Origin of the sequence: Actinomadura sp. NPDC000600 (assembly GCF_040492135.1) — a bacterium.
Lineage (GTDB): Bacteria > Actinomycetota > Actinomycetes > Streptosporangiales > Streptosporangiaceae > Spirillospora.
Genome location: NZ_JBEUPD010000046.1, coordinates 1 through 56,576, shown reverse-complemented (window position 1 = coordinate 56,576; position 56,576 = coordinate 1). Strand labels below are relative to the sequence as shown.

Below are 56,576 nucleotides of genomic sequence, written 5' to 3'. Positions count from 1 at the left end.
GTCGTAGCGGAACTCGCCGTCGTAGTCGTCCTCGACGACGGTCCCGCCCGTGTCGCGGGCCCAGGCGGCGAAGGCCCGGCGGCGGTCCGGGCGGAGGGTCGCCCCGGTCGGGTACTGGTGGGCGGGGGTGAGCACGGCCGCGCCCGCCCGGTCGAGCGAGTCCGGGCGCGCGCCCCGGTCGTCCACCGGCAGGGGGACGACGCCGAGCCCGGCGCGCCGGACGATCTCGCGGTGGAAGAAGTGCCCCGGCTCCTCCATCGCGACCGCCGCCGTCCCGAGGTCCCGCAGGACGGCGGCCAGGAGGCCGAGGGACTGGGCGTAGCCGGACGTGACCACGATCCGGGCCGGGTCGGCGTGCACCCCCCGGGCCCGGCCGAGGTATCCGGCCAGCGCCTCGCGCAGTTCGGGTCGTCCGCGCGGGTCGCCGAGCGCGTGCGCGCCGGGCGGGGCGGACGCCAGCACGCGGCGCGTCGAGCGCAGCCACGCGGCGGACGGGAACGTGCTCAGGTCGGGCCGTCCGGGCAGCAGGTCATGTACCGGTGTCCTGGCGGGCGCCGGTTCCGCGGGCGCCGGTCCGGATCCGGCGGGCCCGGCCGCGGGACCCGCCGCGACCCGCGTGCGCGAGCCGGGGACGGCCGTGAGGTAGCCCTCGGCCGTGAGCTGGTCGTAGGCGGCGGTGACCGTCCCGCGCGCCACGCCCAGCTCCGCGGCCAGCGCGCGGGTCGACGGGACGACGTCGCCGGGAGCCAGCCGCCGGGACCTGATGGCCTCGCGGAGGGCGCGTTCGAGGCCCGCCCGGCGGCCCCCGGAGGAGTCGACGTCCAGATGCAGATCGACCGAACCGGTCCAGTCTTCGCGCATGGAACTGGATCTTAATCCTGGTCCGGTCGACCTCTAGGTTCACGGCATGATTGTTTTCGCGCAGCTCAGCGACACCCATCTGGACGGCGGCGGCCACCGCGCCGAACGCGCGGCCCGCGTCATGGACCACCTGAACGGCGTGCCGCTCGACGCCGTCCTCGTCACCGGGGACGTCGCCGACCACGGCGAGCCCGCCGAGTACGAGCAGGCCCGCAAGGTGCTGGCGTCGCCGCATCCGGTGCTCACCTGCCCCGGCAACCACGACGTGCGCGGCCCCTACCGGGAGGTCCTGCTGGACGAGCCGCCGGGCGGCGGCCCGGTCGACCGCGCCCATGAAATCGGCGGGGCCACGTTCCTGATGTGCGACTCGACCGTCCCCGGCGAGGACCACGGGCACCTCGACGACGAGACGATCGGATGGCTCGACCGGCGGCTCGCCGCGGCCCCGGACGCGCCGGCGTTCGTCTGCTTCCACCACCCGCCGGTGGATCTCCAGATCCCCTACGTCGACGGGATCCGGCAGTTCGGCGAGCAGCGCCTCGCCGAGGTGGTCCGGCGCCATCCGCAGGTGGTGGCGCTGCTGTGCGGCCACGCCCACACGGCGGCGGCCACGACCTTCGCGGGACGGCCCCTGCTCGTCGCGCCCGGCGTCGTGTCCACCCTCCGGCTGCCGTGGCAGGAAGGCGACATCGCCGACATGGACGCTCCCCCGGGCGTCGCGTTCCACGTCCTGGACGACGAGGGCCGCCTCAGCACGCACTACCGCACCTTCTAGGGGCGCGCCCGGGTGCCGGCGCGGCGAACGCTTCGACGTGCGCCGAAACGACCCGCCCGTAGGTTCTAGGCATGGACTTCGGAGGCGCGGAGAAGGCGGACCGGTTCAGGCGGCTGCACCACGGCGACCGTCCGCTGGTACTGCCGAACGCGTGGGACTTCGCGAGCGGCGCGGCGCTGGCCGAGGCCGGGTTCCCGGCGATCGGGACGACGAGCCTCGGCGTCGCCGCGGCGGCCGGGAAGGCCGACGCGGACGGCGGCACGCGCGCCGAGACCCTCGCGCTGGCCCGGACGCTGGCGCGGCTGCCCGTGCCGGTGACCGTAGACGTCGAGGGCGGGTTCTCCGCCCGCCCCGGCGAGGTGGCCGCGCTGGCCGCCGAACTCGCCTCCTCCGGGATCGCCGGGATCAACCTGGAGGACGGGCGTCCCGACGGGACCCTCGCTCCCGCCGGTCACCAGGCGGCCGTCATCGCCGCCGTCAAGGAGGCCGCGCCGGGGCTGTTCGTGAACGCCCGCACCGACACGTTCTGGCTGGGCTCCCCCGACCTGGACGAGACGCTCCGGCGGGCGCGGGCGTTCGCCGCGGCCGGGGCGGACGGGATCTTCGTCCCGGGGATCGCGGACGACGCCGGCATCCGGGCCGTGCTGGACGCCACGGACCTGCCGCTGAACGTGCTGCACCTCCCGGGCAGGACCGACTACCGGCGCCTCGCGCGGCTCGGCGTGCACCGGGTGAGCACCGGGTCGCTGCTCTTCCGCACGGCGCTGCGGGCGGCGGTCGCCGCGGCGCTCGAGGTGACCGGGGCGGGCGAGGCCCCTGCCGTGCCGTCGTACGGCGAGGTCCAGCGGCTCGTCAGTGGCCGGTGATCCGGTCGGCGAGGCGGGCCAGGCCCGAGGTGGCCGCGGAGGGCGCGGACGCCTCGCGGGCGTCGGCGGCGCGGTAGAGGGCGTACATCGCGTGGACGCCGAGCCACCGCAGGGGTTCGGGCTCCCAGCGCCGGACGCGCCGGTCCACCCACGGCAGCGCGGTCAGCTCGGTGTCGCGGCGCAGGACCAGGTCGCGGAGGGTGCGCCCGGCGAGGTTCGCGGTGGCGACGCCGTGGCCGGTGTAGCCGCCGGCGTGGCCGAGCCCGGTCGCGTGGTCGAGGACCACTGTCGCGCACCAGTCGCGGGGGACGCCGAGGACGCCCGACCAGGCGTGCTCCACTTCCACCTCCCCTTCGTCGGCGACGGCGGGGAACATCCGTGTGAGCATCGTCCAGAGCGCGTCCACGGTGGACGGCTCGGTCCGGCCGCCGTCGTCGATGCGCGACCCGTACCGGTAGGGGCGGCCCCGGCCGCCGAAGGCGATGCGGTCGTCGGCGGTGCGCTGCGCGTACATGTAGTAGTGCGCCATGTCGCCGAGCAGTTCGCGGCGCTCCCACCCGATCGCCTTCCAGGCGCGGGCGGGCAGCGGCGTCGTGACGATCATGGAGCTGTTCATCGGGAGCCAGTCGCGCCGATGGCCGGGCAGCGCGGCGGTGAAGCCCTCGGTGCCCCGCAGGACGAACTCGGCGGTGACGGTCCCGAACGGGGTGACGGCGCGGGCCGGGGCGGCGCCCCGGCGCGGGTCGATCCGGACGACGGGCGTCCCCTCGTAGACCTCCACGCCGAGCCGCCGGACCGCCGCGGCGAGGCCCCGGACGAGCGCGGCGGGCTGCGCCCGCGCGGCGTGCGGGCTCCACGCAGCGCCGGTCGCGCCATCGACGCGCAGCCGGTCGTCGCGTTCGGCGGCGGGCAGCGGGACGAGGTCGTCGTCGCTCCAGCCCCACTCGCGGGCCTCGCCGACCAGGGCGGCGAGGCGGGCGCGCTGGGCGGCGTTGCGGGCCACGTGCAGGACGCCTCCCTTGACCAGCCCGGCGTCGATCTCCTCGGCTCCGGCGACGCGGACGACCTCGTCCACCGCCTGGAACATGGCCTGCTGCAGCGCGATCGCGGCGGGGCGCCCGTGCCGGGCGGCGTAGCGCTCCCGGGACCCCGCGATCTCCCCCAGCACCCAGCCGCCGTTGCGGCCGGACGCGCCGAACCCCGCGAACTCGCGCTCCAGCACGACGACGCGCAGGTCGGGGCGGGCGCGCTTGAGGTAGTAGGCCGTCCAGAGCCCGGTGTAGCCGGCGCCGACGACGCACACGTCGGCGGTGCGCGGGCCGGGCAGGCGGGGACCGGGGGCGGGGCGCCCGGCCGCCCGGTACCAGTAGGAGACGCCGCCATTGGCGAAGCCGGAGGCCAGGGGCGCCCGGCCCGGGGAGGAGCTCATGCGCTCATCCTGCTGCATTCCGCAGCAAAAGCAACAGTCGGCAACGGATTCTAGGGTACGGCGTCCACAATTCGACGGGATCCGATCCAGCGCGAGCGTTCGGCCGCATAGTAGGCGGCGCCGTCGGGGCCGCTCGGGCCGTCCCGCCACCGGCGCATCCCGAGCTGCAGCGCGATCTCCGACGACGCGGGGTTGGCCGTGTCGATCTCGGCGGTGATCCGGCGCACGCCGACCACCCCGAACGCGTAGTCCAGGACGGCGCGGGACGCCTCGGCGGCCAGCCCCCGGCCCCAGTGGTCGGGCTCCAGGCTGTAGAGGATCTCGACGTCCACGCCGTGGCCGAGCGGCCCCTCGTGGTGGCTGAGCCCGGCCACGCCGACCAGCGGGTCGCCCGGCGCCGCCGCGCCGGCGCCCGGGGACCAGGGCGCGGGGCGCAGCGCCCACAGCCCGTAGCCCTCGGTCGCGAAGTCCCGCTCGCTGGCCTCGATGATCTCGCTGACCTGCACGGGGGTGACCACCCGGTCGTCGAACAGGTGCCGGCGGACGAGGGGGCCCGTCCAGTGCGTCAGCAGAGCGCCGTGGTCGCGCATCGACACCGGGTGCAGGGCGAGTCGCACCGTGCGCAGGACCTCACTCATCCCCGTCCCCCGATGGGGGCCACTCGGGGGCGGCCTCGCCGTCCGGGACCCCGACCCGGAACACGCGCAGCTGCAGTGCGAGCGCCTGGTAGTAGCCGACGAGCGCGACCAGCTCGACCAGGGCGGTGCGGCCGAGCGTCGCCACCGCCTCGGTGTACACGGCGTCGGCGAGGTCGTCCTCGGCCACGAGCTGCCGCGCCGCCTCGTGCACGACGCGCTCGCGGACGTCGGCGAGCATCGGGGCCCGGCCCTCGCGCAGCGCGTCCATCTCCTCGTCGGCGAGCCCCTGCCGGCGCCCGATGCGCTCGTGGGCGTACCACTCGAAGTCGGAGCGCAGGTGCGCGGCCACGACGAGCGTCGCGATCTCCCGCTCGCGCTTGGTGAACCCGGTGCGGAAGCGCAGCGCCGCGCCGAGGTCCTGGAGCGGCAGGCCGACGGGAGGGCTGTAGAGCATCGCGTTGAACGGGCCCTGGAGCCGGCCGATGTCGTCGGCCAGGGCGAAGGGCGGGTTGCGGTCGCCGGCGCGGGGCCCGCCCGTCACCGCCTCGTAGACGGCCCGCTGCTCGTCGCTGAGCGAACCGGGGAGGAGCAGCGGGAGCCGCGTCGGGGACGGGCCGCGCCGCGGTCGGTCGTTGACGTGCTCACCGCTCACGGGGTCGATCACTCCCCGCACGCTAGGCGCTCGGGGCGGGCGGCTCAACCCCCGTCCGAAATGTGAAACCCCTGGCACACGATGACGTAGCGGCCGCGTAACACGCGTCGGCGAGCCTGGTCCGCGACCGCACCGGACACGAGCGGGGCGACCGGGCCCCGGAGGGAACGTCCCATGCCGCTGCTCCGCATCCGCACCGAGATCGAGGACCGGCCCGGCCGCCTCGCCTCCCTCACGGCCGCGCTGGCCCGGCGCGGCGCCAACATCCTCGGGCTGTCCGTCCAGCTCGACTCGGGCGGGGTGGTGGACGAGTTCGTCGTCGACGTCCCGCCCGGCGGTCCGGACGCGCGCGCCCTCGCCGAGGCGCTGGGCGCGGCGGGCGGGACCCGGACCGCCGTCCTGCCCGCCCGCCCCCACGAGCTGGTGGACGAGCCGACCCGCGTCCTCGTCCTGGCGTCGCGCCTCCGCGCCGAACCGCACGCGGTGCCCGAGATCCTCGGGGAGCTGCTGCGCGCCGACGACGCGCGCTGGCACTCACCCGGCGGGGAGGACGGGGAGCCCGACCGGTGCGACCTCCTCGTCCCGGTGCGCGGCCGCTCGGTCCGGCTCCGCCGCGTGGGCCTGCCGTTCACCGCGACCGAGGCGGCGCGGGCGGACGCGCTGGTTCGCGCCGCGCTTCCCACCGTGCCGCGTCCCTGCGCGTCCCGGCGGATCGCGCTGCGCGACGGCACGCAGGTGGTCGTCCGGCCGATCGAGCGGCGCGACGCGGACACCGTGCGGGCGCTGCACGAGCGCTGCTCGCTGGACAGCCGCCGGATGCGCTACTTCAGCCCCAAGCCGTATCCGCCGCGGCGGGCGTTCGAGCGGTTCTGCGACCCCTCGCGCGGCATGACGCTGGTCGCCGAGGGCCCGGACGGGTCGCTGCTGGCGCTCGCCCACCTGGTCCTCGTCCGCGATCCGGGCGCCGCGGAGGTGGCGTTCCTGGTCGAGGACGCCTGGCAGGGCCGCGGGCTCGGCCGCGGCCTCGCCGTGCTGCTGCTCGCGCTGGCCCGGGACCGCGGCCTGGTGGAGGTGCGCGCGACCGCGCTGAGCGAGAACGCCCGGATGCGGCGGCTGCTGACCTCGCTCGGCGGGCGGACCCGGCGCACCGAGGACACCGCGGTCGTGGAGATCAGGCTGCGCCTGGACGGCCGTCCCGCCGAGCCGGGGGCGCTGGCAGGATGGGCGGGTGAGCGGCGTATATGACGACCCCTGGGCGTACGAGCTGGCGTGCTCGTTCCGCGACGTGCCGGCCGAGGTGGAGGTGCTCCTCGGCTGGTGCGCCGAGCAGGGCCTCGCCCCCCGCACGGCGCTGGAGCTGGCCGCCGGCCCCGCCGAGCACGCCCGCGAGTTCGCCCGCCGCGGCCTGGCGGCGACGGCGCTCGACCTCAACCCGCGGATGTGCGCCTACGCCGCCCGCGAGGCCGAGAAGGCCGGCGTCGCGCTGGAGGTCGTCGAGGGCGACATGACGCGGTTCGCGCTGGGCCGCCGGTTCGACCTCATCGCGACCATGCTGGACTCCACGTCCCACCTCATGACGCTGGACGCGTTCGTGGCGCACCTGCGCCGCGCCGCCGCGCACCTGTCCCCCGGCGGCCTCTACGTCGTCGAGATGTCGCATCCCCGCGACCGGCTGGGCGACGACCCGAGCGTCAGCACCGGGTGGACGGTCGAGCGGGACGGCGTCCGGGCGAGCGTGCGCTGGGGCGAGCCGTCCGACCGGCTGGACCCGGTCACCCTGATCGCCGACGACCACGTCACGATGACCATCACCGGGGAGGGCGCGGAGTCGCGGGTCGTCCGCGACGTCGTGCCCTACCGGTTCTGGACGGCCACCGAGCTGGACGCCGCGATCCGCCTCGCGGGCGGTCTGGAGGTGGCGGCGCAGTACGGCGACTTCGGGGCCGGCGAGGACGCGGTGCCCCTGGCCGACCCCGAGGCCTGGCGCATGATCACGCTGCTGCGCCCGCGCTGAGCGTCAGGGCGCGGACCGCCAGCCCGGCATCGGGTAGGCGGCGAGCAGCTCGCGGACCTGCCCGGCGACCCGGTCCAGGACCGTCTCGTCCTCCTTGGCGGCGGCCTGGACGACCTCGTCGATCCACGCCGCGACCTGCGGCATGTGCTCCTCGCCGAGCCCCCGGGTGGTGATCGCCGCGGTGCCGAGCCGCAGCCCGGAGGGGTCGAACGGCTTGCGCGGGTCGAAGGGGACGGCGTTGTAGTTGAGCTCGATGCCGGCGCGGTCGAGCGCCTGCGCGGCGGGCTTGCCCGCCACGCCCTTGGTCGTGAGGTCGATGAGGATGAGGTGGTTGTCGGTGCCGCCGGAGATCAGGTCGTAGCCGCGGTCCAGCAGCGCGGCGGCCAGCACCTTGGCGTTGGCGACGACCTGCCGGGCGTACCCGGCGAAGTCCGGCCGCGCCGCCTCCTTCAGCGCGACGGCGATCGCGGCCGTCGTGTGGTTGTGCGGCCCGCCCTGCAGGCCGGGGAAGACGGCCTTGTCGACCGCCTTCGCGTGCTCCGCCGTCGACATGATCATGGCGCCGCGGGGGCCGCGCAGCGTCTTGTGCGTGGTCGTGGTGATGACGTCCGCGTGCCCGACCGGGGACGGGTGCGCGCCGCCGGCGACCAGGCCCGCGATGTGCGCGATGTCGGCGGCCAGCACCGCGCCGGCCTCCCGGGCGATCTCGGCGAACGCCGGGAAGTCGATCGTGCGCGGGATCGCGGTGCCGCCGCACCAGATCAGCTTCGGCCGCTCCTTGAGCGCGAGGTCGCGCACCTGGTCCATGTCGATCCGGCCGGTGTCGGCCCGCACGTCGTAGCGGACGGGCCGGAACCACTTGCCGGTGGCCGACACCGACCAGCCGTGCGTGAGGTGGCCGCCCATCGGCAGCGACAGGCCCATGACCGCGTCGCCCGGCTCCAGGAACGCCATGTAGACCGCGAGGTTGGCGGGCGAGCCCGAGTAGGGCTGGACGTTGGCGTGCTCGACGCCGAACACGCCCTTCGCCCGCTCGATGGCGAGCAGCTCGATGGGGTCGACGTTCTGCTGGCCCTCGTAGTAGCGCTTGCCCGCGTAGCCCTCGGAGTACTTGTTGGTCAGGACCGTGCCAGCGGCCTCCAGCACCGCCTCCGACACGTAGTTCTCCGAGGCGATCAGCCGGATCTTCTCGTACTGGCGCCGGGCCTCGGCCTCCACCAGCTCCGCGATCTCGGGGTCCTGGCCTTGCAGACGGGGTACGGCCGGTTCGTGCATCGTGAGCCTCCGCGCTGTTCGCGCCAGGGCTTCGGGCGCCCCGGCGAAGGGGACCCGTACACCCAGGCGCGCGGTGTGCGGACTACTTTCGCTCCCCGGTGGTCGTCTCCACCTTGACTGCGCCAGTCGCGTGGGCGCCATCATACCGGGCCGCCCCGCGTCCGCGCCGGGCGCGCTCGGGCACCGAGACCAGGAACAGACCGCCCATCAGCAGCAGCGACCCGGCCGCGACGGGCGGCGGCATCCGCTCGCCGAGGACGGCGACGGCGAGGCCGGTGGCGACGAGCGGCTCGGCGAGGCTGAGCGTCCCGGCGGTCGCGGCGGACACCCGCCCGAGGCCGGTGACGAAGAACATGTACGCGGCGGCGGTGGCGGCGATCCCGAGCCAGGCCACCAGCGCGGCCGAGCGCGGCGCGGCGAGCGCCGGCAGCTCCGGCAGCGTCCAGCGCAGCAGGGCCGCTCCCCCGGCGAGCAGCGTCACCGACACCGCGGCCGCCATCGCCATGCCGGACGTCCCCGCGCCGCGGCCCGTCAGGACCTTGGCCGACACCGTGTAGACGCCGAAGCACGTCCCGCCGACAAGGCTCAGCGCGATCCCGGCGGGGTCGGCGTGGACGGCCTGCCCCGGCACCATCAGCAGGGCCACGCCGCCGACCGCGCAGGCCGTCCCGGCCCACCAGCGGCGGCTGAGCCCGGCCCGCAGGACGAGCCGTTCGCAGAGACCTGTCGAGACGGGCGCGAGCCCGAAGACCACGGCGGTCGCGACGGCGGCGCCCGTCCGGTCGACCGCGCTGAAGAACGACGCCTGGAAGGTGCCGGTCGCGGCGGAGGCAGCCGCGATCGGCGCCCAGGCCGGCCGGGTCAGCGCGCGGAACGCCCGGCGGTCCGCCGCGAGGACGAGGACGGCGAGCACGAGCCCGCCCGAGAGGATCCGGGCGCCGCCGACCGCGACCGGGCTCGCGGACGGCCCGGCCAGCACCTGCGCCGGCCCGACCGTCCCCCAGAGCACGCCGGCGGCGAGCACCAGCAGCGCACCGGATGAATGGTTTCGTCGCTCCATGCCGCCGAAGCTAGGCGAACATGCGGGAGATGGCGTGCACAGCCGTCGTTTCATTCGACCCAGGCGCGTGGACCCGTCAATCCTTCGACCACACGGGGGAACGCTGCCTGTCAGGTGTAGGCCGTTCGCCCTTCCGGCCGGTGCGCCGACGGAAGTTCGGACTGCTCCACCGGCTGGACGTAGTCGTACACGACGATGGTGCGGACGTCCACGTACTCCTTGCGGCGCGCCAGCCGGTCGAGGACGAAGTCGCGGAGGTAGGCGGTGCTCGGCACGGCCACGTGGACGAGCAGGTCCTCGTTCCCGGTCACCACGAAGACCCCGATCGTCTCGGGCATCGAGGCCATGCTGTCGCGGGCGGACTCGATGGCCTCGCGCGACTGGGGCCGGATCCTGATGGAGATCAGCGCCTGCACCCCGCGCCCCAGCCGCTCCAGGTCGGCCGCCGCGTGGAACCCGGTGATGACGCCCCGCGCGCGCAGCGCCCGCGTCCGCTCCAGGGCCGTGGACGGCGCGATCCCCACCGCCTCGGCCAGTTCGCGGTTGGTCTGCCGCCCGTCGCGCTGCAGGCGCCGCAGGATCGCCTGGTCGACCGCGTCCATGAGGTTCCTCCGAACTGCCCGGCGGACGCCGAACTCCCGCGCGGGAACCGCGCCCTTATGTCCCGTTCCCCGAAGATTATTCGACCCGGGCCGTGCCCGCCACGGCCACGAGCGCGCAGGCGCCGACCCCGGCGAGGGCCCAGACCGCGCCCGCCGGCCCCAGATCGAAGAGACGGCCGATCACCAGGTCGCCCGCGAAGGAGAACATGCCGGCGCAGAACGCCAGGACGCCGTAGTACGAGCCGAAGCGCTCCACCGGGGCGTGCCGCGCGGTGCGCTGGAAGACCGCCGGCTGGACGAGGCCGTTCGCCACCCCGTTGAGGACGGCCGCGGCCATCAGCGGGCCGGCCTGCGTGCCGTCCAGCGCCGCGAGCACGAAGAACGCCGCCGCGGCGCACAGCAGGCCGAGGCGCAGCACCCACGGCCGCTCCCCCCGCCGCCGGACGGCGACGAAGGGCTGGACCGCCGCCGCCACCATGGCCAGGAGGGAGAAGGACAGCGTCGCCACCGCGGGCCTGAAGCCGAGGAGGGGCGCGGCCGTCATGATGTGGGTCGCGAGCAGCGTCGTCGGCGCGGTCAGCAGCGCGAAGTACAGGAACCTCCGGTCGCCGAGCACCGCCCGGACGCCCGCGAGGACGTCGCGGAGGCCCGCGGCGGCGCGCTTCGCGCCGGACCGGGGCACGACCAGGAACAGGGCGCCCGCGACCGTCCAGAGAGCGGCGGCGGTGCCCGTCAGGAGGGGGAACCCGGCCCCCGTCCCCAGGAGGAGCAGGCCCATCGGCGGGCCCGCGACGGTCGCCAGGTGCTGGGCGACGACGTAGGCGGCGAAGCCGCCGGACCTTCCGCCGGGACCGACGGCCGCCAGCAGGCTGTGGGCCGCGGGGTTGTAGAGGGCGCCGCCCACCGCGAGGACGACGGCCGCGCAGAGCAGCGCGCCCACGCCCTCGGCGTACCCGAGCATCGCGAACCCCAGCGCGCGCACGGCGCAGGACAGCATCCCGGTCCGGCGCGCGCCGAGCAGGTCGGTGACCGTGCCGACCGGGAGGAGCAGCGCGAACTGGAGCCCCACCCGCACGCCGAGGACCAGGCCGACCGTGCCGGCCAGCAGTCCCAGGTCGTGCCGGAGGTGCGCGACGAGGTGCGCCATCACCGAGAAGAAGCCGAGGCTCGCGGCCAGCTGGATCGCCACGACCGCCGCGATCACGCGGCGACCGGACGGGTCCGCCGCGGGAGCGGGCGGGGCGGGGGCGGGTGCGGTTCCCGACGCGGGGGCGGAGACCGTCACAACCCTGCCCGCGACAGGCCGGAGACGACCAGCTTCGCGGCCTCCGCGATCAGGGCGTTCTTGGGCGGGGTGCCGTACCCCGGACGGTCGGTCATGACGGCCACCATCAGCGGAGCTCCCCGGGGAGGCCACACGACCGCGATGTCGTTGGCCCTGCCGTAGTCGCCGGTCCCGGTCTTGCTCGCCGTCCGCCAGCCCCGGGGCAGCCCGGCCTTGACGCGTTCGGCCCCGACGGCGGTGGCGCTGCGTTCGAGCCAGCCGCGGACCAGGGCGCGCTTCCCGGGCTCCAGCGCGTCCCCGAGGACGATCGCGCGGTAGTCGGCGGCGATCGCCCGTGGGCTCGTCGTGTCCCGGGGATCGTCCGGGCGGACCCTGTTCAGTTCGGGCTCGTAGTCGTCCATGCGGCTGACGGCGTCGCCGAGCCCGCGCAGGTAGGCGGTGAGCCCTGCCGGGCCGCCGGCGTCGCGCATCAGCAGGTTCCCCGCCGTGCCGTCGCTGTAGCGGACGGCGGCGTCGCACAGCTCCCGGATCGTCATGCCGGTGTCGACGCGGTCCTTGGTGATCGGTGAGATGGAGTTCACGTCGGCCCGGGTGTAGGTGACGCGCTCGTCGAGGTGGGCGAGCGGATTGCCGTGCAGGACCGCCGCCGCGGCGAGCGCCTTGAAGGTGGAGCAGAACGCGAAGCGCTCGTCGGCGCGGTAGGCCACCTCGGCTCCGGTCCGGGTCGCCACCGCGTACACGCCGAGGCGGGCGCCGTGCCGGCGTTCGAGCGCCGCGAACCGCGACGCGTCCGGCTGCACGGCCGCCGAGACGTCCGGGGACCGTGCGGACGGCGATGCCGCCGCGGAGGGCGGTCGTTCCCTCTCCGCGCATCCGGCCAGCGGCAGGAGGGCCGCGGCGGCCAGCAGCGTCCGCCGGGAAGAGCCGGACTGCTCGAACGGCATGCGGGGCACCTGCTTTCCCGGGGCGGAGGGCGGACGCCGCTCAGCAGACCAGAGCCGCACTCGCGGCGTCCAATATGGATATCGCTCGTGCCGCCATACGCGCGCGCATATCGACGCTGGTCAGAGGGGCCCGCCGAGGCGCCACCGGGGAGACCGGCGATTCTGCCGATGCCGGTGGGACCGGTGGGTCCGACAATGGGCGGCTCACAGAGGCCGGCCGCGCGAGTCGCCGCCGGTGCGGGAGCCAGGGTCGGCGGGGAGTCGAGGTCGGACGTGGGCGGAGCGCATCGAGGGACCGGCCGGCGGGGGCGCCGGCGCGCGGTGACGGCGGGCGCGGCGGTGAGCGGGGCGGTCGTCGCGGCCGTGCTCGGCACCTCGGTGTACGCGCTGTCGGAGACCCCGGGCTGCTCCGGACCCGTGCGGGGGCTCGACGTCGCCGCCGCGCCCGAGATCGCCGGGGCGGTCTCGGCGGTGGGCGCCGAGTTCAACCGCCGGGGGCACCGGGTCCGGGGCCGCTGCGTGCGGGTCGCCGTGCGGGCGGCGGGCCCCGCCGGAGTGCGGGCGCTGCTGGCGGGCGAGATCCCGCCCGGCGCGGGCGTCCGCCGCCCGGACGTGTGGATCCCCGACTCGTCGCTGTGGCTGCGCCTGCTGGAGGCGCCGCCGCCCGCCGCCGGGTCCCTCGCCCGCTCCCCGCTGGTGGCGGCGCTGCCCCGCGCCGAGGCCGGCCGCGCGGCCGGGCCGTGGCGGAAGGTGCTGGACGCGGCCGTGCCCGGGACGCGGGAGTCCCGGTCGTTCCGGCTGACGGTGGCCGACCCGGCGCGCACCGGCACGGGCCTGGCGTCGCTGCTCATGGTCGACGCACGGTACGGGAAGGCGTCCGCGCCGTTCGCGGCGTTCGCGCGGGACGTGCGCCAGCACGTCGCGCCCGACGCCTCGGCGCAGTTCTCCGCCCTCGCCCGCCGCGAGTCCGGCCGCGTCCCCGTCCTGGTGACGTCGGAGCAGGCCGTGTGGGCGCACGACCGCGCGGACCCGTCCGAGCCGGCGGAGGCCGTCTACCCGCCCGACGGCACCCTCTTCCTGGACTATCCGGTCACGCTGCCGTCCGCCGATCCGGCCGCGCGGCTGTTCGCGCGGGCGCTGCGGTCCGGCGCCGCCCGCGAGGCGTTCCGGTCCCGCGGCTTCCGGGACCCGGACGGAGCCCCTCCCGCGGCGTTCGCCGAGGCCGCCGGCGTGGCGGCGGCGCGTCCGCCGGAGCTGCCCGCCCCGGCGGGAGCCGACGTCGAGCGGGTCGCGCAGGCGTGGGCGCGGCTGGCGCTCGCCTCGCGGATGCTGTCGCTGATCGACGTGTCCGGGTCGATGGCGCAGCGCGTGCCCGGCACCGGCCTCACCCGGATGCAGGCGATCGCGCAGGCGTCGCGGCAGGGCCTCGCGCTCCAGCCGGACGACACCGAGCTCGCCCAGTGGATCTTCTCGACGCGGCTGGACGGCGTCCGGGACTGGCACGAGAACGTGCCGATGGGCCCGCTCGGAGGCCGGATCGGGTCCGCGACCCGCCGGCAGCGGATCCTCGGCGCGCTGGCGGCGCTGCGCCCGCGGCCGGACGGCGGCACGGGCCTGTACGACACGCTGCTGGCCGCCGTCCGGTACATGCGCCGCACGTACCGGCCGGAGATGGTCAACACCGTGCTGGTGTTCACCGACGGCCGTGACGACGACCCGGACGGCCCGACGCTCCCCGCGACGCTGGCGGCCCTGCGCGCGGAGCGCGACCCGGCCCGGCCGGTGCAGATCATCGTGGTCGGGTTCGGCCCGGACGTGGACACCGCCGAACTGCGCGGGATCGCGGACGCGACCGGCGGCAGCGTCTACACCGCGCACGCCCCGCAGGACATCCTGCGGATCTTCGGGCAGGCCACCGCCCGCCGCCTCTGCGCGCCGCACTGCTGACTCCGCGGGAGCGGCCCCGGTCCGGAAAGACGTGTGGCCCGGCCCCTCTCCGGGGCCGGGCCGCACGGGTGCCGCTGCGGCCGGCGTCAGCGGGCCGCGGCCTCCATGGCCTGCTTGACGGCGGCGCGCTTCTGCCGGAGCTTGGCGAGCGCCTCCTCGAGGATGGCCTCGCCGTCCTCGTCGCTGCGCCGCTCCTTCACGTACGCGAGGTGGGTCTTGTAGGGCTCCGTCTTCGGCGGGGCCGGGGGGTTCTCGGAGTCCTGGCCGGCGGGGAACCCGCAGCGCGGGCAGTCCCACGTCTCGGGCACCGCGACGTCCGTCGCGAAGCTGGGGCGGGTCTCGTGCCGGTTGGCGCAGTAGAAGGTCACCCAGACGCGGGGGGCGGCGTCGCCGCGCTCCGCCTCTCCCATCGGACCGGCCCCGACACGGCTGCCCCGAATCGCGTTGCCACTACCCACGGATTACTCCTCGCTTGGTGTTCCGCCGCCGCCCGTGACCTTCGAGGACGGCGCGGCGCTCGCATGTGTTGAACGGGCGGCTCAGCCGACGCCCTTGTGCTTGAACAGCAGTCCGAGCACGATGACCGCGGCGAACCAGACCACGCCGACGCCGATGGTCAGCCGGTCGAGGTTGCGCTCGACCACCGAGGACCCTCCGAGGGACGACGAGACGCCGCCGCCGAACATGTCGGACAGGCCGCCGCCCTTGCCCTTGTGCATCAGGACGAGGACCACCATCAGCAGGCTCGTGACGATGAGCACGATGGACGTTGCGATGATCACGTTTCTTCAGCGCCTTGTCTGTAGTTCAGGACGGAGGGTCGGGCCGGACCGGGCGTTTACCCGTCAGCTACGAAGGGTACGACGAAGTCTTCGCTGGTTCGGCAAGAACCCCTGGTTCACACGGAATTGATCAGTTTTGATCAGACCGGCAGATCCCGGTACCGGCAGATTTTGACGAACTCGCCCGGGTCCAGGCTGGCACCACCGACCAAGGCGCCGTCCACATCGGCCTGCGCCATGATCCCGGCGACGTTGCCGCCCTTGACCGAGCCGCCGTACAGGATACGCGCCTCGTCGGCCACTCCGCCGTCGTACAGCTCGGCGAGCCGCGTACGGATGGCGGCGCAGACCTCCTGCGCGTCCTGCGGGGTGGCGACCTCGCCGGTGCCGATCGCCCAGACCGGCTCGTAGGCGATCACGGTGCGCCGCACCTGGTCGGCGGGGATCTTCTCCAGCCCGCCGTCGACCTGCGCGAGGACGTGCGGGACGTGCTCGCCGGCCTTGCGGACCTCCAGGCCCTCGCCGACGCACAGGATCGGGGTGAGGTCGGCGGCGAGGGCGGCCTTGGCCTTGGCGTTGACGACCGCGTCGTCCTCGGCGTGGTACTGGCGCCGCTCGGAGTGCCCGACGACGGCGTAGGTGCAGCCGAGCTTGGCGAGCATCGCCGCGGAGATCTCGCCGGTGTAGGCGCCGGACGCGTGCTGGGAGACGTCCTGCGCGCCGTACTGGATCGCGTACTTGTCGGCCTCGATCAGCGTCTGCACCGAGCGCAGCGCCGTGAACGGCGGGATCACGGCGACGTCGACGGCGTCGTGGTCGGCGTCCTTGAGCGCGAACGCCATCTTCTGGACGAGCGCGATCGCCTCGAGGTGGTTGTTGTTCATCTTCCAGTTGCCGGCCATGAGCGGCTTGCGGCCGGTCTGCGGGGTCGCGGGGGCCATCGGTCAGTCCTCCAGGGCTTGCAGGCCGGGCAGCGTCTTGCCTTCGAGGTACTCCAGGCTGGCGCCGCCGCCGGTCGAGATGTGGGAGAAGGCCGCCTCGTCGAAGCCGAGCCGCCGGACGGCCGCGGCGGAGTCGCCGCCGCCGACCACGGTGAACGCGCCGGAGTCGATGAGGCCCTGCGCGACGGCGCGGGTGCCGTGCGAGTAGGGCTCCATCTCGAACACGCCCATGGGGCCGTTCCAGAACACCGTCCTGGCGTCGGCGAGGCGGGAGGCGAACAGCTTGCCGGACTCGGGCCCGATGTCCAGGCCCAGCCGGTCGGCCGGGATCGCGTCGGCGGGGACCACGTCGTGGTCGGCGTCGGCGGCGAACGCGGCGGCCGCGACGATGTCGACCGGCAGCACGAACTCGACGCCGGACTCCTCGGCCCGCCGCAGGTACTCGCGGACGGTGCCGAGCTGGTCCTCCTCCAGGAGGCTCTTGCCGACCTCGTGGCCCTGCGCCTTGAGGAAGGTGAACACCATGCCGCCGCCGATCAGGATGCGGTCGGCCTTGCCGAGCAGGTTGTCGATGACCCCGAGCTTGTCGGACACCTTGGACCCGCCGAGCGCGACCGCGTAGGGGCGCGCGACGTCCTCGGTGAGCTTGCGCAGCACCTCGACCTCGGCGGCGATCAGCCCGCCCGCGGCGTGCGGGAGCCGCTTCGGCACGTCGTAGACCGACGCGTGCTTGCGGTGCACGGCGCCGAAGCCGTCCCCGACGTAGACCTCGGCGAGGGCGGCCAGCCGGTCGGCGAGGGCGCCGCGCTCGGCGTCGTCCTTGCTGGTCTCGCCCGGCTCGAAGCGCAGGTTCTCCAGCAGGGCGACGCCGCCGTCCGCGAGGCCGCCCGCGACGGCCTGGGCCGACTCGCCGACGACGTCGGAGGCGAACGCCACCTCCGCGCCCAGCAGCTCGCCCAGGCGGGCGGCGACCGGCGCGAGCGAGAACTCGGGCTTGACCTCCCCCTTGGGGCGGCCGAGGTGGGCGCAGACGATGACCTTGGCGCCCCGGGCCCGCAGCGCCTCGATCGTCGGCAGGCTGGCCCGGATCCGCCCGTCGTCGGTGATCTGCATCGTTGTGGGGGGACGACCCCCCACACCCCCCGGAGGGGGGTCAGAGCCCTCCAGCGGGACGTTGAGGTCCGCCCGCAGCAGGACGCGCCGGCCGGCGACGTCGAGATCGTCAATGGTGCGCATCGGGATGCGGTGTCCTTCCGTACACGGCCGCGCCGTGGCCGCGCGTCGCGCGGCCACGGCGGTGGCGGCTTCGGTTACAGCTGCGAGCCGACGAGCTTGACGAGGTCGACGAGGCGGTTGGAGTAGCCCCACTCGTTGTCGTACCAGCCGACGACCTTCACCTGGTCGCCGATGACCTTGGTCAGGCCGGAGTCGAAGATGCAGGACGCCGGGTCGGTGACGATGTCGCTGGAGACGATCGGGTCCTCGGTGTAGGTGAGGTAGCCCTTCAGCGGGCCCTCGGCGGCGGCCTTGAACGCCTCGTTGACCTCCTCGACCGTCACCTCGCGGGACAGCTCGGCGGTGAGGTCGGTGGCCGAGCCCGTCGGCACCGGGACGCGCAGGGCGTAGCCGTCGAGCTTGCCCTTCAGCTCCGGCAGCACCAGGCCGATCGCCTTGGCGGCGCCGGTGGAGGTGGGCACCACGTTCAGCGCGGCGGCGCGGGCGCGGCGCAGGTCCTTGTGCGGGGCGTCCTGCAGGTTCTGGTCCTGCGTGTAGGCGTGGATCGTCGTCATCAGGCCCTTCTCGATGACGAAGCTGTCGTGCAGCACCTTGGCCAGCGGGGCCAGGCAGTTGGTGGTGCAGGACGCGTTGGAGATCACCGTGTGGTTCGCCGGGTCGTACTTGTCCTCGTTGACGCCGAGGACGACGGTGAGGTCCTCGTTCTTGGCCGGCGCCGAGATGATCACCTTCTTGGCGCCGTTGTCGGCGTGCACCCGGGCCTTGTCGGCGTCGGTGAAGAAGCCGGTGGACTCCACGACGATGTCGGCGCCGACCTCGCTCCACTTGAGGTTCGCGGGGTCGCGCTCCTCGAAGGCCTTGATGGCCTTGCCGCCCACGACGATCTCGTTCTCGGTGGCGCGCACGTCCTCGGGGAAGCGGCCGAGGATGCTGTCGTACTTCAGCAACTGGGCGAGGGTGGCGTTGTCCGTCAGGTCGTTGACCGCCACGACCTCGATGTCGGCCCCGGACGCCTTCACCGCGCGGTAGAAGTTGCGGCCGATCCGGCCGAACCCGTTGATGCCTACTCGGATGGTCACGGAACGGCTCTCCTCGTACGTCGTATCGCCCGGTGCCAGCCGGGCTGTTACCTACGGTCGATCCGGGGTTGATCCCCACCTCAGACCCTATCCAATGACCCGCGGGTAGCCGGACACCGGTTTCGTGGGATTCACGGGTGAGCCCGGCTTCCCCCGGTCGGGGGATCGCCCGCCCCGGTGCGGCTTTCCTCGCACAGCACGATCATCACTACACTCCGGGGCCATGTGGCGAGGGTGGTCGGTTCTCATGGCGGGGCTGGTGGGGGCCGTCCTGCTCGCCCGCCCGGCCGGTGCGGCACCCCCGCCGGCACGCGCCGAACCGGTGGGCCGCGCCGACGCCATCGCCGCCGCGCTCCGGCGCGATCCCGTGTACGTCACCGACCACGCGCCCCGCGTGCTGCCCCCCGACGCCGCCGCCCGGATCAGGGCGTCCGTCGCCCGGCTCGGCGCACCCGCGTACGTGGCGGTGACGCCGACCGTGGGAGTCGGCCAGGAGAACCCCGCCGACTCACTCGCGGCGCTGCTCCGCGACCGCCTGCGCAAGGACGGGATCTACATCGTGGTCGCCCCGTCCGGCGGCGACGGAGAGGTCCGGCAGTTCGGCGGCGCCCGCCGCCTGCCGCTGGAGGACGCCTGGCAGGCGGCGGACTTCGAGACCGCCTACGACGCGAGCGCGCCGGACGTGATCGCCCGGTTCGTGGACATCGCCTTGTCCGGACACGCGAGGGAGCGCCGCGACCATCCGCGTCCGGCGCCGAAGTCGAAGGTCCGCGAAGCGCTGGACGCCGACGACGCGGCGGACCGGCGCGCGGCCCGCGTCGAGTGGAGCGCGTTCGCCGGCGGCGCCGCGCTGAGCGGGGGATCGATCCTCGGACTGCTGGTCCGCCGCCGCGTCCTGCGCGCCGGGCGGCCCCAGAGGCCGCCGAGGAAGAACGCCGCGAAGGCGCGCCGATGAGGCGGGTCCCGGCGGTGCTCACCGCCCTCGCCCTCGTTCTCGCGGCGCGGCCAGGTACGGCAGCTGCGGACGGACCGCCCCCGCACGCCTACCACCGGCTCGACCGGGTGGGCGCCGCGCTCGCCAAGGATCCGCTCTTCGTCGACCCCGACGTCGCGCAGGCGCTCGGCGAGGCCGACCGCGCCCGGCTCCGCACGGCCGTCGGCACGGCGGCGAGGCGGCTCGGCACACCGGCGTACGTGGTGGTGATCCCGAACCCCGGCGAGTCGGAGGCGCAGGGCCGCGACGACGCGTTCCTGTTCATGCTGCACGAGCGGTCGCGGCGCGACGGCCTCTACGTGATGGCCGATGCGCACGGCCGACTGGAGTCCGAGGCGTTCAACGTGCCGCGCCGGGGCCCCTCCCCGCTGGACGAGGAGCCGGGGGACGCGGCGCCCCGCGACCACGAGCGCCCCTTCGCCGGGCTCGCCGACCGGATCGTCCGGCGGCTGGACGGCTACGCGGCCGCGCCCTCGGCGTCCCCCACCCTGCCGACGTTGTACTCCAGCCCGGACCCGTTCGGGCAGGAGAACGCGCTCACGCCCGCCGAGCCCGAGATCAAGGCCCCGCTGCTGACCGGCCTCCTGCTGGCGGGGCCGGCGGGCGCCGCCGTGCTGTACTGGCTGGGCCTCGGCGTCCTGGCGCTGCGCCGGGGCGGGCGGTCGCGCTCCCCCGTACGGCGGAAGGCCGGACGGCAGGCCCCGGCGCGCACCGAACCGAGCGTGCGCTGGCTCCACCGCCACGGGGCGAAGGACCTCGGGGCGCTTCGCCGCCTGCTCACCACGACCGGAGCCGAGCGGGGACGCCCCTACGCCGTCTCCGCCTACGACGCCGCCCAGATCCTGTACGACGACGCCAAGGACGACGACTCCAAGGCGATCGATCTGGTCGGCGCGATCGTCCTGGCCCGCCAGGGACGCGTCGCCCTCACCCGCGACGCCGAGTCCCCGCCGCCCCCGTGCCTGGTGAACCCGCTGCACGGCGGGTCGGTCGTGCGCAGGCGCGTCCCGAAGCTGGACATGAGGGACGGCGCCCTGCCCAAGCAGCTCCCGCTCTGCGAGGACTGCCGGCGGCTCGCCGAGCGGGGCGGCCTGGACGAGCGGCGCCTCCTGCGGATCCCGGAACCGGACGGGCGCCGCCCGCACACCCTCGTCCCGGGCGTGTGGCGCGACACGGCGTGGGGCGCCCGCGGCAAGACCTTCCTCCCCCGTGTGATGAGGTACCTCGGTGTCGACTGAACCGTCCCCCGGCGAACGGCTGGCCGCCGCTCTGCGGCGCTCCCCGATCCACGTCGACCCCTCCCTGGCCTCCGCGCTGCCCCCGGCGGAGCGTCGCGCGCTCATCGCCAAGTTCCGCAAGGCGCCCGCGCCGGTCTACGTCGTGCTGGTGCCCCTGGTCAAGGGCGGCACGTGGACGGACGCCGAGCAGCTCGCGACCGTCGTCCACGACCGCCTCGGCCGCGACGGGATCTTCATCACCCTCGACGACGACAGCGGGGACCTGAAGGCGCGCGAATGGGGCGGCGACCACCGGGCCGACCGCGCCGCCTGGGCGGTCGCGCTGGACCGCGCCATGGACGACGCGCCGCTCGCCGCCCGGCTGTCCCGCATCGCCGACCTCATCGTCTCCGGCACCGGCCAGCAGGAGTACGACCGGGTCTCCGCCGAGATCGACAAGCGCTACAACGCCCGGCACGGCACCCCCCGGCCCGAGCGCGGCGGGGACGGGGGCGGGCTCGCGCTGCCCGTCGGAGCGGGCGCGGCGGGCGTCGCCGTGGCCGGCGTCGCCGGGTTCCTGCTGTGGCGGCGCAGGCGGATGGCCTCCGTCCGCCGCGAGGGCGAGGGCCTGCTGATGCCCCGCACCGTGTTCGCCACGGCGAACCGCGCCACCGAGGACCAGCTCCGCGAGCAGGCGTCCCGCGAGGTCATCGCGTTCGGGGAGCTGCTGGACGAGAGCACCGTCCCGACCTCGGGCGAGCGGACCCGCGCGCTGATGGCCCGCGCCCTGGACGCCTACCAGGCCGCCGGGAAGACGCTCGACGCGGCACGCGGCGTCCCCGACCTGGCCGGCGTCCTGGTCCTGCTCGACCAGGGCCGCGACGCCCTCGCCTCCGCGCAGGCCGTCGCGAAGGGGCGTCCCGAGATCCCCCCGGTCCCGCTGTGCTTCTTCAACCCGCTCCACGGCGACGCCACAAGCGACCTCGACTGGCGCCCCCTCGGCTCCCGCAAACGGCTGAGCGTCCGCACGTGCCGCCCCTGCGCCCGCGCAGCCCGCGAGAAGCGCCCCCCAGAGGTCCTCACCGACACCCGCGACGGCCGGGAGGTCCCCTACTACGAGGCCGACCCGTCCCGGAGCGTCTGGGCCGAGACCGGCTACGGCCAACTCCGCGACGACCTCGTCCAGCGCGTGCTGCGCGGCGACAACGCCCCGCGCTGACCCGTCGCCCAATGTTTACCGGCCCTTCACCGGCGGCGGACCGCCGCAAGGGCGCGTCGCGTGTGTGGTTGGACTGTGGTCCATCGGCCTTCCAGAAGAGCCCGCGGCGCGTCCGGCGCCGCGCTGCTGCTGTCCTTGGCGACCGGCTGCCAAGGCGCCGCCTCGCCGCCCGCGCCCGTCGTGCCGGTGAAGGCCCGCGCCGCGGCGCCCAAGGCCGTATGCCTCGGCTACAACGGCCTCGACAGGCTGAACCCCGCGGCGCAGGTGCGCGCGGGCCGGTTCGCCGCGCCGGGCAGCGCCCCCGTCCGCGTCGCCCGCGGAACGCACGTGGACTGGGGCCTCGACCCGTACGGCGACCGGTCGTGGCAGCTCTGGTTCCACTCGCTCGAATGGCTCGGCGGCCTCATCAGGCAGTTCGAGCGGACGGGCGACCGCGCCGCGCTGGAGACGGCCGCGAGCATCGCGCGGGACTGGCTCGCCGGCAACACCGGCCCCGAACGGTTCGACGCGCACCGGCGCGAGGCGGTCGCCGAGGCCGCCAAGTTCCGCCTCGCCACCCTCGTCTGCCTCCGCCGGCACCTGCCCGGACGGTGGCTGGACGAGGCGATCGCCGACCACGCGGGGTGGCTGGCCCGCCCCGAGCACTACTCGGGCCCCTGGAACCACGGCACCGACGAGTCGATGGCGCTCATGACGGCGGGCTGCGGCATCGGCCGGGAGGACCTCGCCCGACTCGGCTACCGGCGCCTGCTCGACGCGAGCCTCGCCCCGCCCGGTGACGCGCGCCCGGCCATCGACGAGGAGGGCGCCGGAAACGAGCAGTCCGCGCACTACGCCGTGTACAACCGGGCCCGGTGGCGCCTCGCGTTCCGGGTGGTGCGCGCGTGCCGCCGCTCCGTCCCCACCGAACTCGCCCGCCGGCTCCGGCTGCTGGACGAGTTCATCGCGTTCCAGATCACGCCCGGCGGGGACCTGCTCCAGATCGGCGAGTCGTACGCGGCCAGGGCGTCCGGGATCGACTCCCCCGGAGCGGGCCCGATCAGGTACATGGCGACGCGGGGCGCGGAGGGCGCCCCGCCCGAGGAGCGGGCGCGGGTCTACCGCGCCGGGTACGTCATGGGCCGGTCCGGATGGGGACGGGAGGGCCGCCCGTTCACCGAGGAGATGTCCTACACCGCGCGCTTCGGCCCGGGCCGCTACGCGCACGGGCAGAACGACCACATGGCGCTGACCTTCCACGCGCTCGGCCGGGACGTCCTCGTTCCCAGCGGCCACATCGGCTACAGCGCCCCGTCCTGGCGGAGATGGCTGGCCTCGCCGGAGGCGCAGAACACGCTCGTGGTGCGGGGCGTCCCGTTCCGCGACAGCGCGCCGACGGCCCTGGTCGCGCACGCCTTCCGGCGCGGCGCCGACACGTTCCGGTTCTCCGACACCGCCTTCGCCGGCACGACCCGGACCCGCTCGGTGCTGGCCGCGTCCGACCCCGACGCCCTCGTGGTGCTGGACGAGGTGCGCTCCGCCGTCCGCCACCCGGTAGAGCAACTGTGGCACCTACCGCCGGCGTTCACCGCCGCCCCGGAAGGTACCGGCGCCGTAGCCACCGCCGGCCACGTCCGCGTCCACTTCATGCGACTCCCCCTCCCCGGCACGCCCCGAGGAGAGACCAAAATCGTCCGAGGCGCCCTCGACCCGCCACAGGGCTGGATCGCCCCCGCCGCCCGCAAGCGCTCCCCCGCCCCAGTGGTGTCCTTCACCACCCGCACCGGCACCCAACCAGCCCGCATCCTGACCCTGATAGCCCCCGTCCGCGGCCAGGAACCCCCAAAACTCCAGACCAGAACACTCCCAAACGGCACCCTCCACGTAGAGGCGACGTTCCCAGCCCACACCCTGACCTTCGAGGCGTCCCCAGACGGAACCCTCCACCGCCTCCCCTGAGCAAACCCACACCCAACGCTCCAGGACGGGCCACGTTGCGACGCTCTAGAACGTGCCACGTTGTGACGCTCTACGACGGGCCACGCCATAACACTCTTGGAGTGGACCTGAGCCGAGGCGCGGGTCGGGCGGCCGGAAGGCGATCTGGGCGCCTGGAGGTCGCCCGACCCGCCGAGCCGGGCGACCGCAGCGCCACGACGAAACCTGCACGGGCACAACACACCAGAACCGTGGCGTGAGGATCGCCCGGCTCGCAACGGGGGGATTGGGGGGTCGCCCCCCAGAAAACCACTGCGCGGGCAGGCGCGTGGAGCGAGCGCAGCGAGCGCAACGCGCATGCCCGCCGACGCAGGCGACCGCAGCGACGCCACACCGGCCGTCACGGGCACAGTAGGCCGCAACGGCGGCGTGAGGATCGCCTGCGTCGTGACGGGGGGTATGGGGGGTCGCCCCCCCAATTGACTACTGCGCGAGCATGTCCGCCGTGAGGTTCGCCTCGGTGCCGGGGATGCCCTGGTCGCCGGCGCGCTTGTCGGCCATGGCGAGGAGGCGGCGGATGCGGCCGGCGATGGCGTCCTTGGTGAGGGGCGGGTCGGCGAGCTGGCCGAGTTCCTCCAGGGATGCCTGCTTGTGCTCCAGGCGGAGGCGGCCGGCGTTGACGAGGTGCTCGGGGGCGTCGTCGCCGAGGATCTCCAGGGCGCGGGCGACGCGGGCGCCGGCGGCTACGGCGGCGCGGGCGGAGCGGCGCAGGTTGGCGTCGTCGAAGTTGGCGAGCCGGTTGGCGGTGGCGCGGACCTCGCGGCGCATCCGGCGCTCCTCCCAGGCGAGGACGCTGTCGTGGGCGCCGAGCCGGGTGAGCAGCGCGCTGATCGCGTCGCCGTCGCGGACGACGACGCGGTCGACGCCGCGGACCTCGCGGGCCTTGGCGTGGATCTTCAGGCGGCGGGCGGCGCCGACGAGGGCGAGGGCCGCCTCGGGGCCGGGGCAGGTCACCTCCAGCGACATGGAGCGGCCGGGCTCGGTGAGGGAGCCGTGCGCGAGGAACGCGCCGCGCCAGGCCGACTCGGCGTCGCAGGCGGCGCCCGCGACCACGTGCCGGGGCAGGCCCCGGACGGGCCGGCCGTTGTTGTCAATGAGGCCGGTCTGCCGGGCGAGCGACTCGCCGTCCCGGAAGACGCGCACGACGTAGCGGTTGCCCTTGCGCAGGCCGCTCGGCGCGAGCACGACGACCTCGGAGGTGTGCCCGAACACCTCCGCGATGTCCTTGATCAGCCGCCGGGCCGCCACGCCGGTGTCGATCTCGGCCTCGATCACGATGCGGCCGCTGACCAGGTGCAGGCCGCCCGCGAACCGCAGCAGCGTCGAGACCTCGGCCTTGCGGCAGCACGGCTTCAGCACCGTGAGCCTGCTCAGCTCGTCCTTGACCACACCGGTCATCGCCATCTGATGAACCCTCCCCCTATCGGACTTCCAGCAGTGTGGCCGATTCCGGCCCCACCGGTCGTCACTCGGTGAATATCTTGTCGAAGGCTTGGGCCAGACGGGCGGGTTCATGACGCGGCGAGCCGTCGTCGGCGGCGACGTCGGCGAGCACGAGGCGGCCGCCGAGGTCCTGGACGGCCTTGTCGAGGGCGTCCGGGTCGTCCACCACCCCGCGGTCGGCGAGGACGACGTCCACGCGCAGGTCGGGCGCATGCGCCTGCAGGACCTCCAGGTGCGTCTGCGGCGAGAAGTCGTCGGTCTCGCCGGGCTGCGGCGCGAGGTTCAGCGCGACGACGCGGCGCGCGCGGGAGGTGGTGAGGGCGCGCGCCAGCGCGGGCACCTTCAGGTGCGGCAGGACGCTGGTGAACCAGGAGCCGGGGCCGAACACGATCCAGTCGGCGTCGTCGACGGCGGCGAGGGTCTCCGGGCAGGCGGGCGGGTCGGCGGGCACGAGCGACACCCCGAGGACGCTGCCGGGCGTCTTGGCGCACGCCACCTGCCCCTTGACATGGGTGATCTCGTCGGGCCTGGCCGGGTCGGCGCCGCGGACCTCGGCGACGATGTCCATGGGGATGGCCGCCATCGGCAGCACGCGGCCGTGCGCGCCGAGCAGCCGGCCGACCCAGTCGAGCCCGGCGACGGTGGAGCCCGGCGAGGCGCCGTCGCCGCCGAACAGCTCCCACAGCGCGACGATGAGCAGGTTGCCGACGGCGTGGCCCTGCAGGTCGCCCTCGTCGCGGAAGCGGTGCTGGACGACGTCGCGCCAGGTCTGCCCCCATTCGTCGTCGCCGCAGAGGGCGGCGAGCGCCATCCGCAGGTCGCCGGGCGGCAGCACGCCGAGTTCGCGGCGCAGCCGGCCGCTGGAGCCGCCGTCGTCGGCGACGGTGACGATCGCGGTCAGCCGGTCGGTGACCCGGCGCAGCGCCGACAGCGACGCGTAGAGGCCGTGGCCCCCGCCGAGCGCGACGACCTTCGGGCCGAGGGGCTTCACCGTGCCGTTACTCTCCTCGTCCGGGACCCTCGCCGGGTCCCGGCGCGGGCCGTCATTCGCGGCCGAGGTCACGATGGGCGACCTGCACCTCGATGCCCTCGTCCCGCAGCCGGGCGGCGATCTGTTCCGCCATGGCAACACTACGGTGTTTTCCGCCGGTACATCCCACGGCGAGCGTCACGTAGTGCTTGCCCTCGCGTTCATACCCGTCCGCGAGGAGCCGCAGCACCTCGGCATAGGCGTCCAGGAACTCCTTGGCGCCGCGCTGGCCGAGGACGTAGTCGCGCACGGCGCCGTCGCGGCCCGTCTTCGGCCGCAGCTCCGGCACCCAGTGCGGGTTCGGCAGGAACCGGCAGTCGACGACGAGGTCGGCGTCGACCGGCAGGCCGTACTTGTAGCCGAACGACACGACGGTGGCGCGCAGGCTGGACTCGCCGCTGTCGTTCCCGAAGAAGCCGATGATCTTGTTGCGCAGCTCGTGCACGTTGAGGCCGCTGGTGTCGATCACCAGGTCGGCCTCGGCGCGGACCTCCCGGACCAGCTCGCGCTCGCGGGCGATGCCGTCCACCAGGCGGCCGTCGCCCTGCAGCGGGTGGGGGCGGCGGACGCTCTCGAACCGGCGCACGAGGTCGGCGTCGCCGGCCTCCAGGAACACCACGCGCGGGTGGACCCCGCGGGCCTCCAGCTCGGCGATCGAGGAGTGCAGGTCGTCGGTGAACGCGCGGCTGCGGACGTCGACGACGACGGCGATGCGCGGCACCGCGTCCTTCACCCGGCCGCCGAGGTCGGCCATCGTGGCGAGCAGCCCGGGCGGCAGGTTGTCGACCACGAACCAGTCGAGGTCCTCCAGCGACTTGGCCGCGGTGCTGCGGCCCGCCCCGGACATGCCGGTGACGATGACGATGTCCGGAATCTTGGTCTCGCTGGTCATGCCCGTCTCCCCCTGTGCTCCCCGCCGTCCCCGCCGGGTTCCTCGCCCGCGCCGCCCGCCGGGGCGGCCCCGCCGTGCAGCGCCGCCACGATGCTCTCGGCGCTGCGCATGCCGATGCCCGGGACCTCGGCGACCTGCTCGGGCGTCGCGTCCTTCAGCCGCTTCAGCGAACCGAAGTGTTTCAGCAGCGCCGCGCGGCGCGCCGGGCCCAGACCCGGAACGTTATCGAGTTCGCTGACCGTCATGGACCTGGACCGCCGCTGCCGGTGGAAGGTGATGGCGAAGCGGTGCGCCTCGTCGCGGACCCGCTGGACGAGGAACATGCCCTCGCTGTTGCGCGGCAGGATGACCGGGTCGGCCTCGCCGGGGAGCCAGAGCTCCTCCAGCCGCTTGGCGATCCCGCACACCGCGATGTCGTCGACGCCGAGCTCGTCGAGGGCGCGCTGCGCGGCCGCGACCTGCGGCGGGCCGCCGTCGACGAGCACCAGGTTCGGCGGGTAGGCGAACTTGCGCGGCCTGCCGGTCTCCGGGTCGATCGGCTGGTGCGCGCCGTCCTCCTCCGGGTCGCCGAGGGCGTCGAGCTCGCCGGTCTTCTCGCTCTCGGCGAGGTAGCGCCTGAACCGGCGGGTGATGACCTCGTGGATGGAGCGGACGTCGTCCTGCCCCTCCACGCCCTTGATCGTGAACCGGCGGTACTCGCTCTTGCGGGCCAGGCCGTCCTCGAACACGACCATCGACGCGACCACATCGGTGCCCTGCAGGTTGGACACGTCGTAGCACTCGATCCGCAGGGGCGCGTCGTCGAGCTCCAGGGCCTCCTGGATCTCCTGCAGGGCGCGGCTGCGGGTGGTGAGGTCGGACGCGCGGCGCGTCTTGTGCTGCTTGAGCGCCTCGTGGGCGTTGCGCGCGACCGTCTCCAGCAGGGCGCGCTTGTCGCCGCGCTGCGGGACGCGCAGCCGGACGGGCCCGCCGCGCTGCTCCGCCAGCAGCTCGGCCATGGCGTCCTCCTCGGGCGGCAGGGCCGGGACGCAGACCTCGCGGGGCACCGACTCGCTCTCGCCGTAGATCTGGATGAGGAAGTGCTCGACGAGGTCGGCGGTGGTCACGTCCTCGACCTTGTCGACGACCCAGCCGCGCTGCCCGCGGATGCGCCCGCCGCGCACGTAGAACACCTGGACGGCCGCCTCCAGCTCGTCCTCGGCGAAGGCGATCATGTCGCAGTCGGTGCGGTCGGGCAGCACGACCGCCTGCTTCTCCAGCGCGCGCTCCAGGGCGCGGATGTCGTCGCGGAGGCGGGCGGCGCGCTCGTACTCCTGGGAGGCGGCGGCCTCGCGCATGTCGCGTTCGAGGCGCTTGATGAACCGGGTGGTGTTCCCGGCCATGAAGTCGCAGAAGTCCTCGGCGAGCAGGCGGTGCTCGTCGGGCGAGACGCGGCCGACGCACGGCGCCGAGCACTTGCCGATGTAGCCGAGCAGGCAGGGCCGGTCGAGCTGGTGCTGCCGCTTGAACACGCCGGCGCTGCACGTCCGGACGGGGAACACGCGCAGCAGCTGGTCGACCGTCTCCCGGATCGCCCACGCGTGGGAGTACGGCCCGAAGTAGCGCACGCCCTTGCGCTTGGCTCCCCGCATCACCATCACCCTCGGAAACTCCTCGTTCAGGGTGACGGCGAGATAGGGATAGGACTTGTCGTCGCGGTAGCGGACGTTGAACCTTGGGTCGAACTCCTTGATCCAGGAGTACTCCAGCTGGAGGGCCTCGACCTCGGTACCGACGACCGTCCAGTCGACGCGGGCGGCGGTCTGCACCATCGTCTGGGTGCGGGGGTGCAGGGCGGAGAAGTCGGCGAAGTAGGAGTTCAGCCGCGAGCGCAGGTTCTTCGCCTTGCCCACGTAGATGACCCGGCCGTGCTCGTCGCGGAACCGGTACACCCCCGGGGATTCCGGGATGGAGCCGGGTGCGGGTCGGTAGGTCGCCGGATCTGCCACGTTCGAAAGCCTAATGGGCGGCACCGACACGCCGTGCCCCCGCGAGCCGGGCCCGCTCCGCGGCTTCCCGGAGGGTGACGTAGATCTCTCCCCGATGCCCGGATGTTCGCAAATCCACCGGAAAGGGAGGGTCAAACGGGTCGCTGATCTTCGAAGGGGGTCGTTCCGGACGTGTCCGCACTCTGGGCATGGATCATCCTGGCCGCCGTGGTCGGGACGTCCGTGATCGTCGTGGAGGGGGGTCGCCGGCTCGTCGCGGGCCGGCTGTCGCACCGCTGGCCGGGGGCGGGCCGGGTCGCCCGGCGCTGCACCGCGCCCGCGTTCGCGTTCGCGGTGGTCGTCAGCTCCAGCACCGCGATGCCGTACCAGGTCATCGGCGGGCACGCCGAGGACGTGGTACGGCACGCGATGCGGATCGCGGCGATCGGCGCCTCAACCTGGCTGGTGCTGCGGATCGCCTACGCGCTGAGCGACCCGCCGCTGGCGCGGCTGATGCGCGTCGAGGGCGACCGCAACCGGCGGGCCAGGCGGGCCCGCACGCAGATGCTGCTGCTGCGCCGCATCGCGGCCATGATCATCGTGGTGCTCGCCGTCGGCGCGGCGCTGTTCACCTTCCCCGCCGTGCGCGCGGTCGGCGCCGGGGTGCTGGCCTCGGCGGGCGTCGCCGGCCTGGTGGTGGGCATCGCGGCGCGGCCCACCCTCGGCAACCTGCTGGCCGGGCTCCAGCTGGCGTTCAGCGACGCGCTGCGCCTGGACGACGTCGTCGTCACGCAGGGGATCTGGGGCCGGGTCGAGGAGCTGACGCTGTCCTACGTCGTCCTGCAGCTCTGGGACGACCGGCGCATGATCTTCCCGGTTTCGCACTTCACCGAGCAGCCGTTCGAGAACTGGACCCGGCACTCCAGCCGCCTGCTCGGCTCGGTCGAGCTCCACGTGGACTGGACGGTCCCGGTGGAGGAGCTGCGCGCCGAGCTGTACACGGCGCTGAAGGAGAACCCGCTGTGGGACCGGCGGGAGTGGATGCTGCAGGTGGTGGACGTGCTGCCGAGCGGCCTCGTCACGGTCCGCGCGCTGATGAGCGCCGCCGACTCGGCGAGCACCTGGGATTTGCGCTGCGACGTGCGCGAGCACCTGGTCTCCTACATCCGCGACCGCCATCCGGAGGCCCTCCCCCGGCTCCGCATCGGCCCCGAGCCCGTCGCGGACGGCACCGGGACGGCGCTGGACGACCGGGCGCCGGCCACCGAGGAGGAGGTCGCGGAGGGGCGGCACGCGGACGGCGCGCGGGCCGTCCCCCGCGAGGACGGCCCGGCGCGCGCGAAGTCGCTCAGGCGGGCGTGAGCCGCCCGGACCCGTGCTCAGGCGACGACGTGCTCAGGCGACGCCGTGCTCAGGCGACGACGATGCCGCCGCCCTTGGCCTGGACGGGGTACTCCTTGAGCGGCTTCGTCGCGGGGCCCTTCTGCACCGACCCGTCGGCGATCCTGAACTCGCTGCCGTGGCAGGGGCACTTGATCACTCCGTTCGACACCCCGCCGACCGTGCAGCCCTGGTGGGTGCACACCGCCGTGAACGCCTTGAAGGCGCCCTGGGTCGGCTGGGTCACCACGACCTTCTCGGCCGCGTTGACCTTGCCGCCCCCGACCGGGACGTCGGCGGCCTTCGCGATCTCCTTGCCCTTGAGGTCCGCGGCGGACTTCTCCCCGCCGCCGGACGCGCATCCGGCGAGCGCCGCGGCGCCCACGGCTCCGGCCCCGCACAGCACCGCGCGCCGGCCGACTCCCCCGCCCCCGGCGGCCGCTGGGGCCCCGGGCGTCACTTCATCTCCCATGGCTCCATCTTGGTGGACGGGTCCGACCGCTCCGCACCGGCCCGGCCCGGCGGCTATCCGAGGATCTTCTTGAGGAACTGGCCGGTGTGGCTGGCCTCGACCTCGGCGACGTCCTCGGGGGTGCCGGTGGCGACGACCGTGCCGCCGCGGGAACCGCCCTCGGGGCCCATGTCGATGATCCAGTCGGCGGTCTTGACGACGTCGAGGTTGTGCTCGATGACGATGACGGTGTTGCCCTTGTCGACCAGGCCGTTCAGCACGCCGAGGAGCTTGCGGATGTCCTCGAAGTGCAGGCCCGTGGTCGGCTCGTCCAGCACGTAGACGGTGCGGCCGGTGGAGCGCTTCTGGAGCTCGGAGGCCAGCTTGACGCGCTGGGCCTCGCCGCCGGACAGGGTCGGGGCGGGCTGGCCGAGCCGCACGTAGCCGAGGCCGACGTCGTTCAGCGTCTTCAGGTGCCGGTGGATCGCCGTGATCGGCTCGAAGAACTCGGTGGCCTGCTCGATCGGCATGTCGAGCACCTCGGAGATCGTCTTGCCCTTGTAGTGGACCTCCAGGGTCTCCCGGTTGTAGCGGGCGCCGTGGCAGACCTCGCACGGGACGTAGACGTCCGGCAGGAAGTTCATCTCGATCTTGATGGTGCCGTCGCCGGAGCAGTTCTCGCAGCGGCCGCCCTTGACGTTGAAGGAGAACCGGCCGGGCTGGTAGCCGCGCACCTTCGCCTCGGTGGTCTGCGCGAACAGCTTGCGGATGTGGTCGAACACGCCGGTGTAGGTGGCCGGGTTGGACCGCGGGGTGCGGCCGATCGGCGACTGGTCGACGTGCACGACCTTGTCGAGCTGGTCGACGCCGTTGACGCGCTTGTGCTTGCCCGGGACGGTCTTCGCCCCGTTCAGCTTCTTCGCCAGCGAGTTGTAGAGGATGTCGTTGACCAGCGTCGACTTGCCGGACCCCGACACTCCGGTCACGGCGGTGAGGACGCCGAGCGGGAACGCGACGTCCACGCCGCGGAGGTTGTTCTGCTGGGCGCCCTTGACCGTCACCTCGCGGCCCTTGGTGCGCGGCCGCCGGATCTGCGGGACGGCGATCTCGCGGCGCCCGTCCAGGTAGGCGCCGGTCAGCGAGCGCTCGGACTTCTTGAGGTCCTCGACCGTGCCGGAGACGACGATCTCGCCGCCGTGCTCGCCCGCGCGCGGGCCGATGTCGACGATCCAGTCGGCGGCGGCGATGGTGTCCTCGTCGTGCTCGACGACGATCAGGGTGTTGCCCATGTCGCGCAGCCGGAGCAGCGTCTCCAGCAGCCGGTGGTTGTCGCGCTGGTGCAGGCCGATGGACGGCTCGTCAAGGACGTAAAGGACACCGACCAGGCCGGAGCCGATCTGCGTCGCCAGCCGGATGCGCTGCGCCTCGCCGCCGGCGAGCGTGGCCGACGCCCGGTCGAGGGTGAGGTAGTCGAGGCCGACGTCCAGCAGGAAGCCGAGCCGGGCGTTGACCTCCTTGAGGACGCGCTCGGCGATGTGCCGCTCGCGCTCGTTCAGCTCGAGCGCGAGCAGGAACTTCGCGGCCTCGCCGATCGGCATAGCGGCGACCTCGGCGATCGACATCCCGCCCATGGTGACCGCGAGCACGACCGGCTTGAGCCGGGCGCCCTCGCACGTCGGGCACGGGATCTCGCGCATGTAGCCCTCGAACCGCTCCCGGCTGGAGTCGCTCTCGGACTCGGCGTGCCGCCGCTGGATGTAGGGGACGACGCCCTCGTAGGCCGTGTAGTAGGACCTCGTCCGGCCGTAGCGGTTCTTGTAGCGGACGTGGACCTGCGTCTCGTGGCCGTTCAGGACGGCCTTGCGCGCCTTGGCGGGCAGCTTGTCCCACGGGGTGTTCAGGTCGAAGCCCATGGCGTCGCCCAGGGCCGACAGCAGCCGCAGGAAGTAGTCGCTCACGTGTCCGTTGGACCACGGCTGGATCGCGCCCTCGCCCAGCGTCAGCTCCCCGTCGGGGACGACGAGCTCGGGGTCGACCTCCATGCGCGTCCCGAGCCCGGTGCAGTCGGGGCAGGCGCCGTAAGGCGAGTTGAACGAGAAGGATCGCGGCTCGAGCTCCTCGAACGACAGGTCGTCGTAGGGGCAGTAGAGGTGCTCGGAGTACATCCGGGTGCGGTGCTCGTCGTCCTCGGGGAGGTCGACGAAGTCGAGGACGATCGTGCCGCCCGCCAGGCCGAGCGCCGTCTCCACCGAGTCGGCGAGCCGCTGCCGGGCCGAGTCCTTCACCGATAGCCGGTCGACCACGACGGAGATGTCGTGCTTCTCCTGCTTCTTCAGCTTGGGCGGCTCGTCCAGGCGGATCATCTGCCCGTCGACCAGCGCCCGCGAGTACCCCTTGGACTGCAGCTCGCGGAACAGCTCCAGGTACTCGCCCTTGCGGCCGCGGATCACCGGCGCCAGCACCTGGAACCGGGTGCCCTGCTCCAGCTCCAGCACCCGGTCGACGATCTGCTGCGGCGCCTGCCGGCTGATCGGCCGGCCGCACTCGGGGCAGTGCGGGTGCCCGATCCGCGCGTAGAGCAGCCGCAGGTAGTCGTAGACCTCGGTGATCGTCCCGACCGTGGACCGGGGGTTCTTGCTGGTGGACTTCTGGTCGATCGAGACCGCGGGCGACAGGCCCTCGATGAAGTCGACGTCGGGTTTGTCCATCTGCCCGAGGAACTGCCGGGCGTAGGCGGACAGCGACTCCACGTACCGGCGCTGCCCCTCGGCGAAGATCGTGTCGAAGGCCAGGCTGGACTTCCCCGAACCGGACAGACCGGTGAACACGATCATGGCGTCCCGCGGGAGGTCGAGCGAGACGTCCTTCAGGTTGTGCTCGCGCGCTCCACGCACGATGAGTCGGTCATGCACGGCGTACTTCCGGTTCCTCTTCTGGGCGCGGCGATCTGCGGATACGGCTCGGTATCAAGGCTAGCCACGGGGTGCGACAGGATGCCCCGAGTTCTCAACAGCGGCGCGCGCCGCTGCATTTCATGACGCTACCCGGCCGTCCGAGCGGTCCGGACGGCACCATCGCACCGTACACGTGTTCGAACGCCGCCCGCCACCGGAACACCGGGGGAACCCCGCGCCCCTCCCCGGCCGCCCGTCACGGCCCGCGTTCCCGCAGGTCACTCGTCGTCGAGTGCGAAGGAGAGGTAGCGCTCGGCGGAGCGGCGGACGGCGTCCTTGCCGTCGGTGTACACGACCTTCTTCCACCAGGCGCCGTAGACGCGGTCGAAGTCGTAAGGCTCCAGCAGGCGCAGGGCGCGGCGGACCGTGCGCGGACGCTCCGGGATGAAGTTCGGATAGGAGTACATGAAGCTCACCCAGTCGCGGTCGTTGACGACCGTCAGGATGTCGCCGGAGAAGAGCGCGCGGGCGTCGCGCCAGTGCAGCACCTGGCCCCCGGCGAAGTGGACGCCGGCGTTGACCAGCGTGAGGCCGTCGGCCAGTTCGCGGGTGTCGCCCGACCAGAAGACGACCGCGTCGTCCGGGCGGGGCACCCATCGGCGGTCGGCCTCGTGGACGTAGACGGGCGCGTCGAAGGCGCGCGCCCACTCGATCATGCTGCCGTAGAAGTGCGGGTGGCTGATCGCTATCGCGGAGACGCCTCCGAGCTCGTTCACCCGGCGCACCAGGTCGTCGTCGATGTGGGTGACCATGTCCCACAGGACGTTGCCGGAGGGGGCGCGCAGGAGGAGGGCGCGCTGGCCGATGGCGGTGGACGGCTCGGTGCCGATCCCGATGACGTCCGGGCCCTCCTCGGCGACGCGGCCGCGGTGGTCCGCGCGCAGTTCCTCCAGGGTCGTCCATTTCTGGCCTTCCCAGCCGACGTACTGCCGCTCGTCCTCGCAGATCGGGCAGTCGGGGCGGGGCCCGGCGTACTGGACGCCGCACGTCACGCAGATCGGAAGCTCCATGATCACCAGTCTGGCGCGGGCCGGGCCGGTGCGACAGGATGGAGCGTCCTTTTCGCCGAGGAGGGGTCATGGACTGGCGCGACGTGGTCGACGAGCTGGACGCGGGCGTGGAGCGGATCGCGCGGACGCTGGAGGGGCTGGCCGACGACGCCCTGCGCGGCGCGTCGGCGCTGCCGGGGTGGAGCCGCGGGCACGTGGCGACGCACATCGCGCGCAACGCCGACTCCCTGTGGAACCTGCTCGAAGGGGCCCGCACGGGGACGGAGATCCCGCAGTACCCGAGCCTGGAGCGGCGCAACACCGACGTCGCCGCGGGCGCGGGGCGCGGCCGGGACGAGCTGGTCGCCGACGTCCGGGCGACGCAGGCGCGGTTCTCCGAGCAGGCCAGGTCGCTGCCCGGGAGCGCCTGGAACGCTCCGGTGCGGGCGATGACGGGCTGGCCCCATCCGGCCTGGTACACGGTGTTCCGCCGCTGGAACGAGGTGGAGGCCCACCACGTCGACCTCGCCGCCGGGTACGGCCCCGCCGACTGGCCCGAGCCCTACGTCCGGTGGTCCGCGGCGGCCACGCTGGCGGACATGGCGGCGCTGCCGAAGGACGCCCTCGGCGAGGTGGCCGGGCTCCGGATCACCGCGACCGACTCCGGCGAGACCGCCGAACTCGGCTGGACGCCCGGCGGCCCGGAGGCGTCCGGCTCCGCGCGGGCGCTGCTGGGCTGGCTGAGCGGGCGGTCGGACGGCGCGGGCGTGCATCTCCGCCCGGACGGGCCGCTCCCGGTGCCGCCGCCCTGGCCGCACGAGCCGTCGGGTTTCCCGGAGGAGTCGGGCTTCTGAGGGACGCCGCTCTGGGGCACGTCGGGCCTAGGGCGGGTCGTCGCCGGCGAGCCGGCGCAGGGCGTCCGCCGAGCGGACGGCGATCGCGCTGCGGGCGACGGTCACGCTGCCGCGCACGGGCTCGGTCGCGAGGATCTGCGCGACCTTGCGGCGGCCCATGCCGGCCCAGCGGCCGAGGTCCTGCTGGGTGAACGGCACCCGGACGAGGACGCCCTCCTCGGTCACGCCGTCCGGGCGCTCCCGCTTGACCGGGGAGCCGAACCGCGCCGCCAGCCGCAGGAGCCGGCCGGCGAGGCGGCGCTCGGGGTCGTCGGGGAAGTGCGCGACGCGCAGCTCGTTGGCGTCGCGGAGCCGCTCGGCGAGGACGGCGGCGACGGCCCACACCGCGCCGGGCTCGGCGTCCAGGACGCCGCGGAAGCGCGCGGCGGGCAGCACGACGGCCTCGACCCGGGTCAGCGCCTCGGCGTTGGCGTGCCGGACGCCGCCGTCCACCGCCTCCAGCTCCCCGACCAGGTCGCCCGGCCCGAGGACGTCGAGGATCGCGACGTCGCCGTCCCGGTCCACCCACACCTTCACCGCCCCGGAGCGCAGGACGAAGACCTGGGACGCGCGGGTGTGCTCGCGCGTGAGGAACGCCCCGGGCCGGATCACCACCGGGGCGCCCGCCCGCCGCAGGGCCTCCCGGGCGCGGGGGGTCAGCGCGTCCCAGAACCGGGTGGTGTGCATCTCGCCTCCTCACCGGACCCGCATCCGGCCGGGCCGCGGCCTTTCATGATCGGGTGCCTCGCGGTCCAGTGAACGCGGCCCCGCGCGGACCGACCAGGTCGTCCGTCACATGTCGAGGGATCTCTCGGAGGCGAGGAGGCCGTCGAGGGCGCGGACGCGCCGGCCGCAGTCCGCGGCCGCGGCCTGGTCGCCGAGGGCCAGGTGGGATTCGCGCAGCAGTTCCAGCGCCCGCCGCAGCCCCCGCTGGTCGTCGGTGTCGCGGCGGATGGCGATCTCGGCGGTGACGTGCTCCACCGCGCGGTCGTGCTCGCCGAGCAGCTGGGACGCGCGGGCCATGGTGCGCAGGGCCTGGGCCTGCTCGCGGGTGGCGCCGAGCTCGGCGGCGAGGTCGCCGGCGCGCCGCCCGGTGGCCAGGGCCTCGCCGGCGCGGCCGAGGTCGAGGTGGATGGCGGCGAGGTGGACGAGCCCGACGGCCTCGCTGTGCCGGTCGCCGACCTCGCCGAGGATCCGCAGCGCCTCCACCTCCCGCTCCAGGGCCTCCTCGGGGCGGCCGGCGCGGCGCAGCACGGCGGCGAGCGTGTCCATGCCGACGCCGAGGCCGTACCAGTCGCCGCCGGACTCGCGGAGGCCGAGCGCCTGCCGCGCGGCGCGCTCGGCGTCCTCGGGCAGGCCGAGCGCCGAGTACGTGCGGGCCAGGCTGCCGAGCGTGCCGGCCATTCCGCCCCGCGCGCCGAGGCGGTGCCACAGGTCCAGCGCCTCCAGGCCGAGGATGAACGCCTCCTGGTGGCGTCCGAGGCGACGCATCACCACCGAGAGGTGCTCCAGGTCGTGGGCCTCGCCGTGCTGGTCGCCGATCTCCCTGCGGATCTCCAGGGCGCGCAGGAGGTGCTCGCGGGCCTCGCGGTACCGGCCGAGGCGCCAGTGGACGATCCCGATCTGCGCGAGCGTCTCGGCCTCGCCGTGCCGGTCGCTGGTGTCGCGGTGCAGCCGCAGCGCCTGCCCGCAGTAGGTGAACGCCTCGGCGAACCGCGTCGCCTCGCACATGAGCATGCCGAGGGTGGTCAGCGCGCGCGCCTCGCCGTGGCGGGCACCCAGGGCGCGGTAGGTGTGGAGCGCCTGTTCGGCGTCCTGCTGCGCCAGGTCCCGCAGACCGAGCGCGGCGTTCATCCGCGCCAGCTCCGTCAGCGCCTGCGCGGCGCCGTGCATGTCGGCGAGTTCCTGCCGGATGGCCAGCGCCTCAAGGGCGTGGGAGACCGCGCCGTGGACGTTCCCTTGGCGGCGGTGCACCTGGGCCACGGTGAGCAGGGTCTCGGCGACGCCCGGCTGGTCTTCCGTCCGGCGGCGGACGCCGAGCGCCTTCGCGGCGTGGTCCAAGGCCGTCTCGTAGGCGCCGAGGCCCAGGTGCGCCCGGGCCAGGATGTCGTGGCCCTTGGCCGTTCCCGCGTCGTCTCGCAGTTCCCCGTGGACGGCGAGGGAGCGCCGCGCGTGGTCGATCGCCGTCGGGTAGCGGCCCAGCACCACATGTACGTGGGCGAGGGTGGCGAGCGCGGCGGCCTCCCCGTAGAGGTCGGGCGGGTCGACGGCCCGGAAGCCGCGCCGCGCGTCCTCCCCGTACCCGATGGCCTGGACGGAGTCGCCCACCCCGAAGTGCGCCATCGCCAGGTTGTGGAGCATGACGGCCGCGGCCGCCCAGTCCTCCTCGCTGCGGGCGGCGTGCAGGCCTGCCTGGTGGACGGCGATGGCGTCCTCGCTGTAGCGGCGGAACTCCTGGAAGTCGAACAGCGCGTCGGCGAGCTCCCAGCACGTCCGGTGCAGGCCGAGCCGGGCGGCCTGGTGCACCGCGGCGACCAGGTTGCGCCGCTCGGCCTCGAACCAGGCGAGCCCGGCGGCGCGCTCGGCGGCGGTGGAGGCGCGGTGCCGCCCCTCGACCGCGTGGGCCCTCGGCCGGGACCGCCGCGCCAGGGCGTCCCCCGCCGCGCGCGCCTCCGCGAGGTAGGAGGCCAGCAGCCGCCGCTGCGCCGCCTGGAGCTCGCCGTCGGAGTCCTCGCGCAGTCCCCTCTCCCGCGCGAATTCGCGTAGCAGGTCGTGCATCCGGTAGCGGTCCGGCCCCACGTCGTGCACCAGGTACGCCTGGCGGAGCCCCTCCAGGCATTCGCGCGCCTCGTCGACCGAGCCGTCCTGCAAGGCGGCGAGGGCGGTGGGCGTGAAGTCGGGGCCTGCGACGAGGCCGAGCCTGCGGAACGCCTCGCGCTGCCCGCGGCCCAGGCTCCGGTAGGCGACGTCGAACGTCGGGCTGAGGACGGCCAGCAGCGCCGTCCCGGACGTGCCGGGCGCCGCGCCGTCGCCCAGGCCCGCCCCCGCGAGGCCCGGCCCGTACAGCGCGGCGTCCTGCACGTCCCGGGCGGCCAGCTCCCGGACGGTCCCGGCGATCGACTCGCCGGGGTTCTCGGCCAGCCGGCCGGCCATGACGCCGAGCGCGAGCGGCAGGTGGCCGCATTCGCGGGCGAGCCGCTCGACCGCCTTGTCCTCCTCGCGGAGGCGGGGGTCGCCCGGGCCGAGGACGTTGGAGATGAGGTCCACGGCCTCCTGCGTCGCCATCTCCCGCAGCTCCAGCGTCCGGACGTCGGCGCCTTCGAGCAGGGCCGGCAGCCGCCGCCGGCTCGTCACGACCACCAGCCCGGAGGCCATCGCCGCCAGCAGCGGCCTGATCTGCTCTGGCCGCGCGGCGTTGTCGAGGATCAGCAGCATCCGGCGGTCGCCGAGCAGCGACCGGCACTGCGCCGCCAGCTCCGCCTGCGTCCGCGGGACCTGGTCGCCCGGCACGCCCGCCGCGCGCAGCACCTGCCCCATGGCCTCCGCCGGGGTGACGGGGCTGCGGGACGTGCCGCGCAGGTCGGTGAACAGGACGCCGTCGGGGAAGCGGTCGGCGACCCGGTGCGCCCAGTGCAGCGCCAGCGTGGTCTTGCCGACGCCCGCCATCCCCTGGACGACGACCGCGCGCGGCCACACCGACTGGCCGACCAGCAGGTCGAGCTTGCCCAGGCTGACCGCGCGGCCGGCGAAGTAGGGGTTGTCGGCGGGGAGCCGCACGGCGGGCGGCCCGGCCGGGGTCTCCAGGCGCACCGGTTCGCGCGCCGCGATCCCGGCGCCGGCGTCCCGGCCCGCCGCGTCCCCCGGCGACCGCTCGGGCTCGGCGGCCGGCCACTCGTCCCCCCAGGGGCTCGCGGCGCGGCGGAGCCGTTCGAGGTCGAGGACGGTCAGCGGGCGGGCCCGCTGGTCGAGGATCCCCTTCGCCCGCCACGACCGGAACCACCGCACCAGCGTCTCGCGGGAGATCCCCGCCCAGTTCGCCAGCTCCGCCTGGCTGAGCCGCAGGGGGATCCGCGTCCCCTGGCCGGCGGCGGGCTCGCCGAACCGGTGCGCCAGCTCCAGCAGGTGGTAGGCGAGCCGCTGGGGATGGTCCGCGGCCCGCACCGCGTGCCGGCGGCCCCCGTAGGTGACGCTCTCGGAGATCGCGTGCATCATCGCCTCGGCGACCTGCGGGCTCGCCGCCAGCAGGCTGCGGAACTTGCCGCGGTCCACGCGCAGCGCCGTCACGTGGTCCAGCGCGGCGACCGTGCCGCGCTGCGGGTGCCCCCACGGCGCGAGGACGCCGACCAGGTCCCCCGCGCCGAACAGCTCGATGATCGACTCGTCGCCGTCGCTGGAGTCCACGAACTCCTTGGCCACCGCGTTGCTCGCGGACCGCGGCGACGCCTTGAACACCACGTAGACGGCCGGCGCGACCGTCCCCTGGTGGCAGAGCATGCCGCCGGGCGGGATGTCGGTGCGCCGGCCCATGGCGCGCAGCGCCTGCCGGTCGGTGGGGGCGAGCCGCTCCCAGAAGCTGCCCGGCCGGACGCCCGGACCGTCACCGATCATGCGGTCACCCTCCCGCCATCGCCGCCGCCAGCGTCCAGAACAGGAACAGCACCGCGGTCGCCGCCGACCAGGCGACGGCCTGCCAGGACAGCTCCCCGCAGCGGTGCGCCGCCGACAGCAGGCGGCGCAGTTCCGCGTCGCGGACCCGCTCGTCCAGCGCGACCGCCGAACCGAACGGCGTCCACGGCACACCCGGGTCGACGGGCGACCCGGTGCGGCCGCGGACCTCGCCGAGCACGGCCAGCAGCGTCCGCCGCGACCGCACCGCGTATCCGGTGGAGACGGCGAACGCGCCGGCGAGCACCGGCAGCAGCGCCAGCGCGGCGAGTCCCGGCGGGCCCGCCGCCAGCCGGGAGACGGTCCCGACCAGGACGAGGGCGAGGACCACGGCCGCGACGGCGGAGTCCCTGCCGCACAGCCGGACCAGCGTGCAGGCCTGCCCGAGGAGGTCCTCCGGCCGCTCCTTGTCCGGTCCGGGACGGAATGCGGTCACCAACGCCTCACCGTCCTTTCGGGGGGTCGAACCTGATCTTCCAGTTCCCATGGTGCGGCCGGGAAGGGGAGAAGTCCGTCCGGCAGCGCACGGTTCGGCTGAGTCTGGTGACTCATTTCCGGCACGCCCCCGGGTCGCGGCAGAGGGCGGGCCCCGATGAGGGAGGATGGTCTTCGAACGACCGACGGGGAGGACGCATGACCTACACCGGGAACGTCGAGGCCGGCGGGCGTCCCGACGTCCGCGAACTGCCCGGGCTGCGGGTGACGAAGGTGGCGGTCGGCCCGTACGACAACAACGCCTACCTCCTGCGCTGCACCGCCACCGGCGAGCAGCTGCTCATCGACGCGGCGAACGAGGCGCCCCGGCTGCTGGAGCTCATCGGCGACGGGCCCCTCGCGCGGATCGTCACCACGCACCGCCACGAGGACCACTGGATGGCGCTGAGCGAGGTCGTGCGGGCCACCGGCGCGCCGGTGGTCGCCCACCCGCGCGACGCCGGCCCCCTCCCCGAGCCGGTCGCCGAGCCCGTCGAGCACGGCGACACCGTCACGGTGGGCCAGGCGTCCCTCGACGTCATCCACCTGCGCGGCCACACGCCCGGCTCGATCGCGCTGCTCTACGACGCGGGCGGCGAACTGGCCGACCGCCCGCACCTGTTCACCGGCGACAGCCTGTTCCCCGGCGGGGTCGGCAACACCTGGGGCGACCCGACGCGCTTCAAGCAGCTGCTCTCGGACGTGGAGGAGCGCGTCTTCGACCGCCTGCCCGACGCCACCTGGTTCTACCCGGGCCACGGCAAGGACTCCACGCTCGGCCGGGAGCGGCCCTCGCTCCCGGAGTGGCGCGCCCGCGGCTGGTGACGCTCCCGGCCCGGTCCGGAACAAGCGGTGCGGGGTGTTCGTTTGCCCCAACACACTTCCGGCCCGAGCCCATGGAGTCGACCATCCCCCAACCCGACGAGGCCGACCCGGGACCCGCGCTGCGCTATCCCGCGGGCTCCCTCGTGCTGGTCGCCGGCCTGCCGGGCGCCGGCAAGAGCACCCTGCTGAACCGCCTGTACGGACTGCGCGGCGACGAGACGGCCCCGGTGCGCGCCGGGGACGTCCGGGTCATCGACTCCCGCCAGTCCCGCAACTGGTGGGCCAGGTTCCTCGGGCCGCTGCCCGTCCGGCTGCGGACCCCGATCGTGCACGCCACCCACGTCTGGCGCATCGCCCGCGCGGTCCGCGCCGGGCACGGCGTCGTCGCCCACACCCGCGGCACCTGGCCGCACATCCTGCACTGCTTCGCGTGGCTGGCCCGCCGCCGCGGCGGGCGGCTGCACCTGATCCTCATCGACGTCGAGCCGGAGACCGCCCGCGCCGGCCAGTACGCCCGCGGCCGGGTCGTCACCTCCACCACGTTCGCCCGCCACTGCCGCCGCTGGAACCCGCTGATCGCCCGCGCTCGCGAGGGCGGCCCGCTGCCGCCCGCCGCCGGGGTCGTCGTCCTCGACCGCGACGCCGCCGACAAGCTCCAGGCCATCCGCTTCAGCTGAACCCCCGAACCGGCGGACGGGCCCCCTCTGGTCGTGGGCCAAGGGGCGGAGGGGGCGTGTGGGTAGGGTCGGGAGGAGTCGAGACGACGAGAGGCGGCAGCATGGCGCAGCAGGTACGCGGGGTCGTCGCACCCGGCAAGGGACAGCCGGTGCGGATCGAGACGATCGTCGTTCCGGACCCGGGCCCCGGGGAGGCGGTCGTCCAGGTCCAGGCGTGCGGGGTCTGCCACACCGACCTCCACTACCGCGAGGGCGGCATCAACGACGAGTTCCCGTTCCTGCTCGGGCACGAGGCCGCCGGGGTCGTCGAGTCGGTGGGCGAGGGGGTGACCGAGGTCGCGCCGGGCGACTTCGTGGTCCTCAACTGGCGCGCGGTGTGCGGGCAGTGCCGCGCCTGCACGCGCGGACGCCCCTGGTACTGCTTCGACACGCACAACGCGAAGCAGAAGATGACCCTCGAGGACGGGACCGAGCTGTCGCCCGCGCTCGGCATCGGCGCGTTCGCCGACAAGACCCTCGTCGCGGCCGGGCAGTGCACGCGGGTCGACCCCGCGGCGCGGCCCGAGGTCGCCGGGCTGCTCGGGTGCGGCGTGATGGCGGGGCTCGGCGCCGCGATCAACACCGGCGGGGTCGGGCGCGGCGACTCGGTCGCGGTCATCGGCTGCGGCGGCGTCGGCGCGGCGGCCGTGCTCGGCGCCCGGCTGGCCGGCGCCGCCCGGATCATCGCGGTGGACCTGGACGAGCGCAAGCTCGCCACCGCCTCCTCGCTCGGCGCCACGCACACCGTCGACGGCGGGAAGCAGGACGTGGTCGAGACGGTGCGGGAGCTGACCGGCGGGTTCGGCGCCGACGTCGTCATCGACGCGGTCGGCCGCCCGGAGACCTACGAGCAGGCCTTCTACGCCCGCGACCTCGCCGGGACGGTGGTCCTGGTCGGGGTGCCGACCCCCGAGATGAGGCTGGAGCTGCCGCTGCTGGACGTCTTCGGGCGCGGCGGATCGCTCAAGTCGTCCTGGTACGGCGACTGCCTGCCGTCCCGCGACTTCCCCATGCTCATCGACCTGTACCTGCAGGGCCGCCTCGACCTGGACGCCTTCGTCTCCGAGACGATCGAGCTGGACGGCGTCGAGGCCGCGTTCGAGAAGATGCACCGCGGCGACGTGCTGCGCTCGGTGGTGGTGCTCTGATGGCGGCCCGCATCGACCACGTCGTCACGTCCGGGACGTTCTCGCTGGACGGCGGCACCTGGGACGTCGACAACAACGTCTGGATCGTCGGGGACGACAGCGAGGCGGTCGTCATCGACGCCGCGCACGACGCCGAGGCGATCGCCGCGGCGGTCGGCGGCCGGCGGCTGGTGGCGATCGTGTCCACGCACGGGCACGACGACCACATCGACGCGGCGCCCGCCCTGCGGGCCCGCACGGGCGCGCCGATCCTGCTGCACCCGGACGACCTGATGCTGTGGAAGCAGAGGCATCCGGACACCTCGCCCGACGGCGACCTTTCCGACGGGCAGGTCATCACGGTCGCGGGCACGGACCTCACCGTCCTGCACACGCCCGGCCACAGCCCCGGGGCGGTGTGCCTGCACGCGCCCGGCCTCGCGACCGTCTTCTCCGGCGACACCCTGTTCAGCGGCGGACCGGGCGCCACGGGCCGGTCCTTCTCCGACTTCCCGACGATCATCGCCTCGATCCGGGAGCGGCTGCTGACGCTCCCGCCGGAGACGACCGTGCGCACCGGGCACGGCGACTCCACCACCATCGCGGCGGAGGCCCCGCATCTGGAGGAATGGATAGCCCGGGGCCACTGACCGGGATAGTGTCCCCGGTGGCGGGCGGTCGTCCAGAGCCGGGAGGGTGCGATGCGGGGCAGGGCACCGCTGGCGCTCCTGCTCTGCGGGGCCGTCGCGGGGTGCGGCCAGAGCGCGCGCGGCGCGGACGTGCCGCCGCCGGTCGCGCCCCCCGCGTCGGCTCCCACCGCGAGCTCGCCTCCCGCCGCTCCGGTCCCCACGGCCGCGCCTGACAGGGCCGTGCCGCTCGGACGGGTCCGGGGGTGGCGCATCACCACCTATTACACGGCGCTGGAGAGTCTCTACCACGGCGCCCGCAAGCCGGTGCGCGGCTGCGCCCGCTTCCACTGCTCGCACGGGAAGACCCCGCTCGGCTCGTTCCCGAAGGACTTCCTCAAGGTCGTCCAGACCGAGGGCAGCGGGCGCATCACCGAGGGGCCGCAGGCGGGCCGGTACCTGAACTGGTCGCACAGCGTCGGCTTCTGGCTGGACGACACCACCCGCGACTCGCGCGGGCGACCGCTGCGGCCGTGGGCGTCGGCGGCGGCCGACAAGTCCGTCCTGGCGCGGGGGCAGCGGTTCGCGATCGTCGACTGCGGCAGGGACGGCAACGGCCGCCCGATCGAGGACGAGGTGTGCGCGGCGTTCCGGAAGGCGAACTGGACGGTCACCGACCTGTTCCGCCCCGGATACGGCGGCGAGAACCACGCCGACGTCTACATCGGCGAGGAGAAGGGCCCGCGGCTGGCCGAGTCGCCGTTCTACACGACGCTGAGCGGCGCCACCCTCGGGCCGTCCTAGCCCGGTCGCGCCCTGGAAGCGCCTAGGACGGGACGCGCTCGACCGGGCGAGGCGAGGCCAGGCGGGTCGCCTGCGTCCGGCCCCGCAGGGTGACCTCCTCGCCGAGCGACCAGTGCGCCGCCTCGTCCGGCCCCGCCCGGGCGACGAGCGAGCCCGCCGCCAGCACGCGCTCGGGGGTCGTCTTGGCCAGGTCGGTGAGGCGGGCCGCCTCGTTCACCGGGTCGCCGATCACGGTGTACTCGAACCGCTCCTCCGCGCCGATGTGCCCGGCGACGGCCTCCCCCGCCGAGACGCCGACGGCGGCGCGCAGCGCCGGGACGTCCGCGCCCAGCCGGCGGGCCAGTTCGCGGGACGCGGCGAGCGCGCGGGCGGGCGCGCCGTCCAGCGGGAGCGGCGCCCCGAAGATCGCCAGCGCGGCGTCGCCCTCGAACTTGTTGATCCAGCCGCCGTGGCGGCCGACCACCTCGACGACCACGGCGAAGAAGTCGTTCAGCAGCCGGACGACCTCGGCGGGCGGCCGGTCGGCCGCGAGCCGGGTGGAGCCGATGATGTCCACGAAGATCACCGCGACCTCGCGCAGCTCGCCGCCGAGGTCGATGCCGCGCTCCACCGCGACGCGCGCGACGTCCGCGCCGACCTGGCGGCCGAACAGGTCGCGCAGCCGCTCGTGCTCGCGCAGCCCGGCGGCCATGTGGTTGAACCCGGCCTGGAGCAGCCCGACCTCGCTGGCGTCGTAGACGGGGACCTCCACGTCCAGGTCGCCGCGCTCGATCCGGGCGAGGCCGAGCCGCACCGACTCGACCGGGTCCGCGATGGCGCGGGCGGCGCCGTAGGTGATGCCGAACCCGACGACCAGCGCGATGCCGCCGAGCGCGAGGACCGCGACGGCGAACTCCCGCACGGTGATCCTCGCGATGAGGAACGAGCCGACCGCGAGGGTGATCAGTCCGAGGATCGGGACGGCGGTCCCGAGGCCCCAGGCCAGCACCGAGCGGGCGACGACGCCGGGCAGCCCGGTCCGGCGCGGCATCTCGCTGCGCAGCGCCGTGGTCACCGCGCGCCGCAGCAGCCGCTCGGTCAGCAGGTAGACGACCGTGCAGGTGGTGAGGCCGCCGAGCAGGCTCGTCAGGCCCAGCTTGACGGCGAGCAGGCCGGAGAAGGGGGCGTTGATGACGACCCAGCCGACCGTCCCGATCCCCCAGAGCGTCAGGTGCAGGGCCATCAGCCGCAGCGGCCCGTACAGCAGCAGCGAGCGCTCGTGCCTGTCGGGCTCGTCGTGCCGCTCGACCAGGCGCCGGACGCGGCGGAAGAACCGCTCGCCGAGCAGGAGGCCGACCGGCACCGCCGCGGTGACGTAGACGGTGAAGACGACCAGGTTGACGAACCGGAGCCGCTCGGACACCGCGCCGACGGGGTTGGGGACGACGACGGCGAACGCGAGCACGACCAGCGCCCCGCCGAGGTTCGCCAGCCCGGTGGAGATCCGCACCAGCACCCTGGCCCGGTGGGCGATCTGCGCCCGGGTGTCGTCCGGGGCGCCGTCGATCAGCCGCCACAGGGGACCGAGCAGGCTCCCCGGGCGGCGCCTGGTCCGCGGAGCGGGCCTCGCCCGTTCGGTCCTCATGAGCGAGGAGGTTATCCGGTCGGATCCCCACGGACTCCACCGCCGGCGAGCGACCTCGGCGAGGGATTGCTCACTCAGGTGCGGATCGGCTCCAGGAGCCGGTGCGGGTTGCGCAGGAGCATGCTGACCGGGTCGGTGCGGCGGCGGACGCCGGGCCCGGCGTGGATCTCCAGTTCCTCCGGCCCGACGTGCGTCCCGCACGCCGCGCACTGCCCGTCCGGACCGATCTGGGTGCCGCAGGCGAGGTGGACGAAGACGCGGCACGGCTCGGCGGACAGGTGGTCCTCGGCCCAGCGGGCGAGGGTGTGGACCACGGGCCACAGCTCCTTGCCCATCTCCGTCAGCACGTAGTCGTGGCCGTCCTTGATCAGAACGCCGGCGTCGACGAGCGACTGGAGCCGCGCTGACAGCACCGCACGGGGGATGTCCAGGTGGACGAGGAAGTCGCTGAAGCGGCGGACGCCGTAGAAGGCGTCCCGGACGATGAGCAGCGTCCAGCGCTCCCCCACGACCTCCAGCGCACGGGCCAGCGAGCAGTCCTGCGCCGCGTAGTCCTTGCCGAGTGCCATGCCCACCACAGTACCCGCCCGGGGGTTCATTGATTGAACTCACTCGTGCTACGGTCACCCCATTCGGTTCGTTCAATGAACTCGGGAGACCGCATGACGACTCTGGCGACCCCCCTCGCCGCGCGCAGAGCGCCGGGCACCGCCGCCGCGCTGGCGCTGCCCGCCGCCGCCACCCTGCTCGCCCTGATGAACTACTGCGCCCCCGCGGCGACGCTGGCCGACACCGCGCGCGGGCTGCGCGCCGGGGCGACCGCGCAGATCTGGCTGATGAGCTCGATCAGCCTCGGGCTCGCGGCGGCGCTGCTCGCCGCCGGCAGCCTCGCCGACGACCACGGCCGCAAGCGCACGTTCGTGGCCGGCGCGGCGGCGCTCGCCGTCTCCAGCGTCGCGTGCGCGCTCGCGCCCAACGCCGCGGTGTTCATCGCGGGCCGCGTCGCGCAGGGCGCGGCCAGCGCCGCCCTCCTGGTGACCGGGCTCGGCATCATCGGCGCATCGTTCGCGGCGGGGCCGTCGCGGGCGCGGGCCACCGGCATGTGGGGCGCGATGGTCGGCCTCGGCATCGCGCTCGGCCCCATCGCGGCGGCCGTGCTGACCTCGGCAGGGGGCTGGCGGCTCTGGTACTGGGCCACGGTCGCCGCGTCCGTGCTGCTCGCGGCTGCGGCGTCCCGCGCGCTCACCGAGTCGCGGGCGGACCGCCCGCGCGGCGTGGACCTGCCGGGCCTTTCCACCATGAGCCTCGGCGTCGCGGCGCTGGTGGCCGCGATCACCTGGGGCCGCGCCGGCTGGACGGCCCCGGGCGTCCTCGCGCTGTTCGCCGCCGCGGCGGTCCTGCTGGCCGCGTTCGTCCTCGTCGAGTCGCGGCGCCGGGAGCCGATGGTCGATCTGGGGCTGTTCCGGCGGCCGGCGTTCCTGCTGTCGGTGACCGGGGCGCTCGTCACCGGGCTCGCCGTGATCGGCGTCATGACCTACCTGGCGACGATGATGAGCCTGGTGATGGGCCTGTCGCCCGTCGCGGCGGCGCTGGTGCTGGCGATCTGGTCCGCGCTGTCGTTCCTCGTCGCCCTGCAGGCGCACCGCCTGCCGGCGCACCTCCCGGTCCGGCGCCTGCTGGCCGCCGGGTTCGCGCTCGCCGCCGTCAGCGAGTTCGCGATGGCGGACCTGGCGCCGGGCGCGCACTGGTGGCGGCTCGTCCCCGGCCTGGCCGTCGCGGGCGTCGCGAGCGGCCTGACCAACGCGATGCTCGCCCGGCTGGCCGTGGAGAGCGTCCCCGCCGACCGCGCGAGCATGGGGGCCGGCGCCAACAACACCGCCCGCTACATCGGGGCGTCGCTGGGCGTGGCGATCGTCGGGGCCATCGCGACCGGCTCGGGGCACGACCCGGCCTCGCTGGCGCACGGCACGAACGTCGCGATGGTCGTCTCGGCCGCCACCGCCCTCGGCTACGCCGTCCTCGCCCTGGTGATCCGGGAGCGTGCCCGCCGAGGCTAGGCGAGCTCCTCGATGAAGGCGGCCAGCTGCGTCAGGTTCCGGCACTCGTACATGGGGAGCAGCTCGCCGTAGCGGGAGGCGGCGGAGTCGCCGGTGTCCCACTGGGCGCGCGGCTCGGGGTTGAGCCAGTACGCGTGCCGGGCCCGGTCCACCATCGACCGCACGATCGGCAGGGACAGCTCGCCGTAGTTGGAGCGGGCGTCCCCGAGGATCAGCAGCGACGTCCTCGGGGTGACGGCGTCGCGGTACCTGTCGTCGAACACCTTGAAGGCGTGGCCGTAGTTGGACCGGCCGGTGATCCACACGAGGTCGGCCTCGGCGGCGAGGCGGGTCATCGCGTCGGTGACGTCCGCGCCCGGCGCGAAGTACTTGGTGATCTCGTCGGTGGCGTCGATGAAGGCGAACGCGCGGACCTTGCTGAACTGCTCCCGCAGCGCGAACGTGAGCAGCAGCGTGAAGTGCGCGAACGCCGACACCGAGTCGCTGGCGTCGCACAGCACGACCAGCTCGGGCCGGTGCGGGCGGCGGGGCCGGTGGTGGGTGGTCAGCGGCACTCCCCCGCTGGCCAGGGACGCGCGGACCGTCCGGCGGAAGTCGAGCCGGCCGCGCCGCCCGTGCCGCTGCCGCTGCACGAGCCGGGACGCCAGCTTGCGCGCCAGCGGATACACCTCGCGGCGCAGCGCCTCCATCTCGGCGCGGGTCGCGCCGGCGAAGTCGAGCCGCTCCAGCGGCGGCCGGACGGCGATGCGGGCGGTGCGCTCGACGCCGGTGTCCTCGGCGATGCGGCGCCGCACCTCGCCCGCGACGAGGTCGGAGAACCGGGCGATGCGGTCGCGGAAGGTCCGGCGCGCGACGCGCTCGGCCATGCCGCCCCGCTCCCGCCCGGTCAGGACCGCCTCCAGCAGCCGCGCCATCAGCGTCTCCGGCGACAGCGCGCTCAGCACGCCCGAGGAGAACCACGACTCCTGCCCCGGCGTCCGGCCGTATTCGGCGACGGCGAGCCGGGCGAACTGCCGCAGCCCGGCGTCGTCCCCGGCGAGCAGGAGGTCGGCCAGCTCGGCGCGGCGCCGCTGGACCTGCGGGTCGAGCGCGGCCGGGACGGGACGCCCGTCGTCGTCCACCGTCCGGGCCGGGCCGTCGTCGTCCCGCACCGCTCCCGCCCCGTCCCCCACGGCCGCCGGGAACCACAGGTCGAAGAGCGTGTCGAACGTGGGGCGGTGCTGGGGCCTCTTGACGACCGTCGCGGCGTAGGCGGCGCGCACCGACTCGCGGTCGAGCAGGTCGACGGCCTGCAGGGCGCGCACCGCGTCCAGCCCCTCGGCGACCGACACCGGCAGCCCGGCCCGCCGCAGCTCCGCGACGAACCCGGTGTGCCGGTCGACGAGTGAGGCCATGTCAGCCGCGCAGCCCGAGTTCCTTGGCGGCGCGCTCCTGGTCGGAGACGTGCTTGAGGACGACGCCGAGCGTGCGGCCCACGGCGGCCTCGTCCAGGTCGTCCAGGCCGAGGGCGAGCAGGGTGCGCGCCCAGTCGACGGTCTCCGCGATCGACGGCGCCTTCTTGATCTCCAGGTCGCGCAGCGTGCCGACGGTGCGGACGAGCTGCTCGGCCAGCTCCGCCTCGATGCCCGGCACCTGCGCGAGGACGATGTCGCGCTCCCGTTCGGGCGCCGGGTAGTCCAGGTGGAGGTAGAGGCAGCGGCGCTTGAGCGCCTCCGACAGCTCCCGCGCCGCGTTCGAGGTGATCAGCACGAACGGCCGGCGGACCGCCGACACCGTCCCGAGCTCGGGGATCGTCACCTGGAAGTCCGACAGGACCTCCAGCAGCATGCCCTCGACCTCGACGTCGGCCTTGTCCGCCTCGTCGATGAGCAGGACGGTCGGGTCGCTGCGCCGGATAGCCGCCAGCAGCGGCCGCTCCAACAGGAACTCCTCGGAGAAGATGTCGTCGTGGGTCTCCTGCCAGGCGCGGTCCGACGGTGCGGCCTGGATCGCGAGGAGCTGCTTCTTGTAGTTGAACTCGTAGAGCGCGCGGGCCTCGTCCAGGCCCTCGTAGCACTGGAGCCGGATCAGCTCCGCGCCGGTCGACGCCGCCACGGCCTTCGCCAGCTCCGTCTTGCCGACGCCCGCGGGCCCCTCCACCAGCAGCGGCTTGCCGAGCGCCTGGGCGAGGAACACCGTCGTGGCGATCGACTCGTCCGCGAGATAGCGGACCTCGGCGAGCCTGCGCCCCACATCGGCGGGCGAGGCGAACATCGCGTCGGTCATCCCTTGCCCTTCCGCGCGGCGGCCTTCTTGTAGGTCTGGTTGGTCCCGGCGAAGACGAGCGACGCCTTGTCCTCGCTGAGCGCGACGCCCCAGTAGGACGCGGTCTTGGGGTCGCCGCCGTTCCACGAGAAGCGGAACTTGCCGCCCCCTTCGGGGATGGCCGTGCCGCTCCACAGCTTCTGCCGGCCCCGCACCCACACGCCGCTCCCGTCGGCCTTGAACTGGAAGTAGTCCTTGGCCGCGCCGACCCAGACTCCCACCAGCGGCTTCACGTCGGCGGGCTGCACCGCCGGCAGTGGCGCCAGCGTGGTGGGCGGCGCGGACGGGGCCGCGTCCGCGGCCTCCTTCTCGCCGCCGCAGCCCGCGAGGGCCAGCCCGGCCGCGGCGGCGCAGGCGGCGAGGACGGTCGAACGGGCCCGCACTGTCACGGAGACCTCCGGATTTCCTGGGACAAGAGCGGAATCCTACCCGCGCGTCCGCTCATCCCTGAGGGGTAGCCCGCACATGGCACCGAGGGGTGACGCCCCCGCCCGGTGGATCCGCCTATAACGGTGTCATGACGACCCCACGACTGCCGCGCGAGGACCTCACGGCGGCCATGGCGGCCCGGCGCGAGTTGGGGCCCGACTACGACGACGCCTTCATCGAGACGGTCGTCGAACGCATCGAGGAGACCCTCGACGCCCGCGCGGCCGCCGCGCCGCGCCGCCAGCGCGCCGCCCGGGCACCCGAACCCCGCCGCGGCGAGCGGGATCACAGCCTCGCCCTGGCGATACTGTCGCTGCTCGCCGCCATCCCGCTCAGCGCGATCGGCGTCGTCAACGCCGGCCTCCCTGGCCTCATCTTCGCCCTCGCGGGCATCGTCCTAATCAATTTCATCTACAACCGGCGCTAGCCCAGGGGACGACCCCTGGAACCCCCGTCACGAGCCGTCGCTCAGGTCCACTCCAAGAGCGTGATGGGGTGGCACGTCCAAGAGCGTTGGACGTGCACGGTTCCCACCCTCTTGGACTGGGCCTTCGCCGGGGTGCGGGCAGGCGCGTGGAGCGAGTGCAGCGAGCGCAACGCGCATGCCCGCCGACGCAGGCGACCGCAGCGACGCCGCACCAGCCGCCACAGGCACGGCGACCGCAACGGCGGCGTGAGGATCGCCTGCGTCGCAACGGGGGTTCCAGGGGGTCGCCCCCCTGGGCCAGCACTAGTCTCTCGGGAGGCCCAGGATGCGTTCGCCGATGATGTTGAGCTGCACTTCCGTGGTGCCGCCGTAGATGGTCATCGCTCGGCTGAACAGCATCGCGCGGCCCACGATGCCGCTCTCGGCCATCGGGACCTCGGTGGCGGCGGCCGTGCCCTGCGCCGCCCAGCAGTAGTCGGCGACGTCCTGGTTGAACTGGACGCCGAGCAGCTTGCGGACGCTGGCCTCCGCGCCCGGCTCCACGCCGTTCAGCTGCTTGAGCGTGGTGCGCAGGCCCAGCAGGTCGATCGACTGGCCCTGGGCGACGAGCCTGCCGACCTCGGCGGCCGCGACCGCGTCGAGCTTCCGGTCCGCGAAGAACCGCAGCAGCTCGGGGACGCCCATGCCGAGGCCGCCGCCGGTGGACAGCGACACCCGCTCGTTCGACAGGGTGTTGCGCGCGACCTGCCAGCCCCGGTTCACCTCGCCCACCACGCGGTCGTCGGGGACGAAGACGCCGTCCAGGAAGACCTCGTTGAACAGGGCGTCACCGGTCAGCTCCCGCAGCGGGCGGACGTCCACGCCCTCGGACTTCATGTCCACGAGGAAGTAGGTGATGCCGTCGTGCTTCGCGGCGGACGGGTCGGTGCGGGCGATGCAGAAGCCCCACTCGGCGTGGTGGGCGAGCGACGTCCAGATCTTCTGTCCGGTCAGCTTCCAGCCGCCCTCGACCCGCTCGGCCTTCATCGACAGCGAGGCCAGGTCCGAGCCGGCTCCCGGCTCGGAGAACAGCTGGCACCACACGATCTTCCCGCGCAGCGTCGGCCGCAGGAACCGCTCCTTCTGCTCCTCGGTCCCGTAGCGGACGAGCGAGGGCACCAGCCAGGCGCCGATCCCGAGGTTCGGGGTCTTGACCTTGGCGGCCCGCAGCTCCTGCTGGATGAGGATCTGCTCGACCGGCCCGGCCTCGCGCCCCCACGGCCTGGGGAAGTGCGGGACGGTCCAGCCCTCGTCGCCGAGGCGCTCGGCCAGGGCGTCCCGGTCCTCGACCGCGGCAAGCTCGGCGATCTCGGCGCGGATCCGCTCGCGCAGCGGCTGGGCGTCCTCGTCCAGCTCCAGCACGACCTCGCGGCGCCCGCCGGCCAGCGCCAGCTCGGCGACCTTGGCGGCCCAGCCCTTGGACGGGCCGAGCAGCGCCCGCAGCGTCAGCGCGCGGCGCAGGTAGACGTGGGCGTCGTGCTCCCAGGTGAAGCCGATGCCGCCGAGGATCTGGATGGCATCGCGGGCGGTCTGCACGCCCGCGTCCAGCGCGATGACGGCCGAGACGGCGGTGGCGAACCCCGCTTCCTCGGTTCCCTCGTCCAGGGCGCGGGCCGCGTCCCAGGCGGCGGCGCGGGCCTGCTCCAGCGCGATCAGGCTGCGGGCGGCCTTGTGCTTGACGCCCTGGAACTGCCCGATCGGGCGGCCGAACTGCTCGCGGACCTTGGCGTACTCGGCGGCGGTGCCGACCAGCCATCCGGCGAGGCCCGCGGCCTCGGCGCCGAACAGCGCGGCCGCCAGGTCCTTCACCCGGCCGGTGGTGAGGCCGTCCAGGACGCGGTCGGCGGCCACGGCGGCGCCGGAGACCTCGACGGACGCGACGCGGCGGACCCGGTCGAGGCTCGGCACCGGGGTGACGGCGAGGTCGGCGGCGTCCACCGCGACCCACTGCTCGCCGTCGTCCACGGCGACCGGCAGGACCAGCACGTCGGCGAGCGCGGCGCCGAGGACCGCGGCCGCCGTCCCCGACACCACGAGCGAGTCGCCGTCGCGGCGGCCGGTCAGCTCGCCGTCCAGCGCGACGGCCGCCGTCCGAGACCCGTCGGCGAGGCCCGGGAGCAGCTCGGCGCGCAGCTTGGCGTTGCTGGAGGCGTCGATGACCGTGCTGGCGAGCACGGTCGGCAGGAACGGCCCGGGCGCCGCGGCGCGGCCCAGCTCCTCCAGCACGACCGACAGCTCCAGCAGGCCGAAGCCCTGGCCGCCGTGCTCCTCGTCCAGGTGCAGGCCCAGCAGGCCCTGTTCGGCGAGGGCCGGCCAGAAGCCGGGCCTGGTCTCCTCGTCCGCGTCCAGCGCGGCCCGGACGGCCGCCGCCGGAATGTTGCGCTCGGCGAAGCCGCGCACCGATTCGGCGAGCGCCTCGTGCTCCTCGGTCAGCCCGATGGCCATGCGTCAACCCTCTCTCGACCGTTTTGACCGAGATTCTAGAACAGCATTCGGATGTTGTGGGGACGCGGCCCCGCTCTCACTTCTCGCGTGTCGCGCCGGTCTCCGCCTCGGCGGCGGGCTCCGCCTTCGGGAGCGGCTCCCGGGAGACCCTGGGACCGGCGGCGAGGCTGGCGACCGTGGTGGCGACCAGGGTCCCGGCGATCACGGCCAGGGACAGCCAGGTCGGGACGTCCGGCGCCCACCCGACCCCGTACTCGTGCAGCGCGTGCAGGATCAGCTTGACGCCGATGAAGCCGAGGATGAACGCCAGCCCGTGCGCGAGGTAGACGAGCCGGTCGGTGAGGCCGCCGAGCAGGAAGTACAGCTGGACGAGGCCCATCAGCGCGAACGCGTTGGCGGTGAAGACCAGGTAGGGCTCGGTCGTCAGCCCGAAGATCGCGGGGATGGAGTCCAGCGCGAACAGCACGTCGGTGGAGCCGATCGCGATCATGACGATGGCCATCGGGGTGAGCATCCGGCGCCCGTTCCGGCGGGTGAGGAACCGGCTGCCGTCGTACTCCTCCGACGTCGGGATGACGCGCTTGGCCCACCGCAGCAGCGCGTTCTCCTTGAACTCGTCCTCGTCCCCGCCGCGCACCAGGCCGATCGCCGTCCACACGAGGACCGCGCCGAAGATGAAGAAGACCCAGGTGAAGGTCGCGATGGCGGCGGCGCCGACGGCGATGAACGCGCCGCGCAGCAGCAGCGCGATCACGATGCCCGCCATCAGCACGGTGTGCTGGGCGTGCTTCGGCACCGCGAACCGGGCGAGGATCACCATGAACACGAAGAGGTTGTCGACGCTGAGGCTCTTCTCGGTGACGAAGCCGCCCGCGTACTGCGCGGCGTACTCGCCGCCGTAGAACGCCCAGACGCCGAGGCCGAACAGCACGGCGAGGCCGATGTAGACCGCCGACCAGAACGCGGCGCGGCGGGTGGTGAACTCCCGCGTGTCGTTGCGATGGATCAGGAACAGGTCGGCCGCGATGATCGCAAGGATCACCGCGATGGTGGCGCCCCAGACGAGGGGGGATACCGACAACGTGAACACCTCCGGCGGACATGAGACGAGCGCCGGAGGTCTCTCCCGCCCTGGGATCGGCACGGGCCGCGGAACCCGGGCCGGCATGGGCCGACCGTATTGACGAGAACCGCGCGCAGGGATACTCCCCTCCGCTTACCTGCTTCAACGCGGCCCGCACCGGGGCGGTTCCCCCGCCCCGCGATTTTTCCGGCCCCGGTCCGAACCGGGGCGCCGGAGGCCGCGTCTAAGGACCGGTCAGCTCCAGGTACAGCTCCGCGAGCTGGTCGACGGCGTCGTCCTCGCCGGGCAGCAGCGCCGACCGGTGGGCGGCGGCCGCGCCCAGCCGCGCCGCGAGGGCCGGGTCGTCCAGGACGCGGCTCACCGCACGCCCGAGCGCCTCGGCGTCGTTCGGCGGCACCAGCAGCGCCGCGTCGGACTCCGGCCCCTGCAGCAGCGGGCCCCCCTCGGACCGCTCCTGCGCGCCCAGCATGCCGGGGATCCCGCCGACGCGGGTCGCGACCAGCGGCCGGCCCGCCCGCAGGATCTCCTGGACGACCAGCGGCTGCCCCTCCCACACGCTCGGCACGACCGCGACGTCGCAGGCGGCGAACAGCCCGGCCACGTCGGAGCGGCGGCCGAGCAGCCGGACGGGCAGGTCCTCGGCCTCGATCCGGGCGCGCAGCTCGTCCTCCAGCGGCCCGTCGCCGGCGATCGCGACGAGCGGCGGCGGGGTGCGTCCCGCCCACACCGCCGCGGCGTCAAGCAGCGTCGGCAGGCCCTTCTGCGCGGCGAGCCGGCCGACGGTGACGACCAGGGGCCGCTCCCCCGCGCCCAGCTCCGCCCGCACGTCGGCGCGGACGGCCGGGCCCGGCTGCGCCTGCGGCGCGGGCGCCGGGACGATCGCGTGCCCGACCGACCGGGCGCCCAGGGCCCGCATCCGGTCCTCGAGATCGGGCGAGACGCCGAGGACGCGGGTGGCGCCGCGCGCGACGACGCGCTCCAGCAGCCCGTAGACCGCGGCCGTCATGCCGCCGGTGATGACGGCGTTGTGCAGCGTGACGACCAGCGGCGGGCCGCCCCGCGCGAACCGCAGCGGGCCCGGCACGACGCGCGCGCACGCCGCCGCCGCGAGCGCCCCGGCGCGCAGGCCGTGGGCGTG

General features: G+C 74.5%; 49 protein-coding genes, 1 pseudogene and 1 riboswitch (1 of these 51 running past the window's edge). Of the genes and pseudogenes, 18 read left to right on the top strand and 32 right to left on the bottom strand.

Going from position 1 to position 56,576, the window contains the following annotated elements; translation table 11 throughout:
- Positions 1-861 carry the 5' portion of a MocR-like pyridoxine biosynthesis transcription factor PdxR gene (gene pdxR / locus ABWI07_RS38995; protein ID WP_353821606.1) on the bottom strand. Its footprint begins 540 nt before the window's first position, so only the first 861 of its 1,401 coding nucleotides appear in the window; it begins with the start codon at positions 859-861; its stop codon lies off the left edge, out of view.
- Between the two features lie 46 nt (positions 862-907).
- Here pdxR and ABWI07_RS38990 point away from each other — a divergent pair, with 46 nt between their 5' ends.
- Positions 908-1,636 carry a phosphodiesterase gene (locus ABWI07_RS38990; protein ID WP_149258145.1) on the top strand — a complete coding sequence of 243 codons (729 nt, stop codon included), beginning with the start codon at positions 908-910 and terminating at the stop codon, positions 1,634-1,636.
- A 71-nt stretch (positions 1,637-1,707) separates the two neighbouring features.
- The gene (locus ABWI07_RS38985; protein ID WP_149258144.1) at positions 1,708-2,502 is read left to right on the top strand and encodes an isocitrate lyase/PEP mutase family protein; all 795 of its coding nucleotides are present in this window, start codon (positions 1,708-1,710) and stop codon (positions 2,500-2,502) included.
- Here the strand turns inward: ABWI07_RS38985 and ABWI07_RS38980 are convergent.
- The 3 genes from ABWI07_RS38980 to ABWI07_RS38970 are packed head-to-tail and all read right to left on the bottom strand — an operon-like array spanning position 2,489 to position 5,233.
- Complete coding sequence (locus ABWI07_RS38980; protein WP_149258143.1) at positions 2,489-3,931, bottom strand: NAD(P)/FAD-dependent oxidoreductase; 1,443 nt, start codon at positions 3,929-3,931, stop codon at positions 2,489-2,491. The genes ABWI07_RS38985 and ABWI07_RS38980 overlap by 14 nt on opposite strands.
- Before the next feature lie 50 nt (positions 3,932-3,981).
- Positions 3,982-4,569 (bottom strand): GNAT family N-acetyltransferase, encoded by a 588-nt coding sequence (locus tag ABWI07_RS38975; protein ID WP_149258142.1) that lies wholly within the window; start codon positions 4,567-4,569, stop codon positions 3,982-3,984.
- Complete coding sequence (locus ABWI07_RS38970; RefSeq protein ID WP_353821605.1) at positions 4,562-5,233, bottom strand: carboxymuconolactone decarboxylase family protein; 672 nt, start codon at positions 5,231-5,233, stop codon at positions 4,562-4,564. The genes ABWI07_RS38975 and ABWI07_RS38970 overlap by 8 nt, the downstream gene beginning before the upstream one ends.
- A 162-nt stretch (positions 5,234-5,395) precedes the next feature.
- On the opposite strand from ABWI07_RS38970, the gene ABWI07_RS38965 reads away from it, so the two are divergent.
- Both ABWI07_RS38965 and ABWI07_RS38960 read left to right on the top strand, forming a co-directional pair.
- Positions 5,396-6,466 (top strand): GNAT family N-acetyltransferase, encoded by a 1,071-nt coding sequence (locus ABWI07_RS38965; RefSeq protein WP_149258140.1) that lies wholly within the window; start codon positions 5,396-5,398, stop codon positions 6,464-6,466.
- Positions 6,450-7,235, top strand: coding sequence for a class I SAM-dependent methyltransferase (locus ABWI07_RS38960; protein ID WP_353821604.1), 786 nt, complete (start codon positions 6,450-6,452; stop codon positions 7,233-7,235). The genes ABWI07_RS38965 and ABWI07_RS38960 overlap by 17 nt, the downstream gene beginning before the upstream one ends.
- A gap of 3 nt (positions 7,236-7,238) precedes the next feature.
- On the opposite strand, the gene glyA is transcribed toward ABWI07_RS38960, so the two are convergent.
- From glyA to bla, 5 genes and pseudogenes are all read right to left on the bottom strand, one after another.
- Positions 7,239-8,510 carry a serine hydroxymethyltransferase gene (glyA, locus tag ABWI07_RS38955; RefSeq protein WP_149258138.1) on the bottom strand — a complete coding sequence of 424 codons (1,272 nt, stop codon included), beginning with the start codon at positions 8,508-8,510 and terminating at the stop codon, positions 7,239-7,241.
- Between the two features lie 53 nt (positions 8,511-8,563).
- A riboswitch (ZMP/ZTP riboswitch) is annotated at positions 8,564-8,650 on the bottom strand.
- Positions 8,651-8,754: 104 nt separating this feature from the next.
- Positions 8,755-9,570, bottom strand: a pseudogene (locus ABWI07_RS38950) (DMT family transporter); the annotation flags it as partial.
- 110 nt (positions 9,571-9,680) lie between these two features.
- A complete protein-coding gene (locus ABWI07_RS38945; RefSeq protein ID WP_149258136.1) occupies positions 9,681-10,172 on the bottom strand; it encodes an Lrp/AsnC family transcriptional regulator in 492 nt (163 codons plus the stop codon).
- A gap of 76 nt (positions 10,173-10,248) precedes the next feature.
- Entirely contained in the window at positions 10,249-11,376 is a 1,128-nt protein-coding gene (locus tag ABWI07_RS38940; RefSeq protein WP_149258135.1) for an MFS transporter, read from the bottom strand.
- A gap of 77 nt (positions 11,377-11,453) precedes the next feature.
- Complete coding sequence (gene bla / locus ABWI07_RS38935) at positions 11,454-12,401, bottom strand: class A beta-lactamase (RefSeq protein WP_353821603.1); 948 nt, start codon at positions 12,399-12,401, stop codon at positions 11,454-11,456.
- A 339-nt stretch (positions 12,402-12,740) separates the two neighbouring features.
- Between bla and ABWI07_RS38930 the strand changes: the two genes are divergently transcribed.
- A complete protein-coding gene (locus ABWI07_RS38930; protein ID WP_353821602.1) occupies positions 12,741-14,348 on the top strand; it encodes a substrate-binding and VWA domain-containing protein in 1,608 nt (535 codons plus the stop codon).
- Positions 14,349-14,434: 86 nt separating this feature from the next.
- Here the strand turns inward: ABWI07_RS38930 and ABWI07_RS38925 are convergent, their stop codons facing one another.
- From ABWI07_RS38925 to gap, 5 genes are all read right to left on the bottom strand, one after another.
- A complete protein-coding gene (locus tag ABWI07_RS38925) occupies positions 14,435-14,806 on the bottom strand; it encodes an RNA polymerase-binding protein RbpA (RefSeq protein ID WP_149258133.1) in 372 nt (123 codons plus the stop codon).
- Between the two features lie 81 nt (positions 14,807-14,887).
- Positions 14,888-15,130, bottom strand: coding sequence for a preprotein translocase subunit SecG (gene secG / locus ABWI07_RS38920; RefSeq protein ID WP_149258132.1), 243 nt, complete (start codon positions 15,128-15,130; stop codon positions 14,888-14,890).
- A gap of 140 nt (positions 15,131-15,270) precedes the next feature.
- The gene (tpiA, locus tag ABWI07_RS38915) at positions 15,271-16,071 is read right to left on the bottom strand and encodes a triose-phosphate isomerase (protein WP_353821601.1); all 801 of its coding nucleotides are present in this window, start codon (positions 16,069-16,071) and stop codon (positions 15,271-15,273) included.
- Positions 16,072-16,074: 3 nt separating this feature from the next.
- On the bottom strand, positions 16,075-17,307 hold the full coding sequence (locus ABWI07_RS38910) for a phosphoglycerate kinase (RefSeq protein WP_149258130.1): 1,233 nt from the start codon (positions 17,305-17,307) through the stop codon (positions 16,075-16,077).
- Between the two features lie 74 nt (positions 17,308-17,381).
- Positions 17,382-18,386: a type I glyceraldehyde-3-phosphate dehydrogenase gene (gap, locus tag ABWI07_RS38905; RefSeq protein WP_353821600.1), complete on the bottom strand. Its 1,005-nt coding sequence runs from the start codon at positions 18,384-18,386 to the stop codon at positions 17,382-17,384.
- A 223-nt stretch (positions 18,387-18,609) separates the two neighbouring features.
- Between gap and ABWI07_RS38900 the strand changes: the two genes are divergently transcribed.
- The 4 genes from ABWI07_RS38900 (at position 18,610) to ABWI07_RS38885 (ending at position 23,754) form a co-directional block, all read left to right on the top strand.
- Positions 18,610-19,341, top strand: a complete 732-nt coding sequence (locus tag ABWI07_RS38900) for a hypothetical protein (RefSeq protein WP_353821599.1) — start codon at positions 18,610-18,612, stop codon at positions 19,339-19,341.
- Positions 19,338-20,618, top strand: a complete 1,281-nt coding sequence (locus ABWI07_RS38895; protein WP_353821598.1) for a hypothetical protein — start codon at positions 19,338-19,340, stop codon at positions 20,616-20,618. The genes ABWI07_RS38900 and ABWI07_RS38895 overlap by 4 nt, the downstream gene beginning before the upstream one ends.
- Positions 20,608-21,816: a hypothetical protein gene (locus ABWI07_RS38890; RefSeq protein WP_149258127.1), complete on the top strand. Its 1,209-nt coding sequence runs from the start codon at positions 20,608-20,610 to the stop codon at positions 21,814-21,816. Before ABWI07_RS38895 ends, ABWI07_RS38890 begins: the two co-directional genes overlap by 11 nt.
- Positions 21,817-21,891: 75 nt before the next feature.
- Positions 21,892-23,754, top strand: coding sequence for a heparinase II/III domain-containing protein (locus ABWI07_RS38885; RefSeq protein WP_149258126.1), 1,863 nt, complete (start codon positions 21,892-21,894; stop codon positions 23,752-23,754).
- Between the two features lie 462 nt (positions 23,755-24,216).
- Here ABWI07_RS38885 and whiA read toward each other — a convergent pair whose 3' ends face one another.
- From whiA to uvrC, 4 genes are all read right to left on the bottom strand, one after another.
- Positions 24,217-25,197, bottom strand: a complete 981-nt coding sequence (gene whiA / locus ABWI07_RS38880) for a DNA-binding protein WhiA (protein WP_149258125.1) — start codon at positions 25,195-25,197, stop codon at positions 24,217-24,219.
- Between the two features lie 61 nt (positions 25,198-25,258).
- Positions 25,259-26,227 carry a gluconeogenesis factor YvcK family protein gene (locus tag ABWI07_RS38875; RefSeq protein ID WP_149258124.1) on the bottom strand — a complete coding sequence of 323 codons (969 nt, stop codon included), beginning with the start codon at positions 26,225-26,227 and terminating at the stop codon, positions 25,259-25,261.
- 52 nt (positions 26,228-26,279) lie between these two features.
- Positions 26,280-27,158, bottom strand: a complete 879-nt coding sequence (gene rapZ, locus ABWI07_RS38870) for an RNase adapter RapZ (protein WP_149258123.1) — start codon at positions 27,156-27,158, stop codon at positions 26,280-26,282.
- Entirely contained in the window at positions 27,155-29,146 is a 1,992-nt protein-coding gene (gene uvrC / locus ABWI07_RS38865) for an excinuclease ABC subunit UvrC (RefSeq protein WP_353821597.1), read from the bottom strand. Before uvrC ends, rapZ begins: the two co-directional genes overlap by 4 nt.
- 171 nt (positions 29,147-29,317) lie before the next feature.
- Between uvrC and ABWI07_RS38860 the strand changes: the two genes are divergently transcribed.
- Entirely contained in the window at positions 29,318-30,487 is a 1,170-nt protein-coding gene (locus ABWI07_RS38860) for a mechanosensitive ion channel family protein (protein ID WP_235036642.1), read from the top strand.
- Between the two features lie 49 nt (positions 30,488-30,536).
- Here the strand turns inward: ABWI07_RS38860 and ABWI07_RS38855 are convergent, their stop codons facing one another.
- The 3 genes from ABWI07_RS38855 to ABWI07_RS38845 form a co-directional block, all read right to left on the bottom strand.
- Positions 30,537-30,977 (bottom strand): Rieske (2Fe-2S) protein, encoded by a 441-nt coding sequence (locus ABWI07_RS38855; protein ID WP_353821596.1) that lies wholly within the window; start codon positions 30,975-30,977, stop codon positions 30,537-30,539.
- Between the two features lie 53 nt (positions 30,978-31,030).
- Positions 31,031-33,868: an excinuclease ABC subunit UvrA gene (gene uvrA, locus ABWI07_RS38850; protein ID WP_353821595.1), complete on the bottom strand. Its 2,838-nt coding sequence runs from the start codon at positions 33,866-33,868 to the stop codon at positions 31,031-31,033.
- Between the two features lie 260 nt (positions 33,869-34,128).
- The gene (locus ABWI07_RS38845) at positions 34,129-34,920 is read right to left on the bottom strand and encodes an MBL fold metallo-hydrolase (RefSeq protein WP_353821594.1); all 792 of its coding nucleotides are present in this window, start codon (positions 34,918-34,920) and stop codon (positions 34,129-34,131) included.
- Between the two features lie 68 nt (positions 34,921-34,988).
- Between ABWI07_RS38845 and ABWI07_RS38840 the strand changes: the two genes are divergently transcribed.
- On the top strand, positions 34,989-35,753 hold the full coding sequence (locus tag ABWI07_RS38840) for a maleylpyruvate isomerase family mycothiol-dependent enzyme (protein ID WP_353821593.1): 765 nt from the start codon (positions 34,989-34,991) through the stop codon (positions 35,751-35,753).
- Positions 35,754-35,780: 27 nt separating this feature from the next.
- Here ABWI07_RS38840 and ABWI07_RS38835 read toward each other — a convergent pair whose 3' ends face one another.
- The 3 genes from ABWI07_RS38835 to ABWI07_RS38825 form a co-directional block, all read right to left on the bottom strand.
- Positions 35,781-36,479, bottom strand: a complete 699-nt coding sequence (locus ABWI07_RS38835) for a Crp/Fnr family transcriptional regulator (protein ID WP_149258117.1) — start codon at positions 36,477-36,479, stop codon at positions 35,781-35,783.
- A 105-nt stretch (positions 36,480-36,584) separates the two neighbouring features.
- On the bottom strand, positions 36,585-40,400 hold the full coding sequence (locus ABWI07_RS38830) for a tetratricopeptide repeat protein (RefSeq protein WP_353821592.1): 3,816 nt from the start codon (positions 40,398-40,400) through the stop codon (positions 36,585-36,587).
- Positions 40,401-40,404: 4 nt separating this feature from the next.
- Positions 40,405-40,893, bottom strand: coding sequence for a hypothetical protein (locus tag ABWI07_RS38825; RefSeq protein ID WP_149258115.1), 489 nt, complete (start codon positions 40,891-40,893; stop codon positions 40,405-40,407).
- A gap of 197 nt (positions 40,894-41,090) precedes the next feature.
- On the opposite strand from ABWI07_RS38825, the gene ABWI07_RS38820 reads away from it, so the two are divergent.
- The 5 genes from ABWI07_RS38820 to ABWI07_RS38800 all read left to right on the top strand — a co-directional run bounded on the left by ABWI07_RS38820 (position 41,091) and on the right by ABWI07_RS38800 (position 45,029).
- Entirely contained in the window at positions 41,091-41,756 is a 666-nt protein-coding gene (locus ABWI07_RS38820) for an MBL fold metallo-hydrolase (RefSeq protein ID WP_149258114.1), read from the top strand.
- Between the two features lie 71 nt (positions 41,757-41,827).
- Positions 41,828-42,433, top strand: coding sequence for an AAA family ATPase (locus ABWI07_RS38815; protein WP_149258113.1), 606 nt, complete (start codon positions 41,828-41,830; stop codon positions 42,431-42,433).
- A gap of 101 nt (positions 42,434-42,534) precedes the next feature.
- Complete coding sequence (locus ABWI07_RS38810) at positions 42,535-43,620, top strand: S-(hydroxymethyl)mycothiol dehydrogenase (protein ID WP_149258112.1); 1,086 nt, start codon at positions 42,535-42,537, stop codon at positions 43,618-43,620.
- Positions 43,620-44,249, top strand: a complete 630-nt coding sequence (locus tag ABWI07_RS38805) for an MBL fold metallo-hydrolase (RefSeq protein ID WP_149258111.1) — start codon at positions 43,620-43,622, stop codon at positions 44,247-44,249. The genes ABWI07_RS38810 and ABWI07_RS38805 overlap by 1 nt, the downstream gene beginning before the upstream one ends.
- A gap of 51 nt (positions 44,250-44,300) precedes the next feature.
- Positions 44,301-45,029 carry a hypothetical protein gene (locus tag ABWI07_RS38800; RefSeq protein ID WP_353821591.1) on the top strand — a complete coding sequence of 243 codons (729 nt, stop codon included), beginning with the start codon at positions 44,301-44,303 and terminating at the stop codon, positions 45,027-45,029.
- Between the two features lie 22 nt (positions 45,030-45,051).
- Here ABWI07_RS38800 and ABWI07_RS38795 read toward each other — a convergent pair whose 3' ends face one another.
- Both ABWI07_RS38795 and ABWI07_RS38790 read right to left on the bottom strand, forming a co-directional pair.
- Positions 45,052-46,653, bottom strand: coding sequence for an adenylate/guanylate cyclase domain-containing protein (locus tag ABWI07_RS38795; RefSeq protein ID WP_353821590.1), 1,602 nt, complete (start codon positions 46,651-46,653; stop codon positions 45,052-45,054).
- 74 nt (positions 46,654-46,727) lie between these two features.
- Complete coding sequence (locus ABWI07_RS38790; protein ID WP_149258109.1) at positions 46,728-47,222, bottom strand: winged helix-turn-helix transcriptional regulator; 495 nt, start codon at positions 47,220-47,222, stop codon at positions 46,728-46,730.
- Between the two features lie 93 nt (positions 47,223-47,315).
- On the opposite strand from ABWI07_RS38790, the gene ABWI07_RS38785 reads away from it, so the two are divergent.
- The gene (locus ABWI07_RS38785; RefSeq protein ID WP_149258108.1) at positions 47,316-48,710 is read left to right on the top strand and encodes an MFS transporter; all 1,395 of its coding nucleotides are present in this window, start codon (positions 47,316-47,318) and stop codon (positions 48,708-48,710) included.
- Here ABWI07_RS38785 and ABWI07_RS38780 read toward each other — a convergent pair.
- From ABWI07_RS38780 to ABWI07_RS38770, 3 genes are read right to left on the bottom strand one after another with little or no spacing between them, the layout of a single operon-like run.
- Complete coding sequence (locus ABWI07_RS38780) at positions 48,707-50,104, bottom strand: vWA domain-containing protein (RefSeq protein WP_353821589.1); 1,398 nt, start codon at positions 50,102-50,104, stop codon at positions 48,707-48,709. The two genes, ABWI07_RS38785 and ABWI07_RS38780, sit on opposite strands and share 4 nt — an antisense overlap.
- Position 50,105: 1 nt before the next feature.
- Positions 50,106-50,975, bottom strand: a complete 870-nt coding sequence (locus tag ABWI07_RS38775; protein ID WP_149258106.1) for an AAA family ATPase — start codon at positions 50,973-50,975, stop codon at positions 50,106-50,108.
- Entirely contained in the window at positions 50,972-51,403 is a 432-nt protein-coding gene (locus ABWI07_RS38770) for a hypothetical protein (protein WP_353821588.1), read from the bottom strand. Before ABWI07_RS38770 ends, ABWI07_RS38775 begins: the two co-directional genes overlap by 4 nt.
- A gap of 128 nt (positions 51,404-51,531) precedes the next feature.
- Here ABWI07_RS38770 and ABWI07_RS38765 point away from each other — a divergent pair, with 128 nt between their 5' ends.
- Complete coding sequence (locus ABWI07_RS38765) at positions 51,532-51,870, top strand: hypothetical protein (protein ID WP_149258105.1); 339 nt, start codon at positions 51,532-51,534, stop codon at positions 51,868-51,870.
- Between the two features lie 303 nt (positions 51,871-52,173).
- On the opposite strand, the gene ABWI07_RS38760 is transcribed toward ABWI07_RS38765, so the two are convergent.
- The 3 genes from ABWI07_RS38760 to ABWI07_RS38750 all read right to left on the bottom strand — a co-directional run.
- Positions 52,174-54,354, bottom strand: coding sequence for an acyl-CoA dehydrogenase family protein (locus ABWI07_RS38760; RefSeq protein WP_353821587.1), 2,181 nt, complete (start codon positions 54,352-54,354; stop codon positions 52,174-52,176).
- A gap of 76 nt (positions 54,355-54,430) precedes the next feature.
- Positions 54,431-55,435, bottom strand: a complete 1,005-nt coding sequence (locus ABWI07_RS38755; protein WP_149258103.1) for a TerC family protein — start codon at positions 55,433-55,435, stop codon at positions 54,431-54,433.
- Between the two features lie 226 nt (positions 55,436-55,661).
- The coding region (locus ABWI07_RS38750) for a glycosyltransferase family 4 protein (protein ID WP_353821586.1) at positions 55,662-56,576 on the bottom strand (915 nt) is incomplete at its 5' end.

Bases quoted from the DNA above. Each gene is read 5' to 3' on its own strand.
- ABWI07_RS38895 (WP_353821598.1), top strand. From the start codon at position 19,338: ATGAGGCGGGTCCCGGCGGTGCTCACCGCCCTCGCCCTCGTTCTCGCG.
- ABWI07_RS38805 (WP_149258111.1), top strand. From the start codon at position 43,620: ATGGCGGCCCGCATCGACCACGTCGTCACGTCCGGGACGTTCTCGCTG.
- ABWI07_RS38980 (WP_149258143.1), bottom strand. From the start codon at position 3,931: ATGAGCTCCTCCCCGGGCCGGGCGCCCCTGGCCTCCGGCTTCGCCAAT.
- ABWI07_RS38840 (WP_353821593.1), top strand. From the start codon at position 34,989: ATGGACTGGCGCGACGTGGTCGACGAGCTGGACGCGGGCGTGGAGCGG.
- ABWI07_RS38985 (WP_149258144.1), top strand. From the start codon at position 1,708: ATGGACTTCGGAGGCGCGGAGAAGGCGGACCGGTTCAGGCGGCTGCAC.
- ABWI07_RS38830 (WP_353821592.1), bottom strand. From the start codon at position 40,400: ATGATCGGTGACGGTCCGGGCGTCCGGCCGGGCAGCTTCTGGGAGCGG.
- ABWI07_RS38820 (WP_149258114.1), top strand. From the start codon at position 41,091: ATGACCTACACCGGGAACGTCGAGGCCGGCGGGCGTCCCGACGTCCGC.
- ABWI07_RS38910 (WP_149258130.1), bottom strand. From the start codon at position 17,307: ATGCGCACCATTGACGATCTCGACGTCGCCGGCCGGCGCGTCCTGCTG.
- ABWI07_RS38790 (WP_149258109.1), bottom strand. From the start codon at position 47,222: ATGGCACTCGGCAAGGACTACGCGGCGCAGGACTGCTCGCTGGCCCGT.
- ABWI07_RS38990 (WP_149258145.1), top strand. From the start codon at position 908: ATGATTGTTTTCGCGCAGCTCAGCGACACCCATCTGGACGGCGGCGGC.
- ABWI07_RS38815 (WP_149258113.1), top strand. From the start codon at position 41,828: ATGGAGTCGACCATCCCCCAACCCGACGAGGCCGACCCGGGACCCGCG.
- ABWI07_RS38780 (WP_353821589.1), bottom strand. From the start codon at position 50,104: ATGGCCTCACTCGTCGACCGGCACACCGGGTTCGTCGCGGAGCTGCGG.
- ABWI07_RS38945 (WP_149258136.1), bottom strand. From the start codon at position 10,172: ATGGACGCGGTCGACCAGGCGATCCTGCGGCGCCTGCAGCGCGACGGG.
- ABWI07_RS38760 (WP_353821587.1), bottom strand. From the start codon at position 54,354: ATGGCCATCGGGCTGACCGAGGAGCACGAGGCGCTCGCCGAATCGGTG.
- ABWI07_RS38785 (WP_149258108.1), top strand. From the start codon at position 47,316: ATGACGACTCTGGCGACCCCCCTCGCCGCGCGCAGAGCGCCGGGCACC.
- ABWI07_RS38765 (WP_149258105.1), top strand. From the start codon at position 51,532: ATGACGACCCCACGACTGCCGCGCGAGGACCTCACGGCGGCCATGGCG.
- glyA (WP_149258138.1), bottom strand. From the start codon at position 8,510: ATGCACGAACCGGCCGTACCCCGTCTGCAAGGCCAGGACCCCGAGATC.
- ABWI07_RS38965 (WP_149258140.1), top strand. From the start codon at position 5,396: ATGCCGCTGCTCCGCATCCGCACCGAGATCGAGGACCGGCCCGGCCGC.
- ABWI07_RS38845 (WP_353821594.1), bottom strand. From the start codon at position 34,920: ATGGAGCTTCCGATCTGCGTGACGTGCGGCGTCCAGTACGCCGGGCCC.
- whiA (WP_149258125.1), bottom strand. From the start codon at position 25,197: ATGGCGATGACCGGTGTGGTCAAGGACGAGCTGAGCAGGCTCACGGTG.
- ABWI07_RS38975 (WP_149258142.1), bottom strand. From the start codon at position 4,569: ATGAGTGAGGTCCTGCGCACGGTGCGACTCGCCCTGCACCCGGTGTCG.
- ABWI07_RS38800 (WP_353821591.1), top strand. From the start codon at position 44,301: ATGCGGGGCAGGGCACCGCTGGCGCTCCTGCTCTGCGGGGCCGTCGCG.
- ABWI07_RS38810 (WP_149258112.1), top strand. From the start codon at position 42,535: ATGGCGCAGCAGGTACGCGGGGTCGTCGCACCCGGCAAGGGACAGCCG.
- ABWI07_RS38855 (WP_353821596.1), bottom strand. From the start codon at position 30,977: ATGGGAGATGAAGTGACGCCCGGGGCCCCAGCGGCCGCCGGGGGCGGG.
- bla (WP_353821603.1), bottom strand. From the start codon at position 12,401: ATGCCGTTCGAGCAGTCCGGCTCTTCCCGGCGGACGCTGCTGGCCGCC.
- ABWI07_RS38835 (WP_149258117.1), bottom strand. From the start codon at position 36,479: ATGCACACCACCCGGTTCTGGGACGCGCTGACCCCCCGCGCCCGGGAG.
- ABWI07_RS38795 (WP_353821590.1), bottom strand. From the start codon at position 46,653: ATGAGGACCGAACGGGCGAGGCCCGCTCCGCGGACCAGGCGCCGCCCG.
- tpiA (WP_353821601.1), bottom strand. From the start codon at position 16,071: ATGGCCCCCGCGACCCCGCAGACCGGCCGCAAGCCGCTCATGGCCGGC.
- rapZ (WP_149258123.1), bottom strand. From the start codon at position 27,158: ATGACCAGCGAGACCAAGATTCCGGACATCGTCATCGTCACCGGCATG.
- ABWI07_RS38775 (WP_149258106.1), bottom strand. From the start codon at position 50,975: ATGACCGACGCGATGTTCGCCTCGCCCGCCGATGTGGGGCGCAGGCTC.
- ABWI07_RS38900 (WP_353821599.1), top strand. From the start codon at position 18,610: ATGTGGCGAGGGTGGTCGGTTCTCATGGCGGGGCTGGTGGGGGCCGTC.